Annotated in this window: 44 protein-coding genes; 25 read left to right on the top strand and 19 right to left on the bottom strand. The window is 42.4% G+C overall.

Features of this window, described 5'->3' with window-relative positions; genetic code table 11:
* Window positions 1-105: 105 nt before the first annotated feature.
* Together HWQ39_RS14595 and HWQ39_RS14590 are read right to left on the bottom strand one after the other, a co-directional pair.
* Window positions 106-369, bottom strand: coding sequence for a DUF3146 family protein (locus HWQ39_RS14595; RefSeq protein ID WP_179067550.1), 264 nt, complete (start codon window positions 367-369; stop codon window positions 106-108).
* Between the two features lie 336 nt (window positions 370-705).
* On the bottom strand, window positions 706-1,467 hold the full coding sequence (locus HWQ39_RS14590) for a hypothetical protein (protein ID WP_292845987.1): 762 nt from the start codon (window positions 1,465-1,467) through the stop codon (window positions 706-708).
* A gap of 146 nt (window positions 1,468-1,613) precedes the next feature.
* On the opposite strand from HWQ39_RS14590, the gene HWQ39_RS14585 reads away from it, so the two are divergent.
* The 3 genes from HWQ39_RS14585 to HWQ39_RS14575 all read left to right on the top strand — a co-directional run bounded on the left by HWQ39_RS14585 (window position 1,614) and on the right by HWQ39_RS14575 (window position 4,862).
* Window positions 1,614-2,480 carry an aldo/keto reductase gene (locus tag HWQ39_RS14585; protein ID WP_292845984.1) on the top strand — a complete coding sequence of 289 codons (867 nt, stop codon included), beginning with the start codon at window positions 1,614-1,616 and terminating at the stop codon, window positions 2,478-2,480.
* An 887-nt stretch (window positions 2,481-3,367) separates the two neighbouring features.
* Window positions 3,368-3,568: a hypothetical protein gene (locus HWQ39_RS14580; protein WP_292845981.1), complete on the top strand. Its 201-nt coding sequence runs from the start codon at window positions 3,368-3,370 to the stop codon at window positions 3,566-3,568.
* Between the two features lie 250 nt (window positions 3,569-3,818).
* Window positions 3,819-4,862 carry a deoxyhypusine synthase gene (locus HWQ39_RS14575; protein WP_292845978.1) on the top strand — a complete coding sequence of 348 codons (1,044 nt, stop codon included), beginning with the start codon at window positions 3,819-3,821 and terminating at the stop codon, window positions 4,860-4,862.
* A 55-nt stretch (window positions 4,863-4,917) separates the two neighbouring features.
* On the opposite strand, the gene HWQ39_RS14570 is transcribed toward HWQ39_RS14575, so the two are convergent.
* Window positions 4,918-6,315: an amidase gene (locus HWQ39_RS14570; protein WP_292845975.1), complete on the bottom strand. Its 1,398-nt coding sequence runs from the start codon at window positions 6,313-6,315 to the stop codon at window positions 4,918-4,920.
* Between the two features lie 208 nt (window positions 6,316-6,523).
* On the opposite strand from HWQ39_RS14570, the gene HWQ39_RS14565 reads away from it, so the two are divergent.
* Window positions 6,524-8,029: a hypothetical protein gene (locus HWQ39_RS14565; protein ID WP_292845972.1), complete on the top strand. Its 1,506-nt coding sequence runs from the start codon at window positions 6,524-6,526 to the stop codon at window positions 8,027-8,029.
* 84 nt (window positions 8,030-8,113) lie between these two features.
* Here the strand turns inward: HWQ39_RS14565 and map are convergent, their stop codons facing one another.
* The 5 genes from map to HWQ39_RS14540 all read right to left on the bottom strand — a co-directional run bounded on the left by map (window position 8,114) and on the right by HWQ39_RS14540 (window position 13,845).
* Complete coding sequence (map, locus tag HWQ39_RS14560; RefSeq protein WP_292845969.1) at window positions 8,114-8,941, bottom strand: type I methionyl aminopeptidase; 828 nt, start codon at window positions 8,939-8,941, stop codon at window positions 8,114-8,116.
* A gap of 286 nt (window positions 8,942-9,227) precedes the next feature.
* Window positions 9,228-9,752, bottom strand: a complete 525-nt coding sequence (locus HWQ39_RS14555) for a plastocyanin/azurin family copper-binding protein (RefSeq protein ID WP_292845967.1) — start codon at window positions 9,750-9,752, stop codon at window positions 9,228-9,230.
* Window positions 9,753-9,845: 93 nt separating this feature from the next.
* On the bottom strand, window positions 9,846-12,680 hold the full coding sequence (locus HWQ39_RS14550) for a pitrilysin family protein (protein WP_292845965.1): 2,835 nt from the start codon (window positions 12,678-12,680) through the stop codon (window positions 9,846-9,848).
* A 137-nt stretch (window positions 12,681-12,817) separates the two neighbouring features.
* Complete coding sequence (locus HWQ39_RS14545; protein ID WP_292845962.1) at window positions 12,818-13,261, bottom strand: VOC family protein; 444 nt, start codon at window positions 13,259-13,261, stop codon at window positions 12,818-12,820.
* A 71-nt stretch (window positions 13,262-13,332) separates the two neighbouring features.
* Window positions 13,333-13,845 carry a TIGR02652 family protein gene (locus tag HWQ39_RS14540; protein ID WP_292845958.1) on the bottom strand — a complete coding sequence of 171 codons (513 nt, stop codon included), beginning with the start codon at window positions 13,843-13,845 and terminating at the stop codon, window positions 13,333-13,335.
* A gap of 239 nt (window positions 13,846-14,084) precedes the next feature.
* Between HWQ39_RS14540 and HWQ39_RS14535 the strand changes: the two genes are divergently transcribed.
* The 3 genes from HWQ39_RS14535 (at window position 14,085) to HWQ39_RS14525 (ending at window position 16,384) form a co-directional block, all read left to right on the top strand.
* Window positions 14,085-14,612, top strand: a complete 528-nt coding sequence (locus HWQ39_RS14535; RefSeq protein ID WP_292845955.1) for a gamma carbonic anhydrase family protein — start codon at window positions 14,085-14,087, stop codon at window positions 14,610-14,612.
* A gap of 233 nt (window positions 14,613-14,845) precedes the next feature.
* A complete protein-coding gene (locus HWQ39_RS14530) occupies window positions 14,846-14,971 on the top strand; it encodes a photosystem II protein Y (RefSeq protein ID WP_229547922.1) in 126 nt (41 codons plus the stop codon).
* Between the two features lie 135 nt (window positions 14,972-15,106).
* The gene (locus HWQ39_RS14525) at window positions 15,107-16,384 is read left to right on the top strand and encodes a folylpolyglutamate synthase/dihydrofolate synthase family protein (RefSeq protein WP_292845949.1); all 1,278 of its coding nucleotides are present in this window, start codon (window positions 15,107-15,109) and stop codon (window positions 16,382-16,384) included.
* Window positions 16,385-16,417: 33 nt separating this feature from the next.
* Here HWQ39_RS14525 and HWQ39_RS14520 read toward each other — a convergent pair whose 3' ends face one another.
* Entirely contained in the window at window positions 16,418-17,716 is a 1,299-nt protein-coding gene (locus HWQ39_RS14520) for a sugar ABC transporter substrate-binding protein (RefSeq protein ID WP_292845946.1), read from the bottom strand.
* A 152-nt stretch (window positions 17,717-17,868) separates the two neighbouring features.
* Here HWQ39_RS14520 and HWQ39_RS14515 point away from each other — a divergent pair, with 152 nt between their 5' ends.
* The 4 genes from HWQ39_RS14515 (at window position 17,869) to HWQ39_RS14500 (ending at window position 23,173) form a co-directional block, all read left to right on the top strand.
* The gene (locus HWQ39_RS14515; RefSeq protein ID WP_292845943.1) at window positions 17,869-18,975 is read left to right on the top strand and encodes a type IV pilus assembly protein PilM; all 1,107 of its coding nucleotides are present in this window, start codon (window positions 17,869-17,871) and stop codon (window positions 18,973-18,975) included.
* Between the two features lie 4 nt (window positions 18,976-18,979).
* Window positions 18,980-19,756, top strand: a complete 777-nt coding sequence (locus tag HWQ39_RS14510; RefSeq protein ID WP_292845940.1) for a PilN domain-containing protein — start codon at window positions 18,980-18,982, stop codon at window positions 19,754-19,756.
* The gene (locus HWQ39_RS14505; protein ID WP_292845937.1) at window positions 19,753-20,523 is read left to right on the top strand and encodes a pilus assembly protein PilO; all 771 of its coding nucleotides are present in this window, start codon (window positions 19,753-19,755) and stop codon (window positions 20,521-20,523) included. Before HWQ39_RS14510 ends, HWQ39_RS14505 begins: the two co-directional genes overlap by 4 nt.
* Window positions 20,524-20,884: 361 nt before the next feature.
* Window positions 20,885-23,173 carry an AMIN domain-containing protein gene (locus HWQ39_RS14500; protein ID WP_292845934.1) on the top strand — a complete coding sequence of 763 codons (2,289 nt, stop codon included), beginning with the start codon at window positions 20,885-20,887 and terminating at the stop codon, window positions 23,171-23,173.
* 124 nt (window positions 23,174-23,297) lie between these two features.
* Here the strand turns inward: HWQ39_RS14500 and HWQ39_RS14495 are convergent, their stop codons facing one another.
* The 3 genes from HWQ39_RS14495 to HWQ39_RS14485 all read right to left on the bottom strand — a co-directional run bounded on the left by HWQ39_RS14495 (window position 23,298) and on the right by HWQ39_RS14485 (window position 27,299).
* Window positions 23,298-23,936: a 1-acyl-sn-glycerol-3-phosphate acyltransferase gene (locus HWQ39_RS14495; RefSeq protein WP_292845931.1), complete on the bottom strand. Its 639-nt coding sequence runs from the start codon at window positions 23,934-23,936 to the stop codon at window positions 23,298-23,300.
* A gap of 100 nt (window positions 23,937-24,036) precedes the next feature.
* On the bottom strand, window positions 24,037-26,028 hold the full coding sequence (locus HWQ39_RS14490; RefSeq protein WP_292845928.1) for an ATP-binding protein: 1,992 nt from the start codon (window positions 26,026-26,028) through the stop codon (window positions 24,037-24,039).
* Window positions 26,025-27,299, bottom strand: coding sequence for a DUF4255 domain-containing protein (locus HWQ39_RS14485; RefSeq protein ID WP_292845925.1), 1,275 nt, complete (start codon window positions 27,297-27,299; stop codon window positions 26,025-26,027). The genes HWQ39_RS14490 and HWQ39_RS14485 overlap by 4 nt, the downstream gene beginning before the upstream one ends.
* Before the next feature lie 579 nt (window positions 27,300-27,878).
* Here HWQ39_RS14485 and HWQ39_RS14480 point away from each other — a divergent pair.
* Window positions 27,879-29,774 (top strand): protein kinase, encoded by a 1,896-nt coding sequence (locus tag HWQ39_RS14480; RefSeq protein ID WP_292845922.1) that lies wholly within the window; start codon window positions 27,879-27,881, stop codon window positions 29,772-29,774.
* 296 nt (window positions 29,775-30,070) lie between these two features.
* Here HWQ39_RS14480 and HWQ39_RS14475 read toward each other — a convergent pair whose 3' ends face one another.
* Both HWQ39_RS14475 and HWQ39_RS14470 read right to left on the bottom strand, forming a co-directional pair.
* Window positions 30,071-31,021: a MoxR family ATPase gene (locus HWQ39_RS14475; protein WP_292845919.1), complete on the bottom strand. Its 951-nt coding sequence runs from the start codon at window positions 31,019-31,021 to the stop codon at window positions 30,071-30,073.
* Window positions 31,022-31,073: 52 nt separating this feature from the next.
* Window positions 31,074-32,156: a DUF4350 domain-containing protein gene (locus tag HWQ39_RS14470; protein WP_292845916.1), complete on the bottom strand. Its 1,083-nt coding sequence runs from the start codon at window positions 32,154-32,156 to the stop codon at window positions 31,074-31,076.
* 320 nt (window positions 32,157-32,476) lie between these two features.
* Here HWQ39_RS14470 and HWQ39_RS14465 point away from each other — a divergent pair, with 320 nt between their 5' ends.
* The 4 genes from HWQ39_RS14465 to HWQ39_RS14450 all read left to right on the top strand — a co-directional run bounded on the left by HWQ39_RS14465 (window position 32,477) and on the right by HWQ39_RS14450 (window position 37,997).
* Complete coding sequence (locus HWQ39_RS14465; protein WP_292845913.1) at window positions 32,477-34,429, top strand: calcium-binding protein; 1,953 nt, start codon at window positions 32,477-32,479, stop codon at window positions 34,427-34,429.
* 104 nt (window positions 34,430-34,533) lie between these two features.
* A complete protein-coding gene (locus HWQ39_RS14460) occupies window positions 34,534-35,028 on the top strand; it encodes a VOC family protein (protein ID WP_292845910.1) in 495 nt (164 codons plus the stop codon).
* A 133-nt stretch (window positions 35,029-35,161) separates the two neighbouring features.
* The gene (gene ylqF, locus HWQ39_RS14455; protein WP_292845907.1) at window positions 35,162-36,043 is read left to right on the top strand and encodes a ribosome biogenesis GTPase YlqF; all 882 of its coding nucleotides are present in this window, start codon (window positions 35,162-35,164) and stop codon (window positions 36,041-36,043) included.
* A 301-nt stretch (window positions 36,044-36,344) separates the two neighbouring features.
* Window positions 36,345-37,997: an adenylate/guanylate cyclase domain-containing protein gene (locus HWQ39_RS14450; protein WP_292845904.1), complete on the top strand. Its 1,653-nt coding sequence runs from the start codon at window positions 36,345-36,347 to the stop codon at window positions 37,995-37,997.
* 155 nt (window positions 37,998-38,152) lie between these two features.
* Here the strand turns inward: HWQ39_RS14450 and HWQ39_RS14445 are convergent, their stop codons facing one another.
* Window positions 38,153-38,782, bottom strand: a complete 630-nt coding sequence (locus HWQ39_RS14445; RefSeq protein WP_292845901.1) for a Uma2 family endonuclease — start codon at window positions 38,780-38,782, stop codon at window positions 38,153-38,155.
* A 227-nt stretch (window positions 38,783-39,009) separates the two neighbouring features.
* On the opposite strand from HWQ39_RS14445, the gene HWQ39_RS14440 reads away from it, so the two are divergent.
* Together HWQ39_RS14440 and HWQ39_RS14435 are read left to right on the top strand one after the other, a co-directional pair.
* Complete coding sequence (locus HWQ39_RS14440; protein WP_292845991.1) at window positions 39,010-40,377, top strand: NAD-dependent succinate-semialdehyde dehydrogenase; 1,368 nt, start codon at window positions 39,010-39,012, stop codon at window positions 40,375-40,377.
* A gap of 93 nt (window positions 40,378-40,470) precedes the next feature.
* Window positions 40,471-42,114: an acetolactate synthase large subunit gene (locus tag HWQ39_RS14435; RefSeq protein WP_292845898.1), complete on the top strand. Its 1,644-nt coding sequence runs from the start codon at window positions 40,471-40,473 to the stop codon at window positions 42,112-42,114.
* A 239-nt stretch (window positions 42,115-42,353) separates the two neighbouring features.
* Here the strand turns inward: HWQ39_RS14435 and HWQ39_RS14430 are convergent, their stop codons facing one another.
* Window positions 42,354-42,590 (bottom strand): hypothetical protein, encoded by a 237-nt coding sequence (locus HWQ39_RS14430; protein ID WP_292845895.1) that lies wholly within the window; start codon window positions 42,588-42,590, stop codon window positions 42,354-42,356.
* A gap of 215 nt (window positions 42,591-42,805) precedes the next feature.
* Here HWQ39_RS14430 and HWQ39_RS14425 point away from each other — a divergent pair, with 215 nt between their 5' ends.
* The 3 genes from HWQ39_RS14425 to HWQ39_RS14415 all read left to right on the top strand — a co-directional run bounded on the left by HWQ39_RS14425 (window position 42,806) and on the right by HWQ39_RS14415 (window position 44,611).
* On the top strand, window positions 42,806-43,903 hold the full coding sequence (locus HWQ39_RS14425; protein WP_292845892.1) for a helix-turn-helix domain-containing protein: 1,098 nt from the start codon (window positions 42,806-42,808) through the stop codon (window positions 43,901-43,903).
* 14 nt (window positions 43,904-43,917) lie between these two features.
* Complete coding sequence (locus tag HWQ39_RS14420; RefSeq protein WP_292845889.1) at window positions 43,918-44,139, top strand: hypothetical protein; 222 nt, start codon at window positions 43,918-43,920, stop codon at window positions 44,137-44,139.
* A gap of 184 nt (window positions 44,140-44,323) precedes the next feature.
* A complete protein-coding gene (locus HWQ39_RS14415; protein WP_292845886.1) occupies window positions 44,324-44,611 on the top strand; it encodes a GIY-YIG nuclease family protein in 288 nt (95 codons plus the stop codon).
* Between the two features lie 3 nt (window positions 44,612-44,614).
* Here HWQ39_RS14415 and HWQ39_RS14410 read toward each other — a convergent pair whose 3' ends face one another.
* A complete protein-coding gene (locus HWQ39_RS14410; RefSeq protein ID WP_292845883.1) occupies window positions 44,615-44,836 on the bottom strand; it encodes a hypothetical protein in 222 nt (73 codons plus the stop codon).
* A gap of 66 nt (window positions 44,837-44,902) precedes the next feature.
* Between HWQ39_RS14410 and HWQ39_RS14405 the strand changes: the two genes are divergently transcribed.
* A complete protein-coding gene (locus HWQ39_RS14405; protein ID WP_292845880.1) occupies window positions 44,903-47,356 on the top strand; it encodes an AAA family ATPase in 2,454 nt (817 codons plus the stop codon).
* Between the two features lie 503 nt (window positions 47,357-47,859).
* Here HWQ39_RS14405 and HWQ39_RS14400 read toward each other — a convergent pair.
* Complete coding sequence (locus HWQ39_RS14400; protein ID WP_292845877.1) at window positions 47,860-48,174, bottom strand: hypothetical protein; 315 nt, start codon at window positions 48,172-48,174, stop codon at window positions 47,860-47,862.
* 348 nt (window positions 48,175-48,522) lie between these two features.
* Between HWQ39_RS14400 and HWQ39_RS14395 the strand changes: the two genes are divergently transcribed.
* On the top strand, window positions 48,523-49,605 hold the full coding sequence (locus HWQ39_RS14395; RefSeq protein ID WP_292845874.1) for a class I fructose-bisphosphate aldolase: 1,083 nt from the start codon (window positions 48,523-48,525) through the stop codon (window positions 49,603-49,605).
* A gap of 385 nt (window positions 49,606-49,990) precedes the next feature.
* Here the strand turns inward: HWQ39_RS14395 and HWQ39_RS14390 are convergent, their stop codons facing one another.
* Entirely contained in the window at window positions 49,991-50,659 is a 669-nt protein-coding gene (locus HWQ39_RS14390; RefSeq protein ID WP_292845871.1) for a ribonuclease, read from the bottom strand.
* A gap of 172 nt (window positions 50,660-50,831) precedes the next feature.
* Here HWQ39_RS14390 and HWQ39_RS14385 point away from each other — a divergent pair, with 172 nt between their 5' ends.
* Together HWQ39_RS14385 and HWQ39_RS14380 are read left to right on the top strand one after the other, a co-directional pair.
* On the top strand, window positions 50,832-51,998 hold the full coding sequence (locus HWQ39_RS14385) for a pyridoxal phosphate-dependent aminotransferase (RefSeq protein WP_292845868.1): 1,167 nt from the start codon (window positions 50,832-50,834) through the stop codon (window positions 51,996-51,998).
* Window positions 51,999-52,271: 273 nt separating this feature from the next.
* Complete coding sequence (locus HWQ39_RS14380; RefSeq protein WP_292845866.1) at window positions 52,272-53,441, top strand: tetratricopeptide repeat protein; 1,170 nt, start codon at window positions 52,272-52,274, stop codon at window positions 53,439-53,441.
* Window positions 53,442-53,864: the final 423 nt, after the last annotated feature.

The following is a 53,864-nucleotide window of genomic DNA, read 5'->3' as shown; positions in this document are numbered from 1 at the left end:
ACGACCCTTATTTATGAATTCACTATTTTGTTATTCTGTCAATGCGTAAGTCCTAAAAATCTAAAATCTAAAATCTAAAATCCAAAATTGAATGGCTTTTAACTTTTAAAGTTGCGCCCGAATAGTAAAAGCATAATCTCCTCCAGGCTCTAGCTGGTAATCTTGTTGCTCCAAGAATCGACCGAGGGGTTCTTTGATTAGGGCACGGCCTTGGGAAGGCTTGACAGCAAGTTCTCCTCGGCGAAAATGCCACTGGAAATGCCACTCAAACTCACCTGCACTCACTTCGCCTTCAAGGAAGCCGTGTTGCCAGGATTGGCGAGTAATTCTGACATGGGCAATGGTTTCTGGCAGACGTTTTGCACTCACAATGCTTTATGTCAACTGTGGAATAACAGCCGCTCATATAGGCTGGCTACTTATTTTATTTAACATATCGCGGAAGTCCCTACCCTCAACTCTTAGTAGGGTGGGATTGTGAACTGACAAAGTGGGTATTTGTAGTTCACTAAGTTGTGTTCATGAGCCAAACGACTTCAGGATACTGAAGTTGCGGCTATAACCTGGGCGGATTTTATAACCTAATTTGGGGTTTATCAGATTCCGGGTGGAGATGTCAAGCGATCGCGCACAAAAAATTTAGAGGTTTCTGAGTTTTTAATATCTCCCTTAAGGATGCTGAGGCACTTAGGGCGAGTAATTTTTTTAGTTTCTCAGAAATAAGAGTATCTTAGAAACTGCATATTTGATGCTCTTTTCATCAGTATATTGTGGGTTGATTGGAATTTCCTCGCCAGATTTCAGCATAATTACAGCCCGATAAACTTTGGAGTATTTATATTGCCGTTCTTGGATATCAAAACGCAGAATACTTTCTAGTGGATGTTCGATAATTTGGTTGCCACGCAAACTTTTACGTTCGATAAAGACCTTATCAATACTCTTATAGAAGGTGCAGGTAGTTGCCGGTGATGTAGCAAAATAAGCAGCGATCGCCATTATAAATAATGTAAATAAACTTGAGAAAAATAGATAATTTCGCTGATTCTGCTGCACTAATAGGGAAACTTGCCCAGAGGCGATAAAATAATTGATTTTTGAAACAACTTCCTCATCTTCTTGATAGCTAATATGCGATAGCAGGGCAAATTCTCCAAATGGAGTCACAATCATAACTTCATAGCTTTTGCTCCCTTTACTACCAGTCTTTGTCAGGATGTATGCTTCCTGAAGATCAAATATTTTAAGTTTCTCCATACTTTCCAGCAAATTAAACCGCTTCAATTCACAATTAATTTGGTTTGAAGAAGGTCGAATGCAACTGAGACTAAGTGAAGCAGAATCAAAAACTAAGCAGTAAATCAAAAAGCTTAAAAAGATAATAAAAATAGACCATCCACTAAACCAATAGCTAAATGGTCGATGCTTTAGCTGCAATTTAGTATGGGTTTGTGCGACAATTTTCATCGATACCTGTGTATAGAATACTTAACCCCTGAGTAGAGTATTCCCCTTGTTGCCCATTTACTGATCACCAAGTATAAGTACTAAGGAGGATTTATTATGAATGCCTAACTAATAGATAATTGGGACAGAAAGCTATAGCTAAAAGCATGGAAACCAAACAGCTAGGAAAAACTGGTATCTTTGTGAGTGCGATCGGTTTGGGTGGTATGCCCATGTCAATTGCTAATCGCCCTCCTGAATCGCAATCAATCGAAGTTATTCATCAGGCGTTGGATTTGGGTATTACATTTATTGACACTGCCGATGCTTACTGCAAAAATGAGTCAGATAAACATCACAACGAACAGCTAATTCATAAGGCACTTAGTAGTTATAAAGGCGATGTTAGTCAAGTACTTGTGGCAACGAAGGGCGGTTTGATGCGTCCCGATGGCAACTGGACAAGTAACGGCAACCCAGAACATTTACGCCAAACAATTCGCGTCAGTTTTGAGGCTTTGGGTGGTGCTAAACCCATCGATGTTTGGCAATACCATTCGCCTGATCCTAAATACACCATTGAAGAATCCCTTGCACCAGTTAAAGAAGCAGTAGAGGCTGGTTTGATTCGGTTTGTAGGAGTTTCTAACTTTTCCGTTGAACAAATTAAGCGGGCACGGGATGTGGTAGATATTGTCTCAGTACAGAATCAATATAGCCCTTGGCAACGACAGCCAGAAAATGACGGCGTGTTGAAGTATTGCAAACAGCAAGGATTAACCTTTTTGCCTTGGAGTCCCTTTGGTGGTAGGCGTCGCCATCAGGATTTGCAAGATATTGCTGCGATCGCTCAGTTAGCGAAAGAAAAAGGCGTATCGGTGTATAATATCGTCTTAGCGTGGTTGCGTTCCAAATCACCCGCTATTTTGCCAATCCCCGGTGCTAGTAAGGTTTCCAGTATTGAAGACTCCACACAAGCTATCAATGTGAAACTATCTGATGAAGAAGTGCAAAAAATTGATCGGGCAACTTAATCATTCCACTAGTTAAGGTAGATGTGGTAGAAGTTGCCTAAAATTTTCGTGGCTTATAGAGTGAGCATTTTAATGCTTACTCTACTTTGGTCTATTTATTAAAATCCACTATAAATCTTACCAAAAGACGCTAAGAAGTAACGTGAGTTCGACGGTTTGAAAAAGTGCAAAAAAAGCTGAGACTATCGGACGATCATCGCGCCCCATTAAAACTTCGTCAGCCAGCACTTATAACCTGCCAAATCTACCAATTTTTAGGTCAAGAAATTTTCTGTTTGCAACCACCTATTTTTAATATGCCCCTCCCTGGCATTGAGGAGTTTGAATTTTCCTGATAAGTTGTACTATATAGGAATCATATTTAATTTCTAAACAAAACTCCTTACAATCCTCCTGTCCCTGCCTACGTAGATAAATTCAAGAATCAAAGCGGATTCCTAGAGACATCAGTCAGCTATTGATTATGTTTTAGCTATGCCTAGCTAAAAAAAAGTAGCATCAAAAAAATTACAGTTTATACGATAGGTATTTATGCCAGCAAAGTTTCATATTCAGACAGAATGGGCAACGGGTTTTCTTCACTAAAACTAGGTAGAAAATGTCCTATAAAAGTTGCGTGTCTGGAAGATGAGTAAATATCTAGTTAATAAACTGGCTATTTAGATAATCAGAAAAAATCCATTGTCTTTGAAATTAAATCGCTGCTATTGGGAGGAGATTTTTCACTCTCATTGTAAATAGCGTGTTGGTATTTTAAATTCTACAACGAACAACAAAGCTGGATGTTTTCAAATTCAGACTATACCAGTCGAATGAAACATTCAACTGGTAGTATTTCAAATGTTTTTTAGTTTTATTTCAACCCCTCAAAGCTATCAGGAGTAAATATGCAAGCAGCAAACGTAACTTTGGGTATTCCTTCTTTCGACACTATGAATACCCAGGATTATATTGAACTAGAACAGCAATATGGTGCTGATAATTATCATCCTTTAGATGTAGTTATTACTAAAGGACAAGGTGTGTGGATATGGGAAATAGATTGGGCATTGGAGAAAATTGAGCTAGTTTTGACAACCACTTGTTAGTTTGACGTAAATTGAGTATGATGGGTGAATTGTAGTGTTTAAAAAGTTATTAATAGCAAAATTGAACAATCGTTTCATCCAACTCATGAGTATCTGGGATTTGCACGTCAAGTTAAATAAAAGACGGCAATCTGATCCTGGTTTGTCCTGGTACGACCACTGCGAAGCGCCTAGTACGTTGGCAAGACTTGCCTTGTAGTCGCTGTGCAGACCGTATAACTTTTATTTTCAATAAAAAGGACAATCTACCATGAATCGTGAAGAACTTTTGCAACAGACTGTGCAACCAATTGACATCAAAGCTTTCGATGTTGTTGGCTTAGTGGAAGCTATGAGTAAGACAGCTTTCCAAGGTCGAAATTTGGGACGGGCAGCAAAAATTTATGATGCAATGCTGCAAGATAAAGAATGTACGATTATTCTGTGTTTAGCTGGGTCTTTATTTAGTGCTGGACTCAAGGGAATAGTCCACGATTTAATTACTCACAATATGGTAGATGCGATCGTGTCTACTGGCGCTAACATTGTTGATCAAGATTTTTTTGAAGCGTTGGGTTATTGTCATTATGTTGGCGACCCCTTTGCTGATGATGAAGTGCTAAGACAGCAACGGATAGACCGCATATATGACACTTACATTGATGAGGATCAACTGCGAGTGTGTGACATGACCATTGCAGAAATCGCCGAGAATTTACAGAAGCGTCCCTATTCTTCACGGGAATTTATTGAGCAGATGGCGGTTTATTTAGAACGTCGGGGTAACTATGGTCAATCTGTGGTGCAAGCCGCTTATCAACACCAAGTACCAATTTTTGTCCCCGCTTTTAGTGACTGTTCTGCTGGATTTGGCTTAGTGCATCACCAATGGAATTCTCCAGAATCTCATGTCACGATTGACTCGGTGCGGGACTTTCGGGAGTTGACGCAGTGCAAACTAGCTTCCAACTACACTGGATTGGTGATGATTGGTGGTGGTGTACCAAAAAACTTCGCTCAGGATACGGTGGTAGCTGCGGAAATGCTGGGATTTGAGACGAGTATGCACAAGTATACAATTCAAGTCACTGTCGCTGATGAGCGGGATGGGGCTTTATCTGGTTCTACCCTCAAAGAGGCTCATTCTTGGGGGAAGGTAGATAAAGCTACTGAACAGATGGTGTTTTCTGAGGCGACTGTAGCGTTCCCGTTAATTGCGGGGTATGCGTATCATAAGGGGAACTGGCGGTCGCGCCAACCACATCATTTAGCTGAGTTATTCACTAAACCTCAACCCAAGGTAGCGACTGTATAGCAATTTGAGGGGGCTTTTTTGTCCCCTCTACAAGAGATCATCGCCCCATATTGCCCTATATTGCCAAGGCTGGACGATGATGAATCCAAGGGTTAGCCGCTTCTAATTGTGCTGCTAGGCTGATAATTGTGGCTTCAGCGGCAGGTTTACCAATTAGTTGCACACTGATGGGTAAACCCTTACTGTCAAAGCCTACAGGAATTGCGATCGCAGGTTGTCCAGTTGCATTTGCAGGCGGACAAGGGGCAACCCACTCAATAATATTTTGGAATGTTTCTTCTGGACTCAGCGAAGCCCATTCCCCAACGCGGATGGGTGAATGTAGATAAACTGGCAATACCAGCACATCCACGGTATCGAAAAACGCCACAATTTGACGTGCCACTACCTGCATTTGAGAAACTGCTTGCAGGTATTCTCCAACGGAACCTGTGCGTGCAAATAGCCAGCGATTTAATGGTTGCAAGGCTTCAACTGGAAGTCCCGCCGCCGCTACCCCAGCTTGCCAGACGATTTGAAAGGGTTCAACTAAAGCACTGAAATCCGGGGATTTCTGTTCAACGTGGTGGCCGAGTTGTTCTAATAACTGGACGGTTTGGCGGACACCTTGCTGACAGTTAGCGTCAGCTTCTCCCAAAGGAGAAATGCTAGTGTCAAAGGCAATTCGCAAAGTACCAGGTTTTGTCTGAGTGGCGGCGAGAAATGATGGTTCAGGATCGGGCAACCAGTAAGGATCGCCTGTGACATAGCCAGATATGGTATCCAAAAGGGCAGCAGCATCAGCAACAGTCCGGGCGATGGGGCCATTGACAGCAATTCCAGCCAGGCGTTCGCCTACAGGTGCTTTACTCACTCTGCCTCTGGATGGTTTGAGTCCCACCAAACCACAACAAGCCGCAGGCCCCCGAATTGAACCACCACCATCAGAACCTTGAGCGATCGCACATAATCCCGCTGCTACTGCTGCTGCTGCGCCACCACTGGAACCGCCAGGGGTGTATTCTAAATTCCACGGATTCCTCGCTGGGGGAAAACCCGCAGGCTCACTGTACGGAAATGAACCTAATTCGGAAGTGGCTGTTTTACCGATAATAGTAAATCCAGCTTGCTTAATCCGTGTTACAACACCATCATCATAGTTAGGAATATTATTTAGTAATGCCGGATTTCCGTAAGTACAAGTAACACCTGCTACAGCATTTAGGTCTTTGATGGAAATCGGCACGCCAAAAAATGGCGGTAATTTTGAGGTAGTTGTCAATAATTCTGTTTTGGCTTTGGCATCTGCGATCGCTAATTCTGCCGTCACCGTAAAATAACTTCCTAATTGAGGATTTAATTGCCCAATCCGTTCTAAATATATTTCTACCAACTCTAGTGGTGATAGTTCTCGGCGACGAATTAATTGCGCCAACTCTAGTGCTGGGGTAAATGCTAAATCAACTTCATTCATAGGTTAGTGAATGGGTAATTTTGTCTTTCTCTGGGATTTTTAAACTGAAATTGTTACTTTAGCAGGATTTAGGGGAATTATACATTTTATAGCTACCTAAGATTTGCACTCAACTAGGATGCTCAGATGCAACAGGCGTGGTTATATTCTTACTCAAGCCATTTTAATTGTTTCGCATAAACTTTCGACAAATCCCTAAGGGGTATTTATGGCTCACCTAGAAATACTTGTTAGTGAATTGCCAACACTAATTCAGAGTCTAAAACTGACTATTGGCGATTCTAATGAAATCATGGAACAAATTATTATAATTAATAATGCTCAAGAAAAATTACGTAATATTAAAAAATTAATTGTTCAGGAATTGCAGTTTGATCGTCTCAAGAATTCTGCGATCGCCACACTTCCTCGATTAATTACAGTAGCTACTTTGTTTATACCTCGTCTGGAATTAGTAGATCCAGTCATAATAGAAAAGTTTGGCAATTCAGAAACTAAAATTTCATTGACTGATTTACTATCAAAAATCGATAGTTGGATTGAATGGGGTTATTTTTTGCAAGCAATAGCTGCTGATATTCTCAGTGAAGTTAAATTAGTAAATCAACTAAATTCTGATATTATTCATCCAAGCATACCCAGTGAATTTAAAACACTTGCGGAAAGTTTAAAAATTAGCTTAGATTTGAGAAAATCTAATATTTTACAACATCAAATTCAACAGATTGACAATTATCAAAAACAACTATTACAGTTACAAGAAAAATTAAATTATATTTTTAATACTGTTAAAAACAGCCGGAGCTTATTAAATATTTTATTAGGCGTATCAGCTTTTTATGGTAAATCTGGTTTCGCTTTAGAGTGGTTAGACGACGACCACGAATTGATTATATCCAGTGAAGAGAAATTCCAAGAATTGACAGATATTCTCAATGATTGTGATTTTTTTCAAGAACAAGTTTCTACTTTAATAATTCAGGGTAACACTTTAATAGAACAAGCAGAAGAAGCTCTAAAAAATATTGAACAAAAAATTAATAAAGAACCAATTATTAGCCAGAAAGTAGAAATAGCTCCAAAGTTTGCAACGCCAAAAATAGTACGTTCAGCTTTGCTCATAGCCTCAAGTTTATTAATTTTAGGTTTTTGTGGTTGGAAACTTCGAGAGCAAAATCCACAATTACAGCAGATACGTCTAAGTTTAACTCAAGAAGGAAGTGCGATCGCGCCAGACGCGGGTGCAGCGATCGCTAACTTTAAATCTGCTCAAAAACTTGGTATGGAGGCTGCTTCTCTAGTTCAAAAGCCACCGCATCCTCTAAAAGTCTGGCAACAAGCACAAAACAAATGGCATCAGGCAATAATCTTGTTAGATAGCATTCCTCACAAGACATCAGTTTATGATCAAGCAGAGAAGAAATTGGCTTACTATCAGATTAACTATAAGTCTATCAGTCAAAGAGTGTTGATTGAAAAGAAAGCTTTAGCAAACTTAGAATCAGCCCAAAAACTAGCAATGGAAGCTAATTTATTTGTCAAAAATTCACCTCATTCACAATTAAGTCGGCAGCAAGCACAAGAGAAATGGCAGCAAGCAATAAATTTATTAAAAGCGATTCCAGAAAGTACATTTCTCTCTGTACAGGCTAAAGAAATGCTTCCTATTTATAAAACTAACTATGCAGCTATCAGTCAAATATACCAGTACTAAAATCATTCGTTAAATATTAGATTCCCGACTTCTTTAATAAGTCGGGAATCTGGACACCGTGAATTTTGACAAATCAGATAACAATTACACTTTAGAACGGTCAGTCAAAATCTCATAACCTGTCTCTGTCACCAAAACTGTATGCTCAAACTGAGCCGACAAAGAATTATCCATTGTGACTGCTGTCCAACGGTCAGATAATGTCCGCGTGTGTCTAGAACCTGCATTTAAAATTGGCTCAATTGCCAGCGTCATCCCCGCACGGAGTTTAACATTTGGCATCTCGCGGGTACGATAGTTAAATACTGAAGGTTCTTCGTGCAGATTACGACCGACACCGTGTCCAGTGAACTCTTCGACTATAGTAAAACCATTAGCTTTCACATGGTCTTCAATTGCTCCAGCTAAGTCCAGCAGGTATACACCAGCCTTAACTTGTTCAATGCCTTTATATAAAGCTTCTTCTGCTACGCGAATTAATTTCGCAGCTTCTTGTGTCACTTCACCAACAGCAATTGAAATGCAAGAATCACCATGAAAACCTTGGTAATAAGCGCCTGTATCTACTTTTAATACATCACCGACGCGAATCACTTTCTTAGAACTAGGAATACCGTGTACTGCTTCATTATTAATACTGGAGCAAATAGAACCAGGAAAACCGTGATATCCTTTAAAGCTCGGTGTCGCACCCATTTCACGGATGCGTTTTTCGGCATAAGTATCCAAATCAGCCGTTGTCATTCCTGGCTTTACTAGCTCGGCAATTTCTTTTAAGACAGTTGCCACAATTATCGCTGATTGCCGCATGATTTCAATTTCACGCGGCGATTTAATTTCAATTCCTCGGCGCTGTTTTTTTGCAGTTGCAGGCTGAGTTGTTTGAGAAAGTAAGTTACTGAAAATGTTCATAGGAAATTAATCATTACAGGTGGCTTGATTGCTAAAGTATCAATGCTTTCTCTAAATTAGTTGAGAAATAATATCTATAATTTAAGTTATTTTAGTCCCTGATAGGGATTCTTCCAGTTTAGGCGCTAACGTATATAGAATAACACATTCGCATACTCCCAATGGTTGGAGTTGCATCCAAAGCACCCTAAGTTATTTTTCACTACACACTGTAAAATTTAGCTAAATTATCTTTAATTGAAACATTAGACTGCTGCCAAATACTGAGGCTAATAATTTTTATTTTTTAATTCTTGATGGCAATTTCTCCAGTCATACCGGCTTCTGTATGTCCTGGTATTGTACAACGTAAGCCATAATCACCAGATTTCAGAGGCACAAATACCCATTCTGCCTCTGCACCTGGCTTGAGTTCTAGTTCGTGAATGGCTCCTTTGATTTCTACTTTGCCTGCTTGGACTTTTTGTGTCCAGATGCCATCGGCAAAATCTTTAGCAGTAAAATAGTGTTTCAGTTGGCTGGGATTGGTAAGCGTTAGTTGATAGCGTTTGCCAGTTACGAATTCCAGATGATTTGGCTCAAACTTCAGTTCGTTAGCCGAATTACCCAAGTTAATTGTAATTTCTGTAGCTGGTTGCTTGAGCAAATCGCCAGACAAATTTGCCGCCATTGCGGGAGTAGCAACGATGAAATTTAGTCCCAAAAGCAATGTAAATATCACGTAGTTACGCCGTAATATTTGTAGCCAAGTAATAGCGGCAAAAGTAAGAGATGTAATTACAATTTGGGATAAATGGTTGTAAATTTTCATCGGTAGTTCTCAAAAGGCAATGGTGAGGAGTAGGAATAATTAATAGATATTCTTCATTATCCATGCCCAGTGCCCCATTCCCAATGCCCATTTTCACCTAATGTTTTTCTCTGCTAATACAGATGGGCCAGCAGTAACAACCACGATTTTATCTGGGTGGAGCAACTCACGAGCCGCTTGATTAACTTGGTCAACAGTGACTTTCTGAATTTTATCAGTGAAGGAGTGCAATTCTACTTTATCTAGTCCATACACCTCATTCATCAGAATTCTATCTGTTAATTCTTCTGGGTTGGCCAGAGAAACGTTGTAGTTACTGATAAGAGTGCGTTTAGCTGTTTCGACTTCTAGTGCGGTGACGCCTTGTTGATGGATTTGTTGTAGGATTTCGCGGGTACTAGCGATCGCTTTACTGGTATCTTCAGGACTAGTTTGCATTTCTATCAAAAATGTGCCCGCATTCTTCCCGGCTTGGAAGTAGCTATAAATTCCATAGCTTAAACCTTGGCGATCGCGCACTTCTGCCCCCAGTCTACTAGATAAGGTATCGCCTCCCAAAATCTGGTTCAATACTAAGGCGGCATGAAACCGACGATCGTAACGGTTAATGCCTGTGTAACCCATATATGTAACAGCTTGGGTTTTATCTGGTAAAACTGGGTTTACACTCACGATTTCCTCCGGCATTGATACCGTAGGATATTTTAATGTGGGTGCTTGGCCGCTAACTTCCCAGTCTCCAAACTCATTGTTAATCAGCGATCGCACTTTGTCTAGATCAAAATCTCCCACCAGCGCTAGCACTGTCGTATCTGGACGATAATGTTTAGCTTTGAAATCAATCACATCCTGGCGCTGAATCTGCTGTAAACTCTCCTCCGTGGGAAAGGTATGTAAGGGATGTTTTTTCGGGTAAATTGACTGAACAAATATTCTTCTAGCTACTTCTGATGGCTCATCTAATTCAAGTTGCAAATCGGTTAAAGTTTGTTGACGATGCAGTTCCAGTTCTTTAACTGGAAAGGTACTATTTTTCACAACATCTGCCAATACTTCCAAAAGTATCGGTAAATCCTCTGCTAAACTATCGCCCTCAATATGCACACCTTCTCGGTGGGTTTGAAAGTCTAAACTCGCCCCTCTTTCTGCCAAGACTTTGGCAATATTTAAAACATCCTTGTTATTAGTGCCATTTAGCAAGTTCTCTGCCACAAAAGCAGCCAATCCAGCTTTATTGTCTGGATCAAATTCCGTCCCGGCTTGAATATGGCCGCTTAGGGTAACGGTGGGAGTACTACGATCGGGTAACAGTAATATCCGCAATCCGTTAGTAAATTTAAATTCCTGTGGTAATACTTGAGCGATTGCATCTGTAGCCAAATCCACAGGTGGTAAGTATTTCATCACCTCAGAAGGAAGCACAAATGCTAGAGGAGAGAAATTTTCTGTAGTTTGGGCTGAGTCTGGTTTGTCGCTAACTTCTGTTATTAGTTTCTGGGTTGGTTCAAAAAAGCCTACTGTACGTACTTCTTTTGTGAGGTATTTGTTAATTACAGTCACAATATCTGTCGGCTTCACCAACCGGACAGCTGCCAAATAGCGGTCTGTGTAGCGATAATCACCAGCAGTTGTCTCATCAGTGCCCAATCGCATGGCTTGAGAGGTGATATCACGGTTACTCAAAATTACATCTGCGATTAACTGGGTTTTGGCTTGTTCAACTTCCTCAGATGTCACGCCTTTTTCTGCTACATTAGCGATCGCACTACTCAACATTAAGTCAATTTTTTTCAAATCTTGTTTAGATCCAGCCGTCACCAACACCTCATACCAGCCAGATTCTCGCAAACTGGTAACGGATGCCGCAACTTCACTCGCTAAACCTGATTCCACTAATGCCTGATAAAGTCTAGAATTCCGCCCCTCAGTCAAGATGTAATCCATCACATCCAACGCAGGTACATCTGGTTGATTTGCATCTGGTAACGGATACACAACTTGTAACAGTCGCCCTACTCCCGGTTCTCGCAATACGATGGGAGTGCTGAGGGATGGAGAAATAACTCCTGCCTCTTGCCCCCTGCTCCCTGCCCCCTGCTCCCTGCCCCCTTCCTGCCCTCTGGGTATTTTGCCAAACGTCTCTTTAATTGTTTCTAGAGTGTTTGCAGTTTGAAAATCTCCCACAATTACTAAGACGGCATTATCGGGATTGTAAAAATTGCGGTAATATTTCTCTACCTGCTCAACTTCAAATTTCTCGACATCAGCTTTAGTACCACCTACAGGCAACCCATAAGCATGATTGGGAAACACCGCTTGCATGACGGCGCGATTGAGGCGATATTCTGGACTATTTTCGTAACCTTGCAACTCGGAAATTACTACCCGCTTCTCACTCGCTAGTTGCTCTGGCTCAATGTGGGAATTTTGCATCCTGTCTGCTTCTAGCACTAAAAGCGCTTTTAGCTTGTTTCGTTCCACAGTACCGTAATATGCCGTTTGGTCATAGCTGGTAAAAGCATTAGAATCACTACCTAAAACACTAAACAAACGTCCAAATTGAATCGGACGATTTCGAGTGCCTTTAAACATCATGTGTTCTAACTGGTGGGCAATGCCATTCACGCCCGATTCTTCATTGCGTGAGCCAACCTTATACCACACCTGCACCGTCACCACTGGCGCAGTATGTACTTCCTTTGTCAGGACAGTTAGACCATTTTCTAGCACTGTCTTGCGGACATTTTCTGTCAGTGTTGAGGGCATTATTCTTTTTACTAGCAAGGTTGACTGATATTTTTCTTTATTAGAGATAACTGAATGTTGGCTATGAGCAGGTTGATCGCTCAATAACAAAACTGCTAGTAGCCATAAGCTTAAAATTAATAACGGCAAAGGATATCTATAAAATTTAGAAAATACATACATGTATCTAAAAGATATATCTGTAAAATAAGCTACATATTTTTTTGAGTGAATACAGTTTTATCTGGTAAAAAAACCTTTTACCTCAGCAACAATACAGAAAAACAATATATTAGCAATAAAGGTAATAAAAAGCTAAATTATGGGAGTTTTGCTAAAACCCGAATGAATTCTAGAGGTAAGCCATCAGTATCAGCAATAAAAGCTACTTCGTAAATGCGATCGCCTATTTGCTGTTGTGTCGGTTCTAAAAGTATCTTCAACGGTTGTAATTCTTGGGTTTGACTCTCAGCACTAAGTAATATACGCTCTTGTAAATTTGTCAACCAGCTAGGTAAATCTGGTGTAATCTCAGTTAAATCGAACGAGAGATGATAATACCCCACATAATGCTCATCATTAAAAGCATCTGGGGCTGGTTTGGGTTCGGGAATTTGGATTAGTTCAATTCTGCCGCCCAATCCTTCCATCCAGCAAGCTAGGGTGTAGCCAGTGGTAAAGCGTTCCGAGATTGTAAACCCTAAATGTTCGTAGAAAGCGATCGCTCGATGAATATTCGCAGTCCGAATAGAAGCGTGGTGCATATTAGTCCTTAGTCCTTAGTCCTTAGTCATTTGTCCTTAGTTATTCACTAATGACAAATGACTAATGACCATTACTCAAACAACCTGAAATAAGGGTAGCGCACAGGGACGCCAGGCTCTTTTTCCAAGTCAAAATTAATTACTTCCCAAGAGGGATCTTCCGAGGTATCCGGGCTAAACTCCACAGGTAAGCCATACAAACGCGCAGCAGTTGCTTCTGGTTGTCCAGAACGCCAAGGCGTACTGCGTTCTAAATAGCCACTCATCAATTCCTGATAGCGTCGGGCAATAATCACTCGTGTTGCTCGAAAGCCTTGGGTATAGAGCTTATCTAATGCTTCGTGAATTTCAAAGCGAATACCATCAGGATGAGTATGCTGTCTATACCATTCATTATTCCACCTCCGCCAATGACGCCCCGATTGCAAATGGATTAACTCTCCATTTTCAGGATTAGCTTCAAAGGCGCCATGACGAGGACATAAATAGGTATCTGTTAGTGTCAGCGCCGGAATAGTCTGGCGACAATGGGGACACTGTATTTCCGGCCCAAACATCGGGTACTGCAAACCTGGATTCATCATGAAGTGCATACAAACATAATTTTGTCTTCACCAGCACTAGTGGGTTGGATTATACAATTCGGCTCAACCACTTTGGGTTACTTGCTCACTGCTGCATAGACACGGTGTTGCGGCAGGAACATTATTCACTAGTGTTTTCCTCAGCGTAGAGGTTTGACGCTGTGATATTCTGGTTATGCAGCCAGCCTCAAAGGTTGGAGTTTCTCCAGTGTTCCTGAGTACCATATTCATATTCTATCGTGTCTACCGCTTCTTACTGGACATCTCCTGATTTTTCTCAAGCTGCCTTTATCGCAGATAATGCTGTTGTTATGGGTTCGGTAAATATAGCACCAGGAGTGAGCATTTGGTATGGAGCAGTTGTTAGGGGAGATGTAGAACGGATTGAAATTGGCGAATACACAAATATTCAAGATGGTGCAATTCTACATGGCGATCCTGGTTTTCCAACAATCTTAGAAGATTATATTACCGTAGGACACCGGGCTGTGGTTCATTCTGCTTACATTGAGCGTGGAAGTTTGATTGGCATTGGCGCAGTGATTTTAGATGGGGTAAGAGTAGGCGCTGGTAGCATTATTGGTGCTGGTGCAGTAGTAACTAAAAATGTACCGCCTTTATCCCTAGTTGTCGGTATTCCGGGTAAAGTATTACGCCAAGTAACAGAAATTGAAGCCGCAGAACTGATTGAACATGCTAAACGCTATCAAAAGTTAGCTTTAGTTCATGCTGGGAAGGGTAGTGATATTGGTTTTAGCAAGGCTTAGGGACTGGGGCAAGGGGGAGAAGCAAGGGAGCAGGGGGCAAGGGGGAGAATAAAAATTACCTCTTTCCCCTCTGCTCCCTGCTCCCTGCCCCTCCGCCTCTTTTCCATGCCCAATGCCCCACAATTTAAATATTCTTTACATATCTAGTTGGAAAAATTGCCCACTTCAGCTAAAAATAAAAATGAGAGCAGTTGACAAAACTTTAATTTCTACTTAAGAGAGGGGTTCTAGATATGGATATCGATTTCCGTATAGCGATCGTTTTAGCACCAGTTGCAATTGCCGCTGGTTGGGCAGTGTTTAATATTGGCGCTGCGGCTTTAAGACAAATTCAAGGCTTTTTGGATCGAGAAGCCTAAATTGATTAGTTGGGCATGGGGTATAGGGTTTAATATTCTCCCTCATACCCTTGTCCGCCTCAGCCTGCGGGAAACTTTAGCCACCTCTTTTTCAGTCTATTTTTACTTTTTAATTGATTTCTCCCCACTCCCTTCTTGAATATCGATTCTGTAATACAACCCCTGCAACGCTTTGGTGTCCATCTGGGACTCGATCGCATTGTCAATCTATTGGCAAATCTTGGCAATCCTCATCATCAAGTCTCGGTAATTCACGTTGCTGGAACTAATGGGAAAGGTTCAGTCTGTGCCTATCTTTCCTCAGTACTCACTGAGGCTGGTTATCGGACAGGACGCTACACTTCCCCTCATTTAGTTGATTGGACGGAACGTATTTGTCTGAATGAACAGCCAATTTCCTCTGAGGAATTGAGCCAATTATTAGAAAAAGTCCAAACAGTGATTCGCCCTGATGAAGAATCAGCAACTCAGTTTGAAGTAATTACGGCGGCTGCTTGGTTATATTTTGCCCAGCAGCAAGTTGATGTGGCTGTGGTAGAAGTTGGACTAGGAGGACGCTTAGATGCGACAAATGTCTGTTTAGAACCCCTGGTTACAATCATCACTTCCATTAGCCGGGAACACTGGCAGCAACTTGGCCCTACCATAGCTGACATTGCGAGAGAAAAAGCAGGTATTCTCAAACCTGGATGTCCTGTTGTGGTTGGGCCATTGCCACCAGAGGCAGACAAGGTGGTGCGATCGCGTGCTTTAGAATTAGAATGTCCGCTTTTTACGCCTCAACCCGCCCATGAAATCGCTACAGGATGGGCAGAATATGAAACAATTCAAAATTCAAAGTTAATTAAATATGCTTTGCCATTAGCGGGACAAATTCAGTTAACTAATTCAGCTTTGGCCTTAGGTGCGTTAGAAATTCTCCAGGAACAAGGTTGGCAGATTTCAGAAGAAGCCATAATTAACGGCATGGCAAAAACCCAATGGCCAGGGCGAATGCAATGGACTACTTGGAAAAACCATAAATTATTAGTTGATGGCGCTCATAATACCGCCGCCGCCCAAGTTCTCCGCCAGTATATTGATAGCTTAGACGCAGTTACTCATAAGCCAGTCAATTGGGTTATAGGAATGTTTGCCGACAAGGATCATACTGATATTTTTACCGCTTTACTGCGACCAGGCGATCGCCTTTTTTTAGTACCAATACCAGTAGAACCCTTTCCTGGTAGAACTTCCGCCGATTTAGACTACTTATCAAACCTAGCTTACAACCTCTGTCCCGAATTAAGCGATCGCCAAATCCATCCAAATTTACTCACAGCTTTAGAAGCCGCTACCACAGGCAATTTAATCGTTTTGTGTGGTTCCCTTTATTTAGTAGGCGATTTTTTACAAATGGAGAATAGCGAATAGGGCATTAAATTTCTTCCCAATCCCCAATGCCCATTACCTCTGATTCCACTCTTGCGCTGCATCTTCTACAGCTTTATCTACAGTCTTCTCGCCTAACATTGCTGCTTGCAAGTTCTCATAAATTGCCTTTTGCAGTTTGTTAAAATCCTTCAAAGTAGGGGTTAATATTTCTGCATGTTGTAGTTCTTTAGCAGTCAAAACTCGCGCTTTTTCTATGATTGAAGCATTAGCTGGAATATCTTTAAAGTAACTATCAGACAATGCTTTGGTTGTAGAAGGTAGGACATTTGCAGCTTTCGCAAAAGCTAACTGATTTTCATCATTGGTGACAAATAAAGCAAACTTCACAGCGCCATCTGGTTGTTTAGTATCGCGGGGAATAACTATGTTCATTACCGCGACATTTTTCTTACCTGTGTCACCAGTGAGTTGAGGTGCTACTCCGGTAGCTTGGGCAATCTTTGGGGCATTATTGGCGATCGTTTTGAGAAACTCTGGCCCAGAAGCTAGAAGCACAGTCTCACCAGATTGGTATAAATCGATCGCGTGGCGATGTCCTTGGGTTAAAGCCTCTTTAGGAAGCAACCCTTTTTTATACAAATCTACCCAATACTGAAATGCGGTTTTCCCTTGTGCTGAATTAAACGCCGCTTTACCATCAGTATCTATGAGATTAACTCCCATTTGCACGAAAGATTCCAGCACTTCACCGGAATCTTGCGGTACGAAAGTCACAAAAAAGGCATATTTCCCTGTCTTATCTTTAATTTGTTGGGCTGCTTGTGCTAATTCTCCGTATGTTGCAGGTACTTTATTGATACCTGCCTGTTTTAATAAATCAGTGTTATAAATGGTTAACCGTGTGGTGAGATACCAGGGAATCCCAAAACTCTTGCCATTCAGCACACTTGCTTTCCAGATATTTGGCAGATAGGAGGAACGTACATCATTTGAGACTTTCGCATCTAAATCTAACCAGGCATTTCGTCCGGCAAGTTGGGAAGCAAAACCCGGATTGAGGTTAACTACATCAGGTGGCGTTTTTGCGGAGACAGCTGTTAATATTTTGTTCTCCATTGCTGCCCAAGGTATATCAACCCAGTTAACCTTTATACCTGGATTTTGTGATTCAAAATTTGCAATTAAGCTTTTGAAGTAGTCGGTAAATTGAGGTTGGAGTTGCATTGTCCAAAACTCAACAGTTGCCACTCTTGAAGTAGCTTGTTTCGTACTTTTACTAACATTGCCTGTACTGCAACTTACAATCCAAGTGGTTAATAAGCCAAGCAGTACGAAAGCAACAAGTTGTTTAAATTTTCGTAATTGAATCATTTTCCCAGTATTTTTACGCTTGATCAGTGTGAAAAGCTTAGACAGAATTGTTGAGATTATAGGCTAAATAAATTACCTGTAGAGACGTAATATATAACGTCCCTATCACAATAAATTTAAATTTTCAATTTAGTAGTCCAGCGGGCACAACTGTGGTAAAAAGTTTCACTAGTCTGTTTGGCAAATCGAAAACAGGGGTCGGTATTGAACTTGCTCCTGAACGGGTGAATGTAGTTCAACTACGCAAGCAAGGTCAAGGCTTGAAACTAGAAACTTTTATATCGGTAGCAGTTCCAGAAGGCATAGTTACCGATGGTCAAATTACCGACCCTCCAGCAATGGCGCAGTTAATCCAGCAGGCGCTAACTGAGAGTAAAATCAAAACTTCTCGCGTTGCTACTGGTGTTCCAGGACGAGATTCTATCGTTCGGATCATACCAGTGCCAGCAGAGTTAGATGATAAAGAACTGCGAGAAATGGTACTGAACCATGAAGCAGGTTTGTATTTACCCTATCCTCGTGAAGAGGCTGATGTAGATTATCAGAAACTTGGGTACTTTGTAGATGAAGATGGCATTGAAAAAGTACACGTCCTCCTAGTTGCCACCCGTAAGGAGATAACGGATACCTATATAAGTACATTCGAGCAGGCAGGATTACAAATTGATGTTTTAGAAATTAACAGTTTTGCTCTAATTCGGACTATTCGCGAACAACTGCGACAATTTGGGCCGCAAGAAGCAGCAGTACTTGTTGATATCGAGTTCGATAGTACAGAAATCGCCATCATCGTTAACGGAGTGCCGCAATTTTCGCGCACAGTCCCAATCGGGACTTATCAAATGCAAACTGCTTTAGCAAGGGCAATGAGCTTACCCACATCACGAGATATGGGCCTGTTACACGGAATGATCATTCCCCAAAATTCCCTAGACGGCGGTAAAACTGGCGTTACTGAAATCGATCCTGGCATGGCTGCCATATTGAGAGTCTTGGGAGAATTAACAGATGAACTACGCCGTTCCATCGATTTTTACCTCAATCAAAGTGAAAATTTGGAGGTGGCGCAGATTTTATTAGCTGGGCCAGGAGGTGGACTGCAACAGCTAGATGAATTTTTTACTCAACGATTGAGTTTGCCAACTGCCCAAATAGATCCAATTGGGGCTTTGTCTTTGGAAGTTGACACTGAGAAATATCCACAGGTACAACGCTCTGGTTTAGCGATCGTACTCGGTCTAGGAATGCGGGAGGTGTAACAAAATGTATAGCCTAGATGTTAATTTTCTAAAAGACCGCCCAGCATACCAGAAAAAGCCTGAGGGAAAGGGAGGAATAGCCTTCAAGTTTCCTACGGGGGATTTGACACTAGTGTATGTGGGAGTTGGAATAGGTGTAGGTCTTCCAGTTTTACTGGGAGTTAGTTGGTGGTTATTGCAAGGAAAGATTGTGGAATTAGAGGGGACAGTAGCACAACTAGATCAGCAAAGCAAACAGTTAGATACAGAAATCGGAAATCTTAACAAAATCAAAGCCGAAACGAAGTCAGTTAAAGAGGAGACTCAAGCTTTAGTCACTGTCTTTGACCAGATTCGTCCTTGGTCGGCAATGCTGCAAGATTTGCGCGATCGCATCCCCGCACCAGTGCAAATTAAGAGCATTAAGCAAATCCCACCCATTGCGGTAGTGGCAGGTCAGCCACCAAACAACCCCGCCGGGGGATTAGAAATTACTGGATTGGCTCGTTCTTTTAATGATGTCAATGATTTCTTATTAAGTTTACAACAGTCTCAGTTTTTGAAGTCCACAGAAACCAGAATTATCACCGCAGGATTAGTAAATGCCCCTTTACCTCCAAGTGTGGGTCAACCTACTAATAGTGTAATAATTAAGCCACCACAAGTAGTTGAATACACTATTCAGTCCAGCATGAACGATGTTCCAGCTTCCGAATTAATTCGGGAGTTGGAGAAAAAAGGCACAGTGGGGTTAGTGGCTCGAATTCGTAGTATCCAACAAACAGGAGTCATTCTAAAATGACGCTGAGTGATGATTTAAATTTTGGCGAACAAGGTGGGGAATTCGAGCAGGCAACGCCAGCATCCCCCGTGGTCTTTGGTATTGCTTTTACACCAAAAGTTATTGGGATTTTGGTGGGGGTAATTGGTTTAGGGACGGCAGGCTATATATTGGTAAGCCTGCTGATGCCAGCTTGGGAAAACTACCAGCAGCAGCAGGCGAAAAGCTCAGAACTACAAGGGCAAATTGAGCAAAAAAAAGCCAATATCAAACAGATTGATAAACTTAAAGACGAACTAGCGCAGGCAAAGCAGCAAAAAGTTCAGGTTTTAGCTTTATTTGCTAACGAAAAAAGCTTAGATACATTGTTGTTGGATTTGAACCGCTTAATTGAGTCTGGCAATACTCCAACCTCTGTGAGTACGGTAAGAGCCAAGCTGGATAAATTCACGCCAGTTTCCCAAAAACCAGAACCCGTTGCCGATGGAAGTCTAGGACTACAGGTTGACAACAAGCTAAAACGCAGCATTATCAATGCCCAAATTACAGGAACTTATGAACAAACACAATCGATAATTCGTAACATTGAGCGGTTACAGCCTTTGTTAATAGTTAAAGATTATCAATCAACTTTGGCTCCAGCCGAAGCAATATCTCCATTAGATAAAAGTCGGGTGCGGGTAGGCCCAGCAGCGATTAATACATTATTCCAGCTACAGGTATTGATGCCACTTAGTCCAGAAGAAATAGCAGCGGCCGCGGCGGCTAAAGCTGCCCCGAAAAAGTAGGGGCAATAGTTCGAGAGTAAGGGCGAATAGAATTCGCGGCTATACAGGCAAAGTCCGCCTCCGCGGACGAAGGAGAAATTGAGGGTTTGAAACCCACGGAGGTGGGTAAAGTGTCGTGTAGATGCGGTTTCTAATCGCCGATTTAACTAGAGCGAATAGAATTCGCGGCTACACAGGCAAAGTCTGCCTCCGCAGACTAAGGAGAAATGAGGGTTGTGAAACCCACGGAGGTGGGTAAAGTCTCGTGTAGACGGGGTTTAGAACCGCTGATTTAATGTTAAGTCAACTCAGAGTTAGAGCAAATTTTATTGCCTACTCAAAATTGTTTGTAAACAAGGTTTTATCAGGTGAGGAATGAACTGTGAAACAGCTTCACGGTAATAGTTTTATTTTAGGTACTGCCGCTTTTGTCTTTTTGGCAAGTCAACCAGTTTGGGCACAAATTAGTCAAGTGACTGATGTCCAATTAAATCCAGTTGATGGTGGAATTAGCGTTGCTTTGAAAACTTCTTCAGGGTCACGCCCCCAAGTTTTCACTACGAAAAGAGGCAAGACTTTAGTCGCAGATGTTATCAATACTCAATTACGATTACCACAAGGTAATAGCTTTCGTCAAGATACCCCTGTACCAGGAATTGCGTCTGTTGAGGTTAGTCAGCTTGATGCCAATAGCATTCGGGTAACGGTAACTGGTAGCAACAACACACCTAACAGTCAACCAGTGGTGCGATCGCCAAATGGAATTACACTCAGCTTTAGCCCATCGGCAGGCAATATAGCATCAGCACCAACATCCACAGCACCAACATCCACAGCACCGCCTGTTACTACTCCAGCCCAACCTGGTCAAAAGCCAGGTGTTCTCGTTCCCAACCCCCAAGTCACCATTGACGGGCAACCTGCACAACCGGCTGGGCCAGGTCAACCGCTGAGTCAGGCTCCACCTTTCTTACCCAGAGCCGTCGCCCCACCAGTGGGAGATATTGCCATCTCTAATACTGATGCTTCTCCTAGCACTATTGACTTAGGAAGTCAGGAACGCGTTCCTCGTCTAGTGCTGCGAGATGCGCCGGTGCGTGAGGTTTTGTCATTGCTTGCCCGTGCTGCTAATTTGAACTTGGCTTATATTGCAGGTGATCAAGCTGCTGGAGGTCAAGGTGGTGCTGCTGCACCAGCAACCTCTCAAACAATCTCCCTAGATATCGAAAATGAGCCAGTGCAAGATGTATTTAACTACGTCTTGCGCCTGAGTGGTTTAGAGGCTAATCGTAGTAATCGCACAATTTTTGTTGGGCCTAAATTACCTAATTCCACCCGTGACATGGTTATGCGTAGTATGCGACTTAATCAGGTAACGGTGGGAGTCGCCCTGAACTTTTTGGTCGGTTTGGGAGCAGAAAGTGCTGTCAGCCGCGAACGACAAGTTACCAGCGTTAACGCCGTAGCCGTAGGTGCTGGAGTTACACCTATCACACAAACTCAGACGACCACAGAAAGCAGAGTTGAAACTCAACGGGTTAATTATACAGACTCTAGCCCATTACTTAGAGGTTTACAGGCATTAGGAGATGAGCGCACCAATTCTCTAACCTTAATCGGCCCTCCTAAGCTCATTGAGATTGCAATGGCTCAACTAACTCAGCTTGATATCCGTCGTCGCCAGGTGGTAGTTAATGTCAAGATTATTGATGTTAACCTCTTGAACACCCAGGACTACAATACTAGTTTTTCTTTTGGACTTGGCAATAATTACTTTAGCAGTGATGGTGGTGCAGCGACTTTTAATTTCGGTGGTTCGAGACCGGCTACTGGAGCTGAAACGTCAAGCAGTGTGACTAGTACACCTGTAACCAATAATCCACTGTCTACCGCAAATGTTTTTCTTGACCCGACTAACCCAATATCAGGTACTGCTGGAGCAAACTCTAATCCTCAAACAGCAGGCATTACAGCTATTAACGGAACAACCACTACATTAGGCTTACCAAGTTTGTACCAGTTTCCCAAACGGTTACTCGCTAGTTTGCAGGCTCAGGTTACAAATGGCAACGCCAAAATTTTGACTGACCCTACTTTAATTGTGCAAGAAGGTCAAACGGCTAATGTCAAGCTGACACAAGAAGTGCTAGGAAACGTTACGAGCTTAATAAGTAGTGCTAATAATCTCGCTACACAAACAATTACAGCTGAGAAAACAGAGGTAGGTTTAACCTTAGCAGTCAAAGTAGATCGGATTGATGACAATGGTTTTGTATCCCTATCCGTAGCTCCTATTGTTAAAGCGCCCCAATCGTCAGCTAATCTAAATTTGGGAGGAGGTAATATCCAACAAATATTTTTGGTATCTGAGCGATCGCTAAATTCTGGCACAATTCGCCTACGAGATGGTCAAACACTCATTCTTTCAGGCATCATTCAAGACACAGACCGGACAACTATCACCAAGATTCCTATTTTGGGCGATCTTCCACTTATTGGTTCGTTGTTTAGAAGTACAAACAGAAATAATCAGCGCAATGAGGTGATTGTATTGCTCACACCTCAAATTATGGATGATTCTGAGAACTCCTCCTACGGCTATAACTACAACCCCAGCCCAGAGGTACGGCAAATCCTTGAACGTCGAGGTTTGAAGCTTCCTAGTAGGTAATAAAAGTAATGGTTACGTGAGTCACCTCTCAATACGGTTCGACTAAGGGGAAAGGTTTTGAATACATCCTTTTCCCTTTTCGTTTTTCCACAAGAGTGCGATTTTTATTTGTCAGTCCCTAAATTCAACGTCCTAAATCATGCATTTCGTTAATTACTGTGGCGCACTTTTGTGTCAACGTTTCTAATTCTTCTTTATTTGTGGAACTGGGAGCATCAATCAAGTTACCAATTCTCACAGTGATGGTAACTGCGCGAGGGATTTTTGAGCCTTTTTCTAAAATACTGTCAGTACCCCAAACACTCACTGGCAATATTGGGGCTTTTGCTTTCGCCGCCAGCAGTAACGCACCTCTTTTTGGGTCTGTAATCCGACCATCTGGGGTACGAGTACCTTGCAAGAAAACACCGACAGCCCAACCGTTATCGAGATATTCTAGGGCAGAACGGATGGCATTGCGATCGGCATTTCCCCGACTCACTGGGTAAGCGCCATACAATTTAATCGCTTGCGCCAAAATGGGAATATTAAATAACTCTTCTTTAGCCATATACGCCACTGGACGACGTACACAATTAGAAACAATTGGCGGGTCAAAGTAACTAGCGTGATTACTCACTACCACTAGCGGCCCTGCTTGGGGAACATTTTCCGTACCATAAATCTGGCCCCGAAAGTAAGCGTGAAACATGGGGCTGACCACTGACCATTTAAAGGTGTGGTAAAGTGCCAGACTGATAAACGGTTCGCGGTTTCTGTCCACAGAAGATAATGCAAATCAAACTCAACTTAGCATAAGCGATCGCAAGCCTCAGAGCAAACGCAAAATTGAAAGAATCGGGAATAGGGGAGGCGTAGAATCCTCACATCCATCCTCCAATTTCCGCCTCAGTTAAAGGCTTCTCTAACTTACTATATTCTGTTTGAGCAGCTCGCAATACGTGTTTCATCTGCACTGCTTCACCAGCATCGGCAGCGAGGAAAGCTGCATTTAAGGCAATGTTACGGATATTCCCCCCAGCGACATTGAGCCGTGCTAGTTGCAGAGCATCTAAACCTCTGGTTGGTGTATCATCTGGGAAGACGCGTCGCCAAATTTCGGCTCGTTGCGTTGTATCGGGGAAAGGAAACTGAACTACGAAGCGAATCCGCCGCAAAAATGCTGTATCAATTGCACTTTTCAAGTTGGTAGTCAGGACTGCTAAACCTGGGTAACTTTCCATCCGTTGCAATAGGTAGCTAACTTCTATATTGGCATAGCGATCGCGGGCATCTTTAACTTCACTCCGTTTACCAAACAAAGCATCAGCTTCATCAAATAACAAAATCACCCCGCCTTGTTCGGCGGCATCAAATACTCGGCGCAAATTCTTCTCTGTCTCGCCAATATATTTGCTAACTACCGATGATAGGTCAATACGATAGAGATCGAGGCGTAATTTATGAGCCAGCACTTCTGCCCCCAAAGTTTTACCAGTGCCGCTACCGCCTGCAAATAGAGCGCTGATTCCCAATCCTCTAGCACTCTTACCCCCAAAACCCCAATTGTTATATACAGTACTACGTTGGCGCACATGAGCCGCAATTTCTCGAAGAACTTGTTTCTGTGCCTCTGGTAATACTAAGTCTTCCCAGTCACCAGATGGCTCAATTCGTTGGGCGAGTTCATCCAAGCGTGGACGTGCTTGCACACGGCAGGCATCCCATAAAATATCACCGATATCGCTTTCTGGCGTTTGTGCTAACTGTCCTGCGGCTTCTGCACAAGCAGCGCGAATGGTTGCAGCACTTAGGTTAAACTGCTCCACTAGGATTTTAACTTGCCCGTTCATTGTTGGTGCAATCCCATTTAGCGCATCTTGCCAAACTGCACCTTGTTCTTTGCTAGTTGGTTGATCTACGTCAAAAGTAACTACTAGGCGTTGTGATAAACCTATGCGTTCCCGACTTGTAACTATTAAAAAGCCCTTGGTGCGTTCAATGAAATGAGCGATCGCATTTAGCCGCGCTATATCATTAGTATCCAGTTCGTTGCAATCTATGAGTAAGGCACATTTACTTAAAATTGTCTCGCGAGTCCACAGGCGGATAAGATTATCCAACTCGCCAGGTGCTAAGGGAATGGCTTGTGCAGCCATTACCCACAGACTTAAACCATGAATTTGAGAAATTTTGGCGGCGATGGCACGTTTACTAGTAGTTTCTTTACCACATAACTGGACAATTGGCAAGCTATTAACCTTGGAAGCTTGTGACCAAATTGCTGCTACTCGCTCTGCTAAATCTTGGTGCGAGGGTACTAAATCACTAACTTCTGGTAATGGTTCAATGATGCCAGCCAAGCGTTCGTCAAGATATTGAATGCCGGTGAGATAATGTAAAATTCGCTCGTCAATTCTTAGGGGACTGAGAGTTAGGGCATGACCATCACCAATTTGAATTAATCGCCAATGGCGTAAGGGAGCATTTGGTGCGATCGCATCCCAGTGGACATCGGGTAAAGCTGCCAGAGCTAAACCTAAACTTGGGTAAGCTCGTTGCGAATCACCGTGGATTATAGCACATAATTTGGCAAAATCCCCATTTAATTCCATACCTGCACACAACAGCAACAAATCACGTTCAAAGGATGAGAGGCTAAACATTTTGCATACTCTCTCCAATGCCGATGGTGCAGGCATAGCAGCAGCAGCTTCCTGTAAAGCTTGCTGTAAAAGCGCTTGGTTTTTCTCTGGAGCTTGATTTTGCTCTTTTGCTGTGTGATTTTCTAAAATACCACGCACCACGGCTAGGGCTGCTGATAGGTAGCAGTAGTTTGCCTCATCCCAATTACGATTAATTGTTGTAGCATTCATAAAATAGTTACCTGTGGCGAATCATAAGCCCCAGACTGATTTTTGTGCAGTGGACTTTGGGCGCCATCTACCCGCACCTGGACAATATAAGTTCCTGGCTTGACATTTTTGATCGGAATAGTGATTGCATCAGTATCTTCAGTGCGTGATGGCACAACAAAAGAGTAAGCAGATGGAGTATTATCTGACACTTCATTGAGTAGCAAAACTACCCGCTGTGCTTTACCTACCTTGGGCTGGAATTTAACGTTAATTTCTGCTGTGCGTAAATTGTCGCCACTATTTTCTACTTGGGTGACGAATGCTGTAATTGTTGGATGTAAGACAAAAGCCGCAACGTTTGATTCAACGAGATGATCCATTTGCCCCCCATTGCCCATTGTCAGGTGTACGATTTGAACACCCTGCACACTTGGGTACAAATCTAGCGGAACTAACAAGCTGATTTGGGTTTCTTTAGCTTCTTGAGGTACTAATAATGTCTCCGTATTACCCAAACGAACTCGTGTGATTTCACCGCGTAACCGTTTACCACGAATTACTAATGTTGTGCCTGCAACAATGATTTGCTCAGTCTTTGCCAGAGACATCACTTGCTCTATAATTGGCTGAGACAAGGGCATCATGTAGAAACCTTCGGGGTTGTCAGATTTGCTACTCTCAATCAATACCATTGATGCCAGATAGGTAGCTGAAGGTCGATAGTGCGTTTGTAAAGCAGACCATAACTTAGAAGTTTCTTCCATATTAAAAAACTCTGGAGTCAGTTTGATCTGTCCAATTTGTTCAGCTAAATCGGATACAGACACATTTGCTACAGCTTGCGAAAAAGCACTTGAAGTATTGGTTGTGGATGCATTTATCAAAGTATTTTCAATAATATCAGATGTGATAGCTGGTGTTTTGTGTAATAAATGCATCGCATAGCCCAGTAAAAGCTCCGCCTGAAAATCCTTGGCTCCGTAGGCTGTTAGCAAGTAATGGAGGTCAAGCGCTAGTGGTGGAGTCGGAGAAAAAAAGTTTTTATTTATACGTGAATGCTTGCTCCGAAATTCCTGAGATACCCAATCGACATTGCGATTCTGTGTCACTTGATAGAGAAAGAGGTTGAGTTGAGCGCGCTCATCAGCTTCAACTGAGATTCGATCGGGTGGTAGGGCAGTTACAATTACATCACCAACACTAGCAGCGATCGGATCGCTGACTAAACCATTTTCCAGCAAGACTTTAAGTACTGCTGTCACGGCGGCTATAGAGAGCATATTACTCATCCTCATTCCTCATGGCAATAGTACATACTAATCATGTACGCCAGAGTACATTGACAGAATATATTTTGCAAAACTTTAAATATTCTGTAGATTGGGGGATTGGGGACTGGGGACTAAGTATCAATTCTGCAATAAAGCGGTGTATTAGGATTTACGCACATTCTACAAATTATTATTTTCTCTACGAAATACTACGTGTACCCCTGCAAAGAAGCAAGTTACACGTAGTATTTCGTAGAAAATGGTGTTCGATAAATTAAGCTTTTTAGCAGTTTTTGCGTAAGTCCTGTATGTAAATCTCTCACCAAATTTTCCCAGCCCCAATCCCCAGCCTAATTTACCTTAACTTCACATCAGGAACCAATTTCAACTACCAAAGGTCTTAATTTTAAACATTTTATCAAATTGTCAGCCTTAATTTTATGTTAAGCTGAGTATAATTAGATAAGCAGCTAGTAGCATATATTACAAATATTCATCTAACCTACGAAGAAAGTAAAATTTGTAATATTTGTAATAGTAGTATTGTGTCTGACTAAAGTTAAAACTTTAACGTTAACTTAAGATGGGTTGCCCCAGATGAAATCCCCACCTTCTTCAAATTCTTGGAATGGTCGCTTATTAGGTGATAACCAGCGATACCGTTTAGACAGACGGTTAGGCGGGGGTGGCATGGGAGAAGTCTTCCTAGCAACAGATACCCGTGTCGGTCAACAGGTAGCTTTGAAGTTGCTCAAAGATACACTGGTGGCATCACAAGAAATGAGAAAGCGTTTTGAGCGTGAAGTGGCAGTTTGTGCTGCTTTGCAAAGCGATCATATCGTCAAAATTAGTGACTGTGGTGTAACTCCAGAAGGTTTTCCATTTTATGTGATGGAATATTTGCGGGGGCAAACGCTCAGACAATTACTGCTGCGCGAAAAGCGGTTATCTGTTGAGCGGACTGTAAAGATTATGGCGCAAGTTTGTAAGGGTCTACAACTTGCCCATCAAGGAGTTACTCTGCAACGAGAAGGGGGCAAAACTACTGAGCATATTCAGGTAGTTCACCGCGACCTAAAGCCAGATAATATATTTCTGACGCCTACAGATTTGGGAGAGTGGGTCAAGGTTTTGGATTTTGGTGTTGCCAAAATTCGTAGTGAATCTTCAGAAAATTCCAATATTACAAATATAACTAGTACATTTATCGGTACGTTTCGTTACGCACCTCCTGAACAAATCCAGAGCGATCAAAACTTGGATGCCAGGGGTGATATTTACAGCTTAGGGATTATCCTTTATGAAATGCTGAGTGCAGCTGACCCATTTGGAATCAGCATTAAGGGTAGTCATATTAGTGAGGCATCTTGGGTATTAGCTCATGCTTATGAGCCACCAAAACCACTGCGATCGCAACCAGGATGTGAGCATTTACCCGTACAATTGGAAGCCGTGGTGATGAAATGCCTCCATAAAAACCCAGCTAACCGATTTGCAACTGTAGAAGAACTCAGTCAAGCTTTACAATCTGCTGCCAAATTTGTTACGGGCAATACTAGTGTACCTGGACAGATTACAGAGCGATCGCAATCTTCCGACAATCAGGGTTCAAATCACGAAACTGTTCCCAGACAATCGAACGACGACACCATTCTGCGTCCTCCATCTGCATACAATCAGGGTTCAAATCACGAAACTATTCCCAGACAATCGAACGACGACACCATTCTGCGTCCTCCATCTGCACACAATCGGGGTTCAAATCACGAAACCGTTCCCAGACCATTTAACCCGATTGAGCAAAACCAACCTGAAGAAACTGTTCCTCCTCTTCAGCCTGAGTACAATCAAGGTTCAAATCACGAAACTGTTCCCAGACCGTTTAACCCAGTTGAGCAAAATCAACAGAGTCCTGTGAATAACCCGAACACCAGTAAACCAGACGTAACGTTATATCAACCACGACAGGCATCAAGTCAAGGCGGGCAACAAGTGCCACCAGATAAAACGTTATATCAACCACGACAGGCATCTAATCAAGGCAGACCACAAGTACCACCAGATAAAACGTTGTTTCAACCACGACAGGCATCAAGTCAAGGCGGGCAACAAGTACCACCAGATAAAACGTTGTTTCAACCACGACAGGCATCTAATCAAGGTGGGCAGCAAGTACCACCAGATAAAACGTTGTTTCAGCCACGACAAGCGTCTAATCAAGGTGGGCAACAAGTACCACCAGATGTAACATTGTATCAACCTCGGACTGCATCTCATCAAGGCAGACCACAAGTGCGAACCGATGACACTATTTACCAACCAAGGCTAAATGAGCAGCTAGCTACGAGAATTACTCCCAATTTCTTGCGAATCCTGGGAGTGATCTTGGCCATTGGACTGACTTTAGCGTTAGTAACCTATATATATACTCAATCGCAATCTCGTAAAGAGCCAAGCAACCAGCAAGATTTACCTAATAAGAGTCGAATTTAGAACTAATCAGCCCAAATAACGGTTAAAAATCGTATGCTAATCGTCTCTCCCTTGGCACCTGAAAACCCAATATGCTTGGGTTTTCGAGACGCGATGAATTGCCGTCTCTACAAGTGTTTTGGGGTTATTTGAACTATATTGCCTTAAAACCAAAATTTCGGATGTCAGAATTTACTATTGTATAGAAATAACTCTTGTGGGGTACGCGTCTTGCCCGCCCAGTCTATTAAATGGTGCTGATGTTGCCCACCCCATAAGATTGGGTAATTTATTTCTTGGAGTTTGCAAATAGTTTTTTACCTTGGAACTGGTACTTGATTAATTACCGAGGCAATTACCGCATCAATTTGTAAACCATCCAGCATTGCTTCTGGTTTCAAAATGAGGCGATGACGTAGTAGTGGCAATGCAACTGCTTTAACATCATCTGGTGTGACAAAATCCCGTCCAGCTAACCATGCTAAGGCTTGAGATGTCTGCAACCAAGCACCGGCGGCGCGAGGCGATGCGCCCAAAGTTAAATCAGGATATTGACGTGATGTTCTCACCAACGCCAACAAATAATCAACGATCGCTTCTGATACTTTAACTTCTTTGACTGCTTGTCGTGCTTGTAAAATGTCAGCGATTGTTGCGATTGGTTTTAAACGGCTAATATCTAAACGCCTTGCTGCAAAACCCGCCTGACGATTGAGTAACATTTGTTTCTCAGCAGCTTGGTCGGGGTAATCTACCACCAGCTTAAATAAAAATCTATCCAACTGCGCTTCTGGTAAGGGATAAGTGCCCTCAAATTCGAGAGGATTTTGGGTTGCAATCACCCAAAATAAATCTGGTAATGGCAAACTTTCACCATCTAGCGTTACTTGCATCTCTTCCATTGCTTCTAGTAGCGCCGCTTGTGTTTTGGGAGGAGTACGATTGATTTCGTCTGCTAGCAGCACTTCAGTAAATATTGGCCCTTTTTTCAAAGTGAAATTGCGACTATTCAAATCAAAAATATTTGTACCAGTAATATCTGAAGGTAAAACATCTGGTGTTAATTGAATCCGGCGAAACTCCCCTTGAATTAACTGCGCCAACACTTTTACTAGGAGGGTTTTACCAGTTCCCGGAACTCCTTCTAAAATTACGTGTCCACCTGCTAGCAGTGCGACTAAAAGTTGTTGTATTAGGCTAGATTGTCCAACAATTACTTGATTAAGACTTTGACCAAGGCGAATTATGATCGGATGGGTTTCGCTCATATTTTTTATTGATAAATAAATAACGCAAAGATATTATGCCTAATTCCAAAAATTAATTACGAATTAATCTAATGGTTCCCCATTTCCCCAACCAGCTTAACAGGTCTTGTTCACTGATGGGTTGTTTGCGAGATTGTAGCTTTAAAACTGTATCTAGTTCTGCTGTACTTGCACCTGTTTTTTCTATCCAAAAATTGATTAAGGCTTCACGTTCTAAAAGTATTTGTCCTAATCCCAAGGCTTTTTGGAGTTGTAGTTGTTCTTGTTTACCCACCATCTCTACAACAAAGTCGGTAGTATCAGCTTTCTGTAAGACTCCGGCTAAAGCTTGGATATATGCCTCGCTGTTATCTGTAACTGGTATATCTAAAGCTACTGGCTTACCAAAACGGCGATTCTGCGCCCAAATTAGCACTAATAGCAAGATACCTACCTGCACTAATATTGGCAATAAAGGAGTTTTAGCAAAAAAGCTAGATAAATCTCCTTCGTTTTCTTTCTTCCTGACATCGGCATCTTTGTAACCGTGGATATATTCATCTACAAAGATTGTGTTATTTTTTTCAGTTACTAGACTAGCTAGATACTTGAAATTGCTTAAATTATCTTGGTAAGCGTTGGCGGCTAAATAAGGAGTGGTAGAAAAAATCACTTTTCCCTGTTTGTAATTTTCTTTCCAGACAACAGCACCAAAGCGATCGCCTAAATCAACTTGCTTGGAGTTAGCTTTCTCATTTCGTCTACGTGTATCAATTTTGATATTACCTTGGGGAGATTTCTGCATAGTGCTAAACTCCGCTTCAGTAACCCGCGCTCCCGCACCCAAAATTACCAAAGTATTTCCTTTTTCTACCCATTTACGCTCTTGACTACCCAGCATCGTCTCTCCGCCTACCTGGAGGAGGGTAATTGGGCTATTTTCTGACTGAATATCACTAAAAGGCTTTTGCCAGCGTTGAATAGAAGTTCCCTGCTGTTGCATAAAAGCATACCAAGCACCATACCCATCAGGGGCGCGGTTATAAGTAGAACCAGCATTAAGTTTAGTATTATTGGGAGCCGCAAACAAACTAAGTAAAACCATCGCTAATAGTGCGATCGCTCCGATCCAAGCAAGGCGATTTGGACGTTTCATTTTTGACTTTAATTATAATCACTTCGTTCAGTGATCACTAGTGTTAATACTTACTTATTTCTCAGGCAAAGTCAAAAATATAATTAAGTTTATCAATACCTGCACCAATTTACGAGGATCGGCCAAGTTCAGCCGAGACATTTCTTGCTCCTACTTCCTGCCAACGCTCTTTACGAGACGCTGCTTGTAAGGGTTGGACTCGCTACCGCTACGCTATCCTGTCCTCTGCCTTCTGGCTTTCTTCTTATTAAGTTAGACATATTTGCTGAGGTTATTTAATTTTAAAAAAAGCGAAGCTAGGGAATTCAGCGATCGCACTTGTGGCGACAGAAGAAGCATCGATTATCCTCATTAAAGACTCTAATATGATTATTAATGGCACATCAACTGCAAACAAACTGATTGGTACAGAAAACCAGGATATCATCTCAGGATTGCAGGGCAATGATACCCTCGAAGGACTAGGTGATAACGACACCCTTGATGGCGGTGATGGAAATGATTTATTGTCAGGTGGTGCAGGTACTAACAGTCTCATTGGTGGTAAAGGCAATGACACTTATATTGTGGACAGCATCAGCGACATAATTGCTGAATCAGCCAACGCAGGCATAGATTTAGTTAAGTCTTCGGTGAATTGGGTATTGGCAGATAACCTGGAAAATTTGATACTGACTGGAACTGAGGCAATCAATGGTACTGGTAACAGCCTTGATAACATCCTGACGGGAAATATTGGCGCTAACATCTTGAGTGGAGAAGATGGCAAGGATAGCCTTTTTGGTGATTCAGGTAATGATACCTTGTTGGGTGGTGCAGGTGATGACACCTTAGATGGAGGTTTAGGTGCTGATAGTCTCAATGGTGGAGTTGGCAATGACACTTACATCGTAGACAACCTCAACGATACTATTATAGAAGGCTTAAATGCAGGCACAGATTTAGTTAAATCTTCGGTAACTTGGGTGTTGGGAGATAACCTAGAGAACTTGACTCTGACTGGAGGCGCAGCTATTAATGGTATTGGTAACAGCCTTGATAACATCCTGACGGGAAATACTGGCGCTAACATCTTGAGTGGAGAAGATGGCAATGATAACCTTTTTGCTAGCTCAGGTAATGACACCTTGTTAGGCGGCATAGGTGATGACACCTTAGATGGAGGTTTGGGAACTGATAGTCTCAATGGTGGAGATGGCAATGACACTTACATCATAGACAACCTCAACGATATTATTATTGAAGGCTTAAATGCAGGCACAGATTTAGTTAAGTCTTCGGTAACTTGGGTGTTGGGAGATAACCTAGAGAATTTGACTCTGACTGGAGGCGCAGCAATTAATGCTACTGGTAACAACTTTGATAATATTTTGACGGGAAATAATGCCACTAACACCTTAATAGGAGGAGATGGCAACGATAGCCTCTTTGGTAGCTTAGGTAATGACAACTTAGATGGTGGTGTAGGCAATGACATTGTAGATGGAGGTGCAGGGAATGACACCTTAATAGGAGGAGATGGCAACGATAGCCTCTTTGGTAGTTCAGGTAATGACATTTTAAATGGCGGTGCAAATAATGACACCTTAGATGGAAGTCTAGGGAATGACAGTCTCAATGGTGGAGTTGGTGATGATACTTACATCGTAGACAACCTGAATGATGCTATTACTGAAGGCTTAAATACAGGCACAGATTTAGTCAACTCTTCTGTTAGTTGGGTGTTGGGAATTAATCTGGAGAACTTAACCCTGACTGGAAGCGGAACAACCAGTGGTACTGGTAACAGCTTTGATAACATCTTGACGGGAAATACTGGCGCTAACACGTTGAGAGGAGAAGATGGCAATGATAGCCTCTTTGGTAACTCAGGTAATGACACCTTACTTGGTGGTGCAGGTAACGATCTACTCACTGGTGGAGCTGGTCGAGATGTATTAACCGGTGGAACTGGGCTAGATAGCTTCAACCTAGCTGGTAGCCGCACTGGAGGCTATGATACTATAACTGATTTTACTCTTGGAGATGATACTATCTTCATTTCTAGAGGAGAATTCGGACTCAGCCAATCTCAGAATACTCCACTCGATTCAAGCTTGTTCCGACTTGGGGCTAGTGCGACAACAGCAGGCGATCGCTTTATCTACGATCAAACTACGGGCAAACTATTCTTTGATAAAGATGGGATTGATATAACAACTACACAAGTTCAAATCGCCCAGTTCTCAAATCAGATAGCGCTTACTAGTGCAAATATTTCTGTGATTGCCTAACTTTCTCTAAGATTCAGATGTCTATTGGGTTGGGCGACATTAAAAGCAGGGCGCAGGAGGCAGGTAAGTCCTAGTAAGTTAAAAGTTCAAAGATACGGGCAAATATGGTTTTACAGTACACTAACGCATTTGTCACCATAGCATCGGTTAATTGGGAGAATTTAGTAAATTTCTATACTCAATTGCTGGAGCAAAAGCCAATTCTTTTGACACCGAATGTCTATGCTGAGTTTAATTTGGTTGGTATGCGATTAGGTATTTTTCAACCAAAGAACACAAATGAATCTGAATTTGAAGCGATGTCTAACGACAACCCTTTCGGGTTTGAAAGTGACACTCTCGGACTCGCTAATGCTGCGTTAACAACAGTAACCGCCAAAACTACGACCCCTACATCACTTTATTTCTACACCAAAAGTAAGATAAGTTTGTGTTTAGAGGTGAGCAACTTAAAAGATGCGATCGCTCACCTAACATCTTTGGGCTATCCTCCACCAGGAGAAATTTCCATTGCTTCCCACGGCAGAGAAATTTATGCCTATGACCCTGAGGGTAATCGTCTGATTTTACATCAAGGCAAAGAGAGTGATGAGTGCTGAGTAATGAGTGATGAGTAATGAGTAATGAGTTAGGAGTGCTGAGTTAGGAGTTATTATTCTCCCCAATCCCCAATCCCCAATCCCCAATCCCTTTTATTGGCGATAATAAGTAATCAATAGTTAATAATCAAAAATGGCCATAACTCAAAACTATAGATTAAACCTGATTCAATGGTATCCAGGTCACATTGCAAAAGCCGAAAGGAAGCTCAAAGAACAGCTGAAGCGCGTAGATGTAGTATTTGAGGTGCGAGATGCCCGGATTCCCTTAGCGACTCACCATCCCCAAATAGGTGAGTGGGTAGAAGGTAAGGCACGGGTGTTGATACTGAACCGAGTAGATATGATTACGCCACAAATGCGATCGCTATGGATCGATTGGTTTAAACGTCAAGGAGAAGTCCCTTATTTTACCAATGCTCAACATGGTAAAGGTATAGCAGAAGTAGCACGGGTAGCGCAAGCCGCTGGGGTAGAACTCAATCAAAGAAGAAGCGATCGCGGGATGTTACCCCGTCCAGTGCGGGCTGTGGTGATTGGTTTTCCTAATGTCGGTAAGTCAGCTTTAATTAACCGCCTATTGGGAAAACGAGTCGTGGAAAGTGCGGCCCGTCCTGGGGTAACTCGTCAACTGCGCTGGGTGCGAATTTCCGAACATTTGGAATTGCTAGATGCTCCTGGTGTCATTCCTCTAAGATTAGAAGACCAAGACGCAGCATTAAAATTAGCTATTTGTGATGATATCGGTGAAGCATCTTACGATAACCAACTAGTAGCAGCAGCCCTAGTGGATTTACTTAACTATTTGGACGCTGTTGCCGCAGATTTATTACCAAAAAAACCATTAGAGTCTCGTTACCAACTCGATTCGACATCAGACACCGGAGATACCTATTTACACGCCTTAGCAGAGCATCGTTACAAAGGTGATATAGAGCGAGCTGCAAGGCAACTTTTAACAGATTTTCGTAAAGGGTTGTTGGGTGAAATTAGTTTAGAATTACCCCTTAACTAGATTACAAAGCATTCTCAGCCCATTTTTGAGTAGTAGGTGAGTAGCGTTCCAAAAATCTGGACACTCGGCTTCAGTGACATCTGGGTGGTAGTAGATCAAAACTGTTTGATGTGCTACTTTTTCAGGTGATGTCACAGATGCGATCGCTCCATCACAAGAGCATTATTTAATGTAATATCTGTCACATGCAGTTATCGGAATGCATTTAAAAGTGTCATAAAGCAACTCTAAGGTTAACCTGTAGGGTATAACTTAACCTTAGAGTTGCTTGACCCCTAGCTTCGATGGATCTATCACACCCATGACTGAACTCACACTACGCCTACAAGAGGGAGATAACGAGACAACGATCGCAGTTGACCAAAATGTATTTACAATTGGTCGTTTGCCGGAATGTAACTTGTACTTACCTTTTGCTGGAGTATCCCGCAACCATGCTCGCCTGGTGAAAACAGCTGACGGGGTGTGGACTATTGAGGATATGGGCAGCAAAAACGGAACGCAAGTCAATAAATATCTTGTTAACTATCCCCAAGAGTTACATCACGGCGATATCATTTGGCTGGGCAATGTTAGCCTGGTAGTACTGCTCACCAGCCCTGTTTCTCAACCGACACCTGGGTATCCCGGAATTTCAGACATTAATGAGCAAAGAACAATTCTTCACAATGTCGAACAACTACAACAGCAATGGATTGCAGCTGATAGCAAAGATGGCAACATCAATAATAAGGACAAAACTATTGCCCGTCTCAAAGATTTAGTAGACATAGCGAAAAATCTCTGTGCAGCAGCGTCTATAGAAGAGATTTTTTCTCAAGTACAGCAAGTAGTTTTTCGTTACCTTGATAGTATCGATCGCTTGGGATTACTCATTGATGTCAATGGTTGCGGCCAATTAGAATTAGTGAATGCTGCCACTAGAAATATTTCTCAACAGAAAAATCTCCCCGCTGATGGTAGTTGGATTAGTCGTAGTATCTGTCAAAAGGTATTTGAGGAAAAAGTCGTCATTCAAACTGGTGATACTCATCAGGATGAACGGTTTGCTAGCGAACAGAGTATTTTAGTCAAAGGTATTCGCAGCGCGATGGCTGTGCCTTTATGGGATGAAAATAAAGTTGTAGGCGTACTATATGCCGATGCCAACTTTTCATCTTACCATTGGGCTAATGAAGGCGAAGAAGAATTGAGCTTTTTCTCAGCTTTAGCAAACCTTGTGGCTTCTAGTGTGCAGCGTTGGCTATTAGTAGAGAAACTCAAAACTGAAGAGATGATTCGTCACCGACTAGAACGTTACCATTCTCCAGCAGTTGTACAGCAGTTAATCTCTGTAGGCGGATTACCGGGTGGCCGTTTAGCTCCCGCAGAGAGCGAAATCAGTATTTTGTTCGCGGATTTAGTTGGCTTTACGGCAATTTCTGAAAGGTTAACACCAACTGCGATCGCTCAACTATTAAATAATTTATTTGAAGAAATGCTAAAAGAAGTGTTTGGTTGCGGCGGCACTTTAGATAAATACATTGGCGATTGTATTATGGCATTTTTTGGCGCTCCAGAACCGCAACTAGATCATGCCGATCGCGCTGTTACTGCTGCCAAAGGAATGCTTACTCGTCTGGAACATCTTAATGCCAATGGTTTTTGGCACGAACCCCTGCAATTACGTATCGCAATTAATAGCGGTAAGGCTGTGGTGGGAGATGTCGGTAGTTCCCAAAGGGTAGATTATACGGCATTAGGCGCGACGATTAATCTTGCTGCTCGTATGGAAGCAGTTTGTCCCCCTAGTGAATGCGTGATTAGTCAAGCTACCCATAAAATGCTTTCACAACCCTCAGACTTCCAGGAAATGGGAGATTATCGTTTCAAAGGTATTGAGCGATTAGTTAAGGTTTATCAGACAAATTTGCAGCAAGTGCCAACTATCATTGCTCCAATCATTAATCTTTAGGGATTGGCATGGGCTTTAAGGTCTAGATTCTGTAATCTATCTAGTGACATACTTCTATAAAGATGAATGGGGAATGCTAGCAATTACGAATTACGTTAGCGGTAGCGAGTAATCGAGCGTCCGCAGGAGCGTCATTACGAAATACGAATTACGAATTACGAATTACCAACTGTGCCAGCACTAAAAATTTGCTCTGCTGTCAAATCTAACTCTGGAAAAGTTGGGGACTGGATACGGTCATTTCCTCGAAATTTACTAACACGATACTCACCTTCTTCTAAACAGCAAACTAAAATAGTCGGTTGTTTGGGTTTGCCAATAAATTCTCTACCGCCCAATGCACCATAATCGACAATCCAGTATTCAGGAATTCCCATTTCTTCGTAGTCAGCGTATTTTTTCAGATAATCATCACGCCAGTTTGTACTTACCACCTCAATTACTAAAGGAATTGATGCTGCTTGAGTAACAGTTGATGTTTTTTTCCACAGAGGTTCATTAACTAAATTAGGCTGATTTAGTATCAGGACATCTGGGGAATAAGCAGATTCGTTCTCAATTGGTTTAACGAATACTGTTTTGGGGATGAAATAACGAAGATTTAAGCGACTGTATTCTAAAGTTATTTTTGTAGCTAAAAATCCAATCACCTCTTCATGGTCGCCTGTTGGTTGAGGCATTTCTACTACTACTCCGTCATATAGTTCGTAACGTTGTCCCCTGTTATCTGGATATTTAGCAACGAACTCATCGAATGTAACTACTTTGCCTAAGACTTGAGTCATAGCTCGATTCCTCAATTGTGCAAATTATAGCAACTTAATTTGTATTCAATTCCTCAATATTAATACTTATTGATTGGTATACTTTGATTCAATTAAAATTGCGAAATTGTAATATTCAGCAGCTAATTTTTGGCTAAAAGACTAGAATTTGGGTGGTAGCTTCCTCAGTTTATATGTATAACATTAGGAAGCCAACTTCAAGCTATTTTTTAACGGGAGGTCAGGTAATGGCGATCGCCACCATTAATCCCGCCACTGGGGAGACGCTCAAAACCTTTGAGGCGCTCAAGGATACAGAAATCAACGCTAAACTCGATTTGGCGAATCAGGCTTTTGAAAAGTATCGTCAGACTAGTTTTTCTCAACGATCGCAATGGCTGCAAAAGGCTGCCGACATTTTAGAGCAAGACAAAGCAGAATTTGCTAAGTTAATGACTCTAGAAATGGGTAAGCCATTTAAAGCTGCGATCGCAGAAGTCGAAAAATGCGCCGCCGTCTGTCGCTACTATGCCGAACACGCCCCTGGTTTTTTAGCTGATGTCAGTGTAAAAACTGATGCCAGTCAGAGTTTTGTACGTTATCGACCAATGGGTGCAATTCTCGCGGTGATGCCGTGGAATTTTCCCTTCTGGCAAGTGTTCCGTTTTGCCGCACCAGCCCTGATGGCGGGGAATGTCGGCTTACTCAAACACGCTTCTAACGTGCCGCAGTGCGCCTTGGCAATTGAAGATATTATCCGACGGGCAGGTTTTCCTGAAGGTGCGTTTCAAACTCTATTAATAGGCGCTGCCAAAGTTGCCGATTTAATGGCTGATGACCGCGTAAAAGCTGCTACCTTGACCGGAAGCGAACCAGCAGGTGCATCCCTCGCCGTCGCCGCCGGCAAACAAATTAAAAAAACAGTTTTGGAATTAGGAGGAAGTGACCCGTTTATTGTGTTAGAAAGTGCTGACTTAGAGACAGCAGTTGTCACAGCTACTACAGCGCGGATGTTAAATAACGGGCAATCATGTATTGCAGCGAAACGTTTTATTGTCGCAGATGCGATCGCAGACAAATTTGAAAAATTGCTTTTAGAAAAATTCGAGGCGCTGAAAGTAGGCAATCCTATGGAACCAGATACCGATTTAGGGCCACTGGCAACACCTGGTATTCTCCAGGATTTAGATCAACAAGTGCAAGCTGCCATAAAAAGCGGTGGTAAAGTCCTCACCGGTGGACATCCTTTATCAGATCGTCCTGGAAACTTTTATCCGCCAACGATTATCATAGATATCCCCACCGACGCAACAATTGCAAAAGAAGAATTCTTTGGCCCGGTAGCCTTGTTATTCCGGGTTCCAAATATTGATGCCGCCATTAAACTCGCTAATGACTCACCCTTTGGCTTAGGTGCAAGTGCTTGGACAACCAATAAACAAGAGAGCGATCGCTTGGTTGAAGAAATTGAAGCCGGTGCCGTGTTTATCAACAGTATGGTCAAATCCGATCCCCGATTGCCCTTTGGTGGCATCAAGCGTTCTGGATATGGCAGAGAATTGAGTATCCAAGGTATACATGAGTTTGTCAACGTTAAAACCGTGTGGGTTAAATGATTAGTCATTAGTCATTGGTCATTTGTCCTTTGACTAATGACCAATGACAAAGAACAAAAGTCTTATTCGTTAATAGAGTTGTCGGCAAGAAAAATGAATACAGCAGAATTATTGGTGCAGTGCCTAGAAAATGAAGGAGTACAATATATTTTTGGACTCCCTGGCGAAGAAAACCTGCACGTTTTGGAAGCCTTAAAACATTCTTCGATTAAATTTATTACGACTCGTCATGAACAGGGTGCAGCATTCATGGCCGATGTTTATGGACGCTTAACCGGAAAAGCTGGAGTGTGTCTTTCTACTCTTGGCCCTGGGGCAACTAATTTGATGACTGGGGTAGCAGATGCTAACCTCGATGGTGCGCCCTTAGTGGCGATTACCGGTCAAGTGGGAACAGATAGAATGCATATTGAATCCCATCAATATTTAGATTTGGTGGCAATGTTTGCACCTGTTACCAAGTGGAATAAGCAGATTGTGCGACCGAGTATTACCCCCGAAGTAGTGCGGAAAGCATTTAAGCGATCGCAATCGGAAAAACCTGGTGCAGTTCACATCGATTTGCCAGAAAATATTGCTGCCATGCCTGTAGAAGGCAAACCTTTGCGTAAGGATAATAGCGAAAAAACTTATGCATCTTTTGCTAGTATTCGGGCAGCAGCGGCCGCAATTTGCCAAGCAGTTAACCCATTAATTTTAGTCGGAAATGGAGCAATTCGAGCTTATGCCAGTGATGCCGTCACGCAATTTGCCACCTTGTTGAATATACCTGTTGCCAATACCTTCATGGGTAAAGGCGTGATTCCCTACACACATCAACTAGCTTTGTGGTCAGTAGGATTACAACAAAGAGACTTCATTACCTGTGCCTTTGATAACACAGATTTAGTAATTGCGATCGGCTATGATTTGATTGAGTTTTCCCCCAAGAAATGGAATCGAAATGGTGAAATTCCCATTGTGCATATTGGGGTAAGTCCAGCAGAAATTGATAGTAGTTATATTCCCAACGCCGAAGTTGTGGGAGATATTTCAGATTCCCTTTATGAAATTTTAAAATTAGCAGACAGACAAGGTAAACCCGATCCCTTGGCTATCAGTTTAAGATCAGAGATTCGGGCTGATTATGAACAGTATTCCCATGATGATGGATTTCCGATTAAGCCGCAAAAGTTAATTTATGACTTACGGCAAGTGATGGGCCCAGATGATATCGTTATCTCTGATGTTGGCGCACATAAAATGTGGATGGCCCGTCATTATCATTGCCATAGCCCCAATACTTGCATAATTTCCAACGGCTTCGCAGCTATGGGTATTGCCATTCCTGGCGCTTTAGCAGCAAAACTCGTTCATCCTAAGCGCAAAGTCGTTGCTGTAACAGGCGATGGCGGGTTTATGATGAATTCTCAGGAATTAGAAACAGCCTTGCGTGTCGGAACGCCCTTTGTCACCATAATTTTTAATGATGGTGGTTATGGGTTAATTGAGTGGAAGCAAGAAAATCAATTTGGCAAAGGAAACTCATCCTTTGTGCATTTTAACAATCCTGATTTTGTTAAATTGGCTGAAAGCATGGGTTTAAAAGGCTACCGAGTTGAATCAGCTTTAGATTTGATTCCCACTTTGAAAGAAGCCCTCGCTCAGGATGTACCCGCCGTGATAGATTGTCCCGTAGATTATCGGGAGAATCACCGCTTTAGTCAAAAAGCCGGCGAGTTAAGTTGTGCGGTGTAAAAAGTTAGAAGTTAAGAATTAGGAGTTAGGAGTTATTTATTCCTAACTCCTTTAGTGTTTTGGTAAGGTGTATTACGCCAAAGGCTAACGCATCGCTTTACTTCAATTCATTTATAGACCTATTTCTTCTCTTTCTCTGCGTCCTTGGTGTCCTTGTCCGTTCGTAAAAAAATCACGAAACTCAAAGGTTCATTCACAATTAGAATTAATAACTTCTAACTCATTACTGATTTTTACTCCTAATTAATTGTCTTCTGGTCTAAATTTGTGCTTTCTTGTTTTTGGGCAATGTCTTCTACTGCTTTGCATTGCCTTTTGTTAATATCTGACTTAATAATGAGTCCCTTAGTATTGAGCGATATTTCGACTTGGTATTGACCATTTACCATATTAATCGCAGCGTAAGTTACTGTACCAAACATCATGACTCCGCAAAGTGATAAGATAATTTGCATAATTCCCAGTTCTCGTTTCATGTTTAAAGCCCTAATCTCTTATATTCATCATTAAAGTTTGGTGCGGTGTGAGAACTGAGTTGAGAAGTAGCGACTGATTAGACGAGTTTTAGTTGATTACTCAGTTAACTTCAGGATGACTATAATTTCTAGGGTGCAAGACGTTATCGCTAAACAGCTTTGCTATTTAGCTAGTAAAAAAATCTGATATACTCTCAGCAGTTTCTCGATGAGGAATGATGGCGCGATCGCTCCGAGTAGCCCCAGAGTATATTGAAAAAGTTAAGTCAGCACGTCAGCGTAACGGCTATCCCAGCCAGCAGTCTTTGGCTACTGATATAGGATTTTCTCTCTCCACAGTCAAAAGCTTTCTCACTGGTAAACCTGTTGACTATCTAAATTTTGTAGAACTTAGCAAAAAATTGGGGTTAGACTGGCAAGACATTGCATACAGAGAACTAGAAACTCAACCAAATAAACCCCAGCCAACTAACGGTGAAGCATCACCCTTCATCACAGGCGCACCCATCACCCAACCACGTTACTTTTTTGGACGAGAGAAAGAATTAAAACGCCTCTTCAATCTACTCAAACGCCATCCTCTACAAAACGCCGCCATTATCGGCAAAAAGCGTAGCGGCAAAACATCCCTGCTGCACTACCTAAAAAATATCACCACTACCCCAGCAGAACAGCTGCGTCCTGAGCAAAAATCTGACTGGCTACCGCATCCAGAAAATTACTGTTGGATTTTTGTAGACTTGCAAGACGCACGAATGCAAAGCCGAGAAGGACTGCTAAAGTACATCTTGGAATCACTAAAGATGCAAGTGCCTACACCTTGCGATTTAGATCGTTTCATGAATGTAGTCAGCGATAATTTGCATTCTCCCACAGTCATCTTATTGGATGAGATTGGCGTTGGCTTGCAACGCTGTCCAGAATTAGATGATGGCTTTTGGGAGAGTTTGCGGTCTTTAGCGACTAACCATACAGGGGGGAATCTAGCATTTGTCTTGGCTACCCCTGAATCACCGATTGACATGGCGCACAATACAGGACACAGTTCACCCTTTTTCAATATTTTCGGCTACACCGCATATCTGGGAGCATTGACTGAGACAGAAGCGCGGGAATTGATTGCAAGTTCGCCCATTCCCTTCACTGATGAAGATGTCGAGTGGATTTTGACACAAAGTTGCTGCTGGCCTCTGTTGTTGCAAATTCTGTGTACAGAAAGATTATTTAATTTAGAAGAAGGAGAGACTGATGATAATTGGCGCGAGGAAGGATTACGACAAATGAAACCATTTGCTGATTTATTAAATTCATAACTAGCAGAGTAACTATGAAAGCACACCGAATTGAAACAAAGTTAATTAAAAACGGAACCTTGATTCTTGAGGATTTACCGTTTCAGGCAGGCGAAGCTGTTGAAATTATCATTTTAGAAACTCAGACTCGTCCCCAAGAAGCGAATTTGTATCCTTTGCGTGGCAAACAGCCTTACCGTTATGATGATCCTTTTGAACCTGCTGTGCCTCTGGAAGATTGGGAAGTCTTGCAATGATAAACCTAATTTGTCATTGCGAATGGAGCGAAGCGGAATGAAGCAATCTCAACCATTGCGATTGCTTCGCTCCGTTCGCAATGACCGTAAATATTTTTGTCCATCTACTTACTTATAATTTTGCAATGACAAATATCACAAAAATTTGTTATGACTGAGTTTCTATCAAAAATAAAGATTAGAAATGAGCGAACAATATTATTTGTATATCATGACAAATAAATATAATACTGTCCTATATACAGGAGTAACAAACGATTTACAAAGGAGAGTTTATGAACACAAAGAGAAAATAATAGAAGGATTTACTAAGAAATACAACATTACTAAATTAATTTATTATGAGGTATTTGAAGATGCTTATACAGCAATTAGTCGAGAAAAACAAATTAAAGCAGGTTCCAGACAAAAGAAAATTGATTTAGTCAATAGCATCAATCAAGAATGGAAAGACTTATATGATGGATTGTAAATTTTACTGGTGTGATTGCGATTGCACCAAGGTAAAGTTCAGTAATCCTAGCCTTTGCGATTGCTTTATTCCGCTAGCGCTGCATTCGCAATGACACACTCTGTCATTGCGTTCGCGTAGCGTCTCGTAGAGAGGAGGAACGACGAAGCAATCCCAGCCTTTGCGATTTGATTGCGATCGCACCAAGGTAAAGTTCAGTAATCCTAGCCTTTGCGATTGCTTCATTCCGCTAGCGCTGCATTCGCAATGACATATTTTGTCATTCCGAGGAGGAACGACGAAGCAATCGCAATGACACAGAGTATAAGGAGTGCAAAAACGTTGACTTCACCACAACTACCCCCTAACGCCTACACCGATGCACCGCAACAGCACCCCAACTTAATACTGGGTAGCCTGCAACTGCTTTTCTGGCTTGTCTTCCACCCTTCAGCGTGGCGTAACCACCTTCAGCGCATTGACCCCATTTTATATAACAACTCCTCTTTGATTATCTTGTTGAGACAAGGGCGATGGCGAAACCTTGCTTTATGGCGGCTGTTCATCCAGGGATTCTTTATCTTACCTATCCTGGCTAACTTATTATTGGGCTTGGTGCTGTGGGCATTGGGTGAACCAATCGCAAATATAGCTTTTTGCGTGGCGTTCGGCGTGGCGTTCGGCGTGGCGTTCGGCGTGGCGTTCGGCGTGGCGTTCGGCGTGGCGTTCGGCGTGGCGTTCGGCGTGGCGTTCGGCGTGGCGTTGGGCGTGGTGTTCGGCGTGGCGTTCGGCGTGGCGTTCGGCGTGGTGGTAAGCGTAGCGTTCCGCGTAGCGTTCGGCATGGTGGTAAGCGTGGCGTTCAACGTGGAGCTAGGCGTGGAGCTAGGCGTGGCGGTAGGCGTGGCGGTAGGCGTGACGGTAGGCGTGGCGGTAGGCATGGTGGTAAGCGTGGCGTCCGGCATGGCGTCCGACGTGGCGTTCGGCGTGGTGGTAAGCGTAGCGTTCGGCGTGGCGGTAGGCGTGGCGGTAGGCGTGCCGGTAAGCGTGGCGTTCGGCGTGACGATAGGCGTGGGAATAACTATTAATTCATGGCGGCCTGTTCTATCCTTTCCATTTTTCATTGTCTGGAATTATCTCCTCAATAGACTAGAGAAAGGGCGTAATGCTAAAAGCCCTTGTTTGTTGCGCTATCACTCCGCCTTTTGGGATGAGTTGCAACGTTTACATCTGCCCCACTTGGATGAGCATCTCCTCTTCGTCATCGAAAATAACCCAGTTGAAGGCAAAGCTGCTTTAGAATATCTCAGTACCAGCCCCCAGCGCTGGGCGGCTCAAGCTGCACAAATTAAACTGGATGCACGCAGTTTACAAGGCTATGCTGATGTGGAAGCTATCCGTAAAGCTCATCGCAGTCTGGTAACTAGCGAACTAGAGAGTGAAATTAGCCCTCTATTACGAATCTTTAGCCGTATCAGTGAGGATGTTGATGCTGCACTCAATCAAGCAAGTGCTTATAACCAGCGCTTACTCCTCAGAGATGTTGCAGATGAATTAAATCTACAGTTGCAGAACTTCGTTCGTAGCAGCGACAAATATACAGTCCGTTTCTACCCCATTATCAAAAGTTGGCGTGAGATAGTCACCAACTATATAGATGAACTGGCTAAAATTACTGAACTCCGCCAAGAGATTGACTCGCCTTACATTATGGGGAATCCCATTGCACTAGAGCAAGAAATTTTCACGGGGCGTGATGATATCGGCTTACGCATCGAGCAACTACTGCGCGATCGCCGTCGCCCACCTCTGCTACTCTATGGTCAGCGACGCATGGGTAAAACTTCCCTCCTCAACAACATCGGCAAGTTACTCCCCAATTCCATCATCCCCATGTTTATAGACTTGCAAGGCGCACCTTCATCAGCAAGCGACCATGCAGGTTTTCTCTACAACCTGGCTAGAGAGATGGAAAAGTCAGCGAAAAAGCAAGGTGTAACTCTACCATCCCTAGCCCGCGAAGTGCTACAATCTGACCCCTTCACCTATTTCTATGAATGGCTTGATAAAGTAGAACAGGCTCTAGAACAAAATACTGCCTTACTAGCGCTAGATGAATTCGAGGTGCTAGACAACGCCATAGCCAAAGGTCGCTTTGATGAACAGGATGTTTTGGGAATGCTGCGTCACCTCATCCAACATCGTCCCCGCTTCAAGATTTTACTAGCTGGCTCTCATACTATCGAAGAATATCAGCGCTGGGCTAGTTATCTCATTAATGTCCAAGTAGTGCATATCTCCTACCTCAAAGAAGCGGAAGCACGACAATTAATTGAACGTCCCGTCAAAGATTTTACCCTGCGCTATGAGCCTAACGCCGTTGAGCGAGTGCTACAACTCACCCGTTGTCACCCATTCTTAGTACAACAACTCTGCGCGGAAATTATTGTCCTTAAGAACGAACAAGACCCCTCTATCCGCCGATTGGCAACTTTAGCGGATGTGGAAGCCGCGATACCAGAAGCTTTGCAAGGTGGGGGCTTTTTCTTCGGTGACATTCAAAACAACCAAGTAGACGCTACTGGACAAGCTATTCTACGTTTTATCGCTGTTCAAGGGGAAGGGGCTATAGTCAGCCGCCAAACTCTATTGCAACAGTTCCCTGATGCTAATATTACTTTCAGCTTGCTGTTGCAACGGGAGTTAATTGAGGAAGTTGACGACGGCTATGGCTTCCAGGTGGAGTTGATTCGTCGCTGGTTTGTTTAAATGATGTCTGGTAAATTATGTCATTGCGAGCGGAGCGAAGCAATCGCAAGGGCTGGGATTGCTTCGCTCTGCTCGCAATGACTGTAATTATTTTTGTCCGACTACTTATCAAAAACTCGCTGACGGAGTTCAAAGGCTCATTCACGAGTATCAAAGACTCGTTAACGGAGTTCAAAGACTCGTTCACGAGTATAAAAAACTCGCTGACGGAGTTCAAAGGCTCATTCACGAGTATAAAAGACTAGTTAACGAAGTTCAAAGACTCGTTAACGGAGTTCAAAGGCTCATTCACGAGTATAAAAGACTCGTCAACGGAGTTCAAAGGCTCGTTAATGGAGTTCAAAGGCTCGTTCACGAGTATCAAAGACGTAAGGGCTACAATGATTTTGAATACTACAAGTTAGTAAAGTGGTGCGTTACGCCAAGGGCTAACACACCTTACTAAAACTACTGCTAAAAATAGAAGTTGGAATACGAGTACATCAAGCTTAGGTTGATTTTTACTATTTGCGCTGGCGTAATTGCTCTACTATATATTCTTCTAGTTCTTGTTTTTCTCTATTACTAGCATTTCGTTGATAAGTTCTGCCTGTTTCTTGCATAAACCTACGTTTCTCACTAGGAGAAGATTTGAGCTTACTTCCCGATGCTTGCAGTTTTTGCTGTAATTCTTCCCAAGTCTTCTCACCTACACTTTCACCTAGTTTCACCAGTGCCTTGGGTAGTAATGTTTTTGCCTCCCTTTGAAAATCTTCTTCTGTTTCAAGGGAAGCGAAATCTATTTTGCTGAAGTCGAGATCGATTTGAAATTTACTCATAAAATTGTATTTGTTCTTTTAACGATTATTGCCACAATGGAAATCTGCGAAGATTACTTATCGACATTTTTGTTGTCAGATGATGAGTACCAGGATTGAAATATATCAAATTATCAGTCTGCAATCCACCAAAATCCTCAAAAGCATGATTCTTTCTTTGTGTATCTTGGCTAAAATAATGGTTATATCTCAGACAATCATTGATTTTAGCGATTTTTAAAGAATAATTTAAGGCTTTTATATCAAAAGGAATATATATCTAGTTAATACAAGCCCAACCAGGTTAGGAGTATTAAAAATGCTATCTTAAAGGCAAAGGTCATTTGCTCAATTTTTCAGGAAAACGCTATGACTACAACCCTCAAAGAGCCTAATTCTATTGAGTCATTGCTAGGTAAAGAGGCTGAAGACCTGCTTACCTACAAAGCAAAGGTTTCTCAGGATTTAATACATTTACCGGGGCCAGATTTTGTAGATCGAATCTGGCTCAACAGCGATCGCAATCCTCAAGTATTGCGTAATCTCCATCTACTTTATTCTACTGGTCGTCTGGCAAACACAGGTTATCTTTCGATTTTACCAGTAGACCAAGGGATTGAACACTCAGCTGGCGCGTCTTTTGCGCCCAACCCGATTTACTTCGATCCAGAAAATATTATCAAGCTAGCGATCGCCGCAGATTGCAATGCTGTTGCTACGACTTTGGGAACATTAGGCATCGTATCACGTAAATATGCCCACAAAATTCCCTTTATTGCCAAAATCAATCACAACGAATTACTGACTTTCCCCAATCAATTTGACCAGGTATTGTTTGCTGATGTCGAACAAGCTTGGAATTTAGGGGCGGCGGCGGTAGGTGCGACAATTTATTTTGGTTCGGAGAATTCCACCAGACAAATTCAGGAAATCAGCAAAGCTTTTAAACGCGCCCATGAACTGGGTTTGGCAACTATTCTCTGGTGTTATCTGCGGAACAACGCTTTTAAACAAGATAAAGATTACCACCTTGCAGCCGACCTCACCGGACAGGCGAATCATTTGGGTGTAACAATTGAAGCCGACATCATTAAACAAAAGTTACCTGAAAATAACAATGGTTACGGCGCAGTTGCCAAAGCCACTGGTAAGAGTTACGGCAAAACCGATGAGCGGGTTTACACAGAGTTGACAACCGATCACCCAATTGATTTAGCTCGTTACCAGGTACTAAATTGCTACTCTGGGCGTGTGGGATTGATTAATTCTGGTGGCGCGACTGGTAAAAGTGACTTCGCCGAAGCAATACGCACTGCCGTAATCAACAAACGCGCTGGTGGTTCGGGATTAATTTCTGGGCGAAAGACCTTCCAACGTCCCTTTGAGGAAGGCGTGAAGTTATTTCATACCATTCAAGATGTTTACTTGTCGCCAGATGTGACGATCGCTTAGAGGATGTCTGAGAAGTATCAAATATTGGTTGATCCCCCCTAACTCCCCTTAAAAAGGGGGGAATAAGAGTCTTAAAGTCCCCCTTTTTAAGGGGGATTTAGGGGGATCTCTAAAGGTTAGATGTATACAAAAAATTTTTCAGACATCCTCTTAGAGGTTGTTTGAAAAGTGTTTCGCTATGATTTTAGGCACTTTAGATCCCCCCTAACCCCCCTTAAAAAGGGGGGAACCGGAATCAAAGTCCCCCTTTTTAAGGGGGATTTAGGGGGATCTCTAAAGGTTAGATGTATACAAAAAATTTTTCAGACATCCTCTTAGGGATTAGGGAGTAGAGAAGGCAATAGGGTATAGATTATTCCCTATCACCTGTCACCTAATCCCCTTTCTATCTAACGTTTCTCAATAAAAAATTTGGCTGACCACAACTTTTTTGCGATCGCTTCAAAATTTCGGCGCTACAAATACCAGGTTCGCCATTTTTGGAATAACAAAAGAAGGCTTCTTGCAAAAATCTTCCTGAATTAGAACAAAAAGGTGCTATACCATCAGCGGTAATTTTATTATTAGCACTCACAAATGAATTTTTAAAATTTGTAATTGTGGTACGCACTGGTTTATTGGGACGATTATAAGCTGCGGGAATAGCGATCGCATCTTTTAACTTTTTACTCAATCCCAAGTATTCCGAAGGAGTTTTCCCCGAACAAGTACCATGTTTTTCCCATTCATGATCGTAAAGTTTATTACTAGGATACAAATTGGGAAACTGCCGCTTTACTTCCGATGGTAATTTTTGCGTGGAACAATTAGCAGGATAACCTCTTTGGTATTGTGGCCACAAACCATGTAATACAAAACCAAATTTCTTACCAGAACTGCACTGCTGCGGGTCACGAGTGCCATTTGTCGCACAATAATCCGGCGACCAAGAGAGTGTCAGTACATAAAAATCAAATTTACCCGGAGTACCGCGATTTTGAGCAATGGCAGCATTAGGTATAAAAAGACTAATAATTAACAGAGAAGATGCGATGAAAAGTTTCTTGAATTGCATAATAACAGTTAGTTTCCACTAAAATTCAAGTTATATGCAATACATTGTTAAGAGTCAAGGATCGAGAATTCTTTCTAATCTACCATCAGCAATGAATTCAAAAAAGGCAAATCTTGGTAGAGATTCTGGGATATCCTTAGATAAGTGAAAGATTTGCCAAAAAATAGTAAGAATGAAGCTGGCAGCAAGAGTAAGTCAGGTAACACCTTCATTAACCTTAGCGATCGCAGCCAAGGCTAAGGCACTGAAGGCGGAAGGAATAGATGTTTGTAGTTTTAGCGCTGGAGAACCAGATTTTGATACCCCAGCGCATATTAAAGCCGCAGCAGTCAAAGCTTTGGAAGAAGGCAAAACCAAGTATGGTGCAGCAGCCGGAGAACCAAAGTTAAGGGAAGCGATCGCCCACAAGCTTAAAATTGATAACGGTCTTGATTACAAGTCTGAGAATGTCATCGTCACCAATGGCGGTAAGCATTCTCTGTACAACTTGATCGTGGCACTAATCGATCCAGGTGATGAGGTAATTATCCCTGCACCCTACTGGCTAAGTTATCCCGAAATGGTGACTTTGGTCGGTGGAGTCCCCGTGATTGTGCCTACAGATGCCACGACGGGTTATAAAATTACTCCCGAACAACTCCGTAAAGCAATTACGCCGAAGACGAAGTTATTTATCCTCAACTCTCCATCTAATCCTACAGGGATGGTTTACACGCCAGATGAAATCAAAGCACTGGCGCAAGTAGTAGTTGATGCAGATATCTTTGTTGTCTCTGATGAGATTTACGAAAAGATTCTCTACGACGGTGCAGAACATATCAGCATCGGTTCTCTTGGGAAAGAAATTTTTGACCGGACTTTGATTAGTAATGGATTTGCGAAAGCTTATTCTATGACTGGGTGGAGACTTGGTTATTTAGCAGGGCCAGTGGAAATCATTAAAGCAGCCAGTACCATCCAAGGGCATAGTACATCTAACGTGTGTACCTTTGCTCAATATGGTGCGATCGCAGCGCTACAAAGTTCTCAAGATTGTGTCGAAGAAATGCGCCAAGCCTTCGCCAAACGCCGCCAGGTAATGCTAGACGGACTCAACGCCATTCCCGGATTGAGTACCGTAAAACCAGACGGTGCGTTTTATCTGTTCCCAGATATCAGCAAAACCGGTCTAAAATCCCTAGAATTTTGTGACGCTTTGTTGGAAAAACATCAAGTTGCAGTCATTCCCGGAATTGCCTTTGGCGCTGATGACAACATTCGCCTTTCCTACGCCACAGATTTGGCGACGATTGAAAAGGGGATAGCTAGGTTAGAGAAATTTGTCAAATCGCGTATTTAGTTAGTTGTTATTTGTGAGGAGAATTTAACAACTCTCCAATTTTTTCACTCCAATTTTTCGATTTAGCAATAACAATGCCCTCTTAACATGAGGGCATTTTTGTAGTTGTTAGACTACTCACGAGATTCGAGATAATATAAGATTGCTTCTCTGCATGAGCAACCAATATACGCAGATTTACAGAAAGCAGCTAACCTATTTCAAAAACAAGGGAATATCCCCCACTCTCCACTCCCCACTCCCAATTTTTAAATTATGAGTTTGAGTCTGTGCATGATTGTGAAAAACGAAGCAGCAACACTACCTAAATGCCTGAACAGTGTCAGAAAAGTAGTGGATGAAATGGTAGTGTTGGATACAGGCTCAATCGATCGCACTCCCTATATTGCTCAACAACTCGGTGCAAAAGTGCATCATTTTAAATGGTGTAATGACTTCAGTGCTGCCCGCAATACCGCTTTAAAATATGTCAGTGGTGATTGGATTTTAGTATTAGATGCTGACGAAACTCTAACATCAGGAATTGTACCGCAGTTGCAAGAGGCGATCGCTAGAGACGAATATCTGCTAATCAACCTCGTCCGCCAAGAAGTTGGTGCAGAACAATCTCCCTATTCTCTAGTTTCTAGACTATTCCGCAATCATCCAGATATTCGTTTTGACCGTCCTTACCATGCCTTAGTGGATGATAGTGTGTCAGCAATTTTAACCAAAGAACCCCATTGGCAAGTAGGTTATTTACCAGGCGTGGCACTTTTACACACAGGATATCAAAAAAATGCGATCGCTCAAAATAACAAATATGCCAAAGCCGCGACAGCAATGGAAGGGTTTCTTGCGACTCATCCTGATGACCCCTATGTTTGCAGTAAATTAGGAGCATTGTATGTGGAAACTGGGAAAATTACCCAAGGTATGGAGTTACTTCGGCGAGGCATCACTGTTGCTGAAGAAAACTACGATATTTTATATGAACTCCACTATCATTTAGGCATTGCCTACAACCGATTACAAAAATTTCCACAAGCTATTTCTCACTATCAAGCTGCCATCAAATTGCCAATTTACCCCATGCTCAAATTAGGAGCATACAACAACTTGGGTAACTTACTCAAAGCAGCAGGAGATTTTAACGGTGCGAAAACTGCTTATACCACAACTTTAAAAATTGACCCTAATTTTGTTTTTGGGCATTATAATCTGGCGATGACATTTAAAGCTTTGGGTTTATTTATAGATGCGATCGCCTGTTATCAAAATGCAATTGCGTTAAATCCCAACTATGCCGAAGCCTATCAAAATTTAGGAGTAGTATTGCTGAAAGTTGGCAATCATCAAGATAGTTTAACAGCTTTTAGGAAAGCGATCGCTCTTCATGAAAAGTATAATCCTGAAGAAGCGAAGAGGCTACGCCAAGGGCTACAGGAGATGGAATTGATGTAGATATGAATGAGCATTGGAGAGAATTACTATAGCGTTTCCCGACAAGCGTGAGGTACACCCGTAGGGGCACGGCACTGACCATTGGTGTCAACTTAACGCGAAACCACTCGTCCGTCGGGAATTGAAATTCCCGCCTCATAGCTAAAGTCATCTGAAGATGACTAAATATCGCCAAAAATCTCCAGTCTACTTCAGCAGACTTAAGCTATTAGCTTGAAAATTTATACCCTGGCGGGTGACAAAGCCAACAGTTAAGCTGTTTCCAGCTTAAGTTGACACAAATGGGCACTGTCGTGCCCTGCATCTCGCGATAGAATGTTGTACCCCATCTGAATGGGAACCGCCATATACTCAAATTTTTAATATTTTAGGACTTACGCATTGACAAAAAGAATCATCTATGGAGTCTAGATAATGCCATCA

Origin of the sequence: Nostoc sp. NMS8 (assembly GCF_017115045.1) — a bacterium.
In the GTDB taxonomy this organism is placed as follows: domain Bacteria; phylum Cyanobacteriota; class Cyanobacteriia; order Cyanobacteriales; family Nostocaceae; genus Nostoc.
This window is presented reverse-complemented; position numbering and strand designations above follow the sequence as displayed.

What these genes read in the sequence shown, in the direction of transcription:
- HWQ39_RS14405 (WP_292845880.1), top strand. Translation starts at nt 44,903, where the DNA reads ATGACACAGAGTATAAGGAGTGCAAAAACGTTGACTTCACCACAACTA.
- HWQ39_RS14460 (WP_292845910.1), top strand. Translation starts at nt 34,534, where the DNA reads ATGGTTTTACAGTACACTAACGCATTTGTCACCATAGCATCGGTTAAT.
- HWQ39_RS14470 (WP_292845916.1), bottom strand. Translation starts at nt 32,156, where the DNA reads ATGAAACGTCCAAATCGCCTTGCTTGGATCGGAGCGATCGCACTATTA.
- HWQ39_RS14390 (WP_292845871.1), bottom strand. Translation starts at nt 50,659, where the DNA reads ATGCAATTCAAGAAACTTTTCATCGCATCTTCTCTGTTAATTATTAGT.
- HWQ39_RS14485 (WP_292845925.1), bottom strand. Translation starts at nt 27,299, where the DNA reads ATGAGTAATATGCTCTCTATAGCCGCCGTGACAGCAGTACTTAAAGTC.
- HWQ39_RS14585 (WP_292845984.1), top strand. Translation starts at nt 1,614, where the DNA reads ATGGAAACCAAACAGCTAGGAAAAACTGGTATCTTTGTGAGTGCGATC.
- HWQ39_RS14490 (WP_292845928.1), bottom strand. Translation starts at nt 26,028, where the DNA reads ATGAATGCTACAACAATTAATCGTAATTGGGATGAGGCAAACTACTGC.
- HWQ39_RS14415 (WP_292845886.1), top strand. Translation starts at nt 44,324, where the DNA reads ATGAGCGAACAATATTATTTGTATATCATGACAAATAAATATAATACT.
- HWQ39_RS14450 (WP_292845904.1), top strand. Translation starts at nt 36,345, where the DNA reads ATGACTGAACTCACACTACGCCTACAAGAGGGAGATAACGAGACAACG.
- HWQ39_RS14475 (WP_292845919.1), bottom strand. Translation starts at nt 31,021, where the DNA reads ATGAGCGAAACCCATCCGATCATAATTCGCCTTGGTCAAAGTCTTAAT.
- HWQ39_RS14480 (WP_292845922.1), top strand. Translation starts at nt 27,879, where the DNA reads ATGAAATCCCCACCTTCTTCAAATTCTTGGAATGGTCGCTTATTAGGT.
- HWQ39_RS14580 (WP_292845981.1), top strand. Translation starts at nt 3,368, where the DNA reads ATGCAAGCAGCAAACGTAACTTTGGGTATTCCTTCTTTCGACACTATG.
- HWQ39_RS14590 (WP_292845987.1), bottom strand. Translation starts at nt 1,467, where the DNA reads ATGAAAATTGTCGCACAAACCCATACTAAATTGCAGCTAAAGCATCGA.
- HWQ39_RS14550 (WP_292845965.1), bottom strand. Translation starts at nt 12,680, where the DNA reads ATGTATGTATTTTCTAAATTTTATAGATATCCTTTGCCGTTATTAATT.
- HWQ39_RS14445 (WP_292845901.1), bottom strand. Translation starts at nt 38,782, where the DNA reads ATGACTCAAGTCTTAGGCAAAGTAGTTACATTCGATGAGTTCGTTGCT.
- HWQ39_RS14505 (WP_292845937.1), top strand. Translation starts at nt 19,753, where the DNA reads ATGACGCTGAGTGATGATTTAAATTTTGGCGAACAAGGTGGGGAATTC.
- HWQ39_RS14520 (WP_292845946.1), bottom strand. Translation starts at nt 17,716, where the DNA reads ATGATTCAATTACGAAAATTTAAACAACTTGTTGCTTTCGTACTGCTT.
- HWQ39_RS14530 (WP_229547922.1), top strand. Translation starts at nt 14,846, where the DNA reads ATGGATATCGATTTCCGTATAGCGATCGTTTTAGCACCAGTTGCAATT.
- HWQ39_RS14410 (WP_292845883.1), bottom strand. Translation starts at nt 44,836, where the DNA reads ATGAAGCAATCGCAAAGGCTAGGATTACTGAACTTTACCTTGGTGCGA.
- HWQ39_RS14545 (WP_292845962.1), bottom strand. Translation starts at nt 13,261, where the DNA reads ATGCACCACGCTTCTATTCGGACTGCGAATATTCATCGAGCGATCGCT.
- HWQ39_RS14575 (WP_292845978.1), top strand. Translation starts at nt 3,819, where the DNA reads ATGAATCGTGAAGAACTTTTGCAACAGACTGTGCAACCAATTGACATC.
- HWQ39_RS14555 (WP_292845967.1), bottom strand. Translation starts at nt 9,752, where the DNA reads ATGAAAATTTACAACCATTTATCCCAAATTGTAATTACATCTCTTACT.
- HWQ39_RS14425 (WP_292845892.1), top strand. Translation starts at nt 42,806, where the DNA reads ATGATGGCGCGATCGCTCCGAGTAGCCCCAGAGTATATTGAAAAAGTT.
- HWQ39_RS14565 (WP_292845972.1), top strand. Translation starts at nt 6,524, where the DNA reads ATGGCTCACCTAGAAATACTTGTTAGTGAATTGCCAACACTAATTCAG.
- HWQ39_RS14435 (WP_292845898.1), top strand. Translation starts at nt 40,471, where the DNA reads ATGAATACAGCAGAATTATTGGTGCAGTGCCTAGAAAATGAAGGAGTA.
- ylqF (WP_292845907.1), top strand. Translation starts at nt 35,162, where the DNA reads ATGGCCATAACTCAAAACTATAGATTAAACCTGATTCAATGGTATCCA.
- HWQ39_RS14400 (WP_292845877.1), bottom strand. Translation starts at nt 48,174, where the DNA reads ATGAGTAAATTTCAAATCGATCTCGACTTCAGCAAAATAGATTTCGCT.
- HWQ39_RS14385 (WP_292845868.1), top strand. Translation starts at nt 50,832, where the DNA reads ATGAAGCTGGCAGCAAGAGTAAGTCAGGTAACACCTTCATTAACCTTA.
- HWQ39_RS14570 (WP_292845975.1), bottom strand. Translation starts at nt 6,315, where the DNA reads ATGAATGAAGTTGATTTAGCATTTACCCCAGCACTAGAGTTGGCGCAA.
- HWQ39_RS14395 (WP_292845874.1), top strand. Translation starts at nt 48,523, where the DNA reads ATGACTACAACCCTCAAAGAGCCTAATTCTATTGAGTCATTGCTAGGT.
- map (WP_292845969.1), bottom strand. Translation starts at nt 8,941, where the DNA reads ATGAACATTTTCAGTAACTTACTTTCTCAAACAACTCAGCCTGCAACT.
- HWQ39_RS14420 (WP_292845889.1), top strand. Translation starts at nt 43,918, where the DNA reads ATGAAAGCACACCGAATTGAAACAAAGTTAATTAAAAACGGAACCTTG.
- HWQ39_RS14380 (WP_292845866.1), top strand. Translation starts at nt 52,272, where the DNA reads ATGATTGTGAAAAACGAAGCAGCAACACTACCTAAATGCCTGAACAGT.
- HWQ39_RS14430 (WP_292845895.1), bottom strand. Translation starts at nt 42,590, where the DNA reads ATGAAACGAGAACTGGGAATTATGCAAATTATCTTATCACTTTGCGGA.
- HWQ39_RS14510 (WP_292845940.1), top strand. Translation starts at nt 18,980, where the DNA reads ATGTATAGCCTAGATGTTAATTTTCTAAAAGACCGCCCAGCATACCAG.
- HWQ39_RS14440 (WP_292845991.1), top strand. Translation starts at nt 39,010, where the DNA reads ATGGCGATCGCCACCATTAATCCCGCCACTGGGGAGACGCTCAAAACC.
- HWQ39_RS14540 (WP_292845958.1), bottom strand. Translation starts at nt 13,845, where the DNA reads ATGATGAATCCAGGTTTGCAGTACCCGATGTTTGGGCCGGAAATACAG.